Genomic DNA, 55,703 nt, shown 5'->3' with positions numbered 1-55,703 from the left:
CTTTCAGCTTCATAGCATATTTAGTTAAAATGGCCATGTCATAGGCTGTTGAATAATGATTTTCATGGTCGTCCAATCCGTGCGGGTTTTGAAAACGGGTGTTCTCCATACCAAGCTGCTCGGCTTTTTGATTCATCATATAAACAAACCCATCGAGGCTCCCACCGACATGCTCAGCAATCGCGACAGCGGCGTCGTTTCCTGATCTTAGCATCAGGCCATACACAAGATCTTTTAATTTCACTTTTTGACCTTCTGTTAAATAAATGGCGGAGCCTTCTGTTCTGACAGCATTTGCCGAAACCGTCACCGTTTGATCCATTTTGCCGGATTCGATAGCGAGGACGGCGGTCATAATTTTTGTGATGCTGGCAATACGCCTTTTTTGATGCTCATCCTTAGCAAATAATACTCTGCCTGACGCTCCGTCGATAATGATCGCGCTTTTTGCACTGACATCTATAGCTGCATGTGCTGTATTCACATTTACAGTGGCAATCAGAAAAGAAATCATAATCACGAATGCTGCTTTTTTGAAAATGCGCATGTTTGCTCACGTCCTTGTGGTGGTTTGTACAAGTTTATGCGCATGTCCATCAGTTATGAATAACAATTCTATTTCTGGAAGCAAACATAAAAAAACTCTCCCTTAAAAAGGGAGAGTAAACGTTATCTGATTGGCGCCATGCTTGATCCGGACGCTTCGTAATGAGCCAGCTCTTCCCTCATCTTCAGAAAGGCTGCGCTCAACGGCAATAGTAATTGCTCAAGCGACGCAGGAACAGCATGATAAAACTCAATTGCGCTGACCCCGGTATAAGACGCCCGGCTGTTTTCACACCACGTGTCTTTTTTCGGCATAAAGAACTCTTCAATGCATTGGTGATACACATTATAAAGTGTTTTTTCCGCTCTGGCTTCCTGAAAAGGCTCCTGCATCAGGAGACGGCGGCACGCTTCTGCGCCTCCTTCACAAAATACTGCCATTCTTCTCAAAGTGCTCAGCACATCACAGCAGTATCCTTTTTCAATAGGCAATTCAGCCTGTAAGGATTCCAGCGTCGTTTGATTTAGGTAATCGTTCACGGTATTGACAACCATTGATAAGAATTCGCCTGTTTTTTGAGTCTGCGCTCGCACAATCGAATGTCCCATTTCGTTTGGTATCTTCCCCTCATGTCTTTGTCTCTCACATTTTGCTTCTTTCATGATAGCTTCTTCCTTATATCTTATGATGATGAAAAAGCGCGATTCATTAAACTTCTATTTTATATCTTCGAAGGTTTGGTTAAAGTTTTCAAAAAATAAATCTGCTTCTTCTTGAAGAACGTCTTCTTCCGCATTTTCAGGCAGCGGCGGAAGCTCGTCCAGTGTTTTTAGACCGAATTGTTCAAGAAAAGTCGGCGTTGTACCGTATAAAATGGCACGTCCCGGACCGTCAGCACGTCCCACTTCACACAATAACGCCTTCGCGACGAGACTGTGTAAAATCCGCTCTGATTTTACTCCTCTGATTTCTTCAATTTCTGCTCTCGTAATTGGCTGTTTGTATGAAACAATAGCCAGCACTTCTAAAGATGCTTGAGAAAGGCCCTTGGACGGCACTTCAATCAGTTTTTTCAAGTAAGGTGCAAAGTCTTTTTTGGTAGAGAGCATGTACGTATCTGCATACTCAATCAGTTCAATGCCTCTTGTATCCCCGCGGTATTCGTCCGCCACTTCCGCCATGATGGTGTTCAGCTCAGGCTCTTCGATTTCAAGCACTGTTAACAGCTGCTTTTTTGTGAGCCCTTCATCGCCTGCCGCATAAAGAAGGGCTTCCACTATAGCTTTCCAATTCACGATATCAAGCCCCATGAATGGATTCACTCCCCGTAATGTAAATATCTGAAAAATTTTGCTCCTGTTCAATGAGAACCAGCTGATTTTTCATCAGCTCGAGAACGGCTAGAAAGGTCACTACTAAATGTTCTTTTTGCTCATATGGAAACAGGTCCATAAAGTTGATTCTCGTTCCTCTTGATTTCAGGCTGTGCACGATTTCGTTCATTCTGTCTTCGATTGGTATGTCTTGTCTGGTAATCGTCGTTTCCATCGGCCTGTTTATTTTTTTGCGTTTCAGCACTTTTTGAAAAGCCCCGATCATATCATAGACCGTAACAGAGAGCTTTTGCTCAGACTGTTTTATTTCTTTTGCATATTCACTCAAATCACTCGGCGGTTTCGTGAACGATTTTTGTCTTTCTTCTTCCCGTTCTTTTAAATCCTTCGCCGCATCTTTATATTTTCTATACTCAATCAGCTTTTCAATCAGTTCCTCACGCGGATCCTCTTCTTCAAGTAATTCATCTTCAAAAAGCTCCTCCTCTTGCTTCGGAAGCAGCATTCTGCTTTTAATGCTGAGCAGCGTGGCGGCCATAACCAAATACTCGCTGGCAATATCGAGCTCAAGCACGCGCATTGTATGTACATATAATAAATATTGTTCAGTGATCTTCGCCACAGGTATATCATATATGTCAATTTCAAGACGATTGATTAAATGAAGCAGCAGGTCCAATGGGCCCTCAAACGTATCAATTTTCACTTGATATTCTTCCATCATCTCACCATTTTCAAGTATCACTCTCATTGCCGTATAAACTGGCTACCCTTTAGTATAAGCCACCAAAAAGCTCTCGTCCAATACTATTTCATTTCCTGTTTTGAAGCAATTTGTACAGAATATTCAAAACGCGAAATGCGTTGGCTGAGCGTTCTTTTTTCCTTTTATCCTTCCTGTGTTACACTAAAAGACATTAAAGGAGGAAGCACCTTGTATCCAAAAGCTTATATAGATTATCTCGTTGAGTTTCACGCGACACGGGATTATTTTGAATGCCATGAAATATTAGAAGAATATTGGAAGGAAGATCCGCCAAAGAAACGAAAACGCTATTGGGTCGGCTTTATTCAGCTTGCAGTCGCTTTATATCATCACAGAAGGCAGAATACAGCCGGGGCCAAAAGACTGATGGCGAACAGCATCCGGATTCTTCAAGCAGAACACCAGGCAGTCGAAGACTTAGGGCTCGATCATGGGCGTTTGCTAGAGCTTATGCAAACGGTTTATGAACAAATCGAAACCGGATCTGCCTATAAAAGCATTATGCTGCCGATCAAAGATGAGAAATTAAAGGAAGCTTGCCGGAACGAATGCAAGAATAAAAAGTATACATGGGGGCAGCCCAGCACACTTAGCGACACATTTCTTATCGACAAACACCGTTTGCGGGATCGAACTGACGTCATCCGCGAACGTGAAAAAGAAATAGAACGCAGAAAAAAAAGCAGAGGCTGATCACGGCCTCTGCTTAATTATTGTATGAAATGTCTTGATCCTGCTGATCTTGACAACGTTCGAAAAAGCTCTGCGTTAATTCATTTGGAACCAGCACTTGCGTTTTGAATAAATGCTTTAAAGCATCCATCATCTGTTTTCCGATTCCTTGATGGCGATGAGAAGGATTCACACTGATATGCCGGATCTCTACCTCAGAATCCTTTTTTTCGACTCCGATTGCTCCGACGATATCCTCGTCCTCTTTCCAAAGAAAGAGCTGGCGGTCTGTATCCGTTTCGTAGTCCTTAATTGTCTGCTGAAGCTGCTTAAGGTCTTTTTCATTCGGCATAAACGAAAGAAGTCCCATCGCAATCTTTTCAAACGATTTTTTATAACGAATTAACATAAAAACCCCTCTATATCCAAAATGTCCAGTCTGCTATTAAACGGATACGAATAGGTGATCCGTTTTCTCACATTATATCATTTTCGCCATATTTTTAAACTGTTTTCAGCAAATTATTCAAATGAGCGGTTTAAATTTGCCATTTCTATGGCAGAAACAGCACAATCTACACCTTTGTTGCCCGCTTTTGTGCCGGCACGCTCGATAGCCTGTTCGATGTTTTCAGTTGTCACAATTCCAAAGATGACAGGAACTCCAGTAGTGTTTGCGGCTTGCGCGATGCCTTTTGCAGCTTCATTGCAGACATAATCATAATGAGTCGTCGCGCCTCTGATGACAGTGCCTAGTGTGATAATAGCGTCATATTTTTTTGTTTCCGCCATTTTTTTCGCAGCAAACGGTATTTCAAATGCGCCTGGAACCCAAGCCACATCAATATCATTTGTGTCTACGCCGTGTCTGAGCAACGCATCTTCTGCACCGCTCAGCAGCTTGCTCGTAATAAAATCATTAAATCTTCCTACTACGATTCCGATTTTAAGACCTGTACCAACTAAATTTCCTTGTATGATATTCATATGATTCCCATCCTTTTTTGTGATATTTGTGATTAGAAATGAAGTAAATGACCCAGCTTGTTCATTTTGGTTTGCAAATATTTTTTATTGTGCTCTTTCGCCTCCATTTGAAGCGGCACTCTTTCTGAAATACTGAGTCCGTAGCCTTCTAGGCCTGCGATTTTCCGCGGATTATTCGTCAAAAGCTTCATATTCCGCACACCGAGGTCGCGTAAAATTTGTGCACCGATGCCATAGTTGCGAAGATCCGGCAGGAATCCAAGCGCCTCATTGGCTTCGACGGTGTCATAGCCTTGTTCCTGAAGCTTATAAGCTTTTAATTTATTGATTAAACCGATGCCTCGTCCTTCTTGGCGCAAATACAGAAGCACTCCGCGGCCTTCTGCGGCAATTTGGGTCAGCGCGGCGTGAAGCTGCGGACCGCAGTCACAGCGATGAGACCCAAACACATCACCTGTGAGACATTCTGAATGCACCCGGACCAATACCGGTTCTTCTCCGAACGGCACATCCCCCATCACAAATGCGACATGCTCTTTTCCATCTACCTCATTTGTGTATCCGTAAACCTTGAATGTGCCAAAATCAGTAGGCAGCGTAATGTCAACTTCACGCTCGACTAGTGTTGTCAGATTGTAACGGTATTGAATCAAATCTTTAATCGTGATCATTTTTAGCTGATGCTTTTTCGCAATTTCAATGAGCTCAGGCACTCTCGCCATCGTTCCGTCTTCATTCATAATTTCACAAATGACGCCGGCTCCTTGAGATCCGCAGGCTTCAGCAAGATCAACAGCAGCTTCTGTGTGGCCCGCTCTTTTCAGGACACCTCCTTTTTTCGCAATCAGAGGAAAAATGTGCCCCGGACGCTGAAAATCAGATGGCACGGATTTGCTGTCCAGCAAAGCTTGAACAGTAAATGATCTTTCTTGAGCGCTGATACCTGTTGTCGTTTCTCGATGGTCTATGCTTACGGTAAAGGCAGTATGGTGAGAATCTGTATTATGCTCAACCATAGGGTGAAGATCAAGCCTGTCTGCAATTTCCTCACTGAGAGGCGTGCAGATCAGCCCTCTTCCGTGTGTCGCCATAAAGTTAATCACTTCCGGCGTTGCATGCTCGGCTAGAGCCACAAAGTCTCCTTCATTTTCTCTGTCTTCATCATCTACAACGATGATGACTTCACCTTTTTTTAAAGCGTGAAGTGCTTCTTCTATCGGATGAAACATGCAAATCTTCCTCTCTAAAAGCCGTTTTCGCTTAAGAAGGCTTTTGTAATGGTTTGTTGGGTCTTATTTTCATTGGCTTTATGCAAAAATCGATACATATATTTTCCGATCATATCGCATTCGATATTCACTTTAGAGCCGATCGTTTTTTCTGAAAAGATCGTTTCGCTGATCGTATGCGGTATTAAAGAAATCGTCACTGTGTCTTCTGTCAGGCCGAAAATGGTTAAGCTCACGCCATCCACGGTAATTGATCCCTTTAAAACCAATGTTTTGGTTAAAGACGGGTCCATTTTTAAATCATAGTAAACTGCGTTGCTTTTCTCTTCAATTCGTGTGATTTCCGCAGTTCCGTCGACATGGCCTGAGACGAAATGGCCTCCGAAACGGCCGTTTGCCGCCATCGCTCTTTCCAGATTTACTTTGCTTCCTTTTGATAAATCATTCAGTGACGTAGCTTTGACTGTTTCAGGCATAACATCCACTGTGAATTGATTTTTTGTAAAATCAGTGACAGTCAGACAAATACCATTCACTGCAATGCTGTCGCCAAGATGAACATCCTCTAAAATCTTTGAGCATGTAATTGTTAAGGCCATTGAATGCCCTGCTTTTTTCATGGACTCGATTGTGCCTGTTTCTTCGATAATTCCTGTAAACATGGTCACCATCCTACTCGTTTGTCGGTTTGGCCGTCAGTTTGATATCACGGCCGATTTGGGTTATATCAGTGAATTGTAATAAGGGGACATCTTTCATTGATTGAAAACCTTCACCGGAGATTAAGCTGGGAGCAAGCGTTCCTCCGATTAGTTTAGGGGCAAAATAGAAGATGATTTCTTGAAAACAGCCTTCTTTGACAAAGCTTCCGTGAACAGCTGAACCGCCTTCCACATACACCGACATGATGCCTTCTTCCGATAGGATTTTCAAAACATCGGGTACTTGAATGCGCTCGGTTTCCAGTGTAAATATGTTCACTCCGAAAGCGGAAAGCCGTTTTTTCTTTTCCTCGTCTGCGCGTGCCGTTGTAAAAATCCATGTCGGCGCTAATTGATCGCAAATCACTTTAGCGTCCTCAGGAATCGAGAGTACGGTATCAAGTATAACCCGAACCGGCTGTTTTGTTACATTCGGCAGTCTGCAAGTTAAGCTCGGATTGTCGGCTTTCACCGTCCCAACTCCGACTAGAATGCTTTGGTGTGTTTTCCTGTATTGCTGAGCATCCTGTCTTGCAGCCTCTGATGTGATCCATTTGCTGTCACCCGTGCTGGTAGCTATCTTGCCATCAAGGCTTGCGGCCGCTTTTAGTGTGACGTACGGAAGGCCTGTCCTCATAAAGTGCAGAAATTTTTCATTCAGCTTCTCCGCCTGGTCTGGCAGGATGCCTTCACTTACCTCAATGCCGGCTTCTTTCATCATGCTGATCCCTCTTCCAGCCACAAGCGGGTTAGGATCTCTCATCGCCACGAACACTCTTTTGATGCCAGAATTGATAATCAATTCTGCACATGGCGGTGTTTTTCCGTAATGGCTGCATGGTTCGAGTGTAACGTAAATGTCGGCCCCCTCTGCATGTGCTCCAGCCATATGGATAGCATGAACTTCTGCATGAGCTTCCCCATATTTTAAATGGGCGCCCATTCCGACAACTTGTCCGTCCTTTACGACAACAGCGCCGACGAGCGGATTTGATTCGGTCTGTCCTTCGCCCTGCTTCGCAAGATCTAATGCCAGCTTCATATAATACTCTTCCATTTGTTTACCTCCCCTCTTTTGTTATTTACCGTCAAAAAAAGCCCCGAATTTATGAAAAATCCGGGGCTTTAGGTATTTTACGCAATAGGAAATAACACTATGCATTTTTAAACTTTTTGCATAGCGGCTCATCATCCTTCTCCCATCCAGACTTTCACTGTCGGCTTCAGCTTAAACTGAATCCACCGCGTGCTTATGCACACGGGTCACGGGCTCTAAAGCGAATTCGCTTTACTACCGCCGGTCGGGATTTCCACCCTGCCCCGAAGGATACAATCTTTATTCATTTGTCCTTATTGGCTATTATAGCGATCCTTCTAAAAGTACGCAATGAAATAAACTTACAATTTGAGAAAAACAAAAACATCACCCTTCGATCTGAAAGGTGATGTTTTGTTAATCATTCACTTTTGCAACCTTGATTAATCCATCGATCCGCTTTGATTTGCTGAAGTACGCCTTAATCTTGTCACCTTCTTTTATATCAGATAAATCCTGATTTAATTTTTTTCCGTTGAAGATGATTTTCGTTCCGTTTTCTGCTACTCCATGATACTCTGAGCCGTCGATTGCCGTTACTTTATATTCTTGGATGGTGTATTCCTCTTCTTCCGAGGACAAGGTTTGTCCGATTGCTGTCGGGACATCCTTCAGCTCAACATCATTTATGTACATATAACCGCCTGCAAGTAAAAGCAAAAGCACTAACAGAATGGTAATCTTGGTTTTTATTCTTCCCATATCTAAACCTCCAGCCAATATGAATCTATTCATTCATATGAGTTATTCCTTTTTTTCATGAATAAAAAACCGTTAATTCTCGTAAATTATTAATATAACGATGCATAACGGGAATATGTTTCACATTTCTGCAAAAATTTCTTTTCTATAGATATACGAATTTATGTTCTGGTTTTGGGGGATAACCGTGAAAAAGATATAAAAAAAGCAGCCCCAATGGGTCTGCTTGACTCTAATTTGTTTTGCGAATTTCGTTAAACGGGTAGAAAACAAACTTTGACGTGCCCGCAATTTGTTTTTTCGTGAAGAGGCCAAGTCCGTTACGGCTGTCCATGGAATTTCGACGGTTGTCACCCATCACAAAATACTTGTTATCAGGCACTTTAACCGGGCCGAAATCATCGGTCAAATGGTCAAAACCATCCTGTTTCGCTCTCTTTTTATTAGCTGCCAAATAAGGTTCGTCCACCTTTTTCCCGTTGATATAGAGCTGGTCATTTTTCATCTCAACTGTATCGCCGGGAAGGCCGATAATGCGTTTGACGTAGTGAACATCATCTCCGTTTAACACAACGATGTCTCCTCTATCAAACTCGCCGATGTATTTGACTGTCATATTGACAAAGACCCTTTCACGGTTGTGAAGTGTAGGATACATAGAGTCACCATCAACGACATACGGCGCAAAAATAAAGTTGCGGATGAGCAAAGCAAGAATGACAGCTATCACAATTGCTTTAACCCATTCTAAAATGGATTTTTTCTTCGAAACATTTTCTGATTTCAACTGATTTCCTCCAATAAACAACGGTCTTCAATTTATGTTATCACGAATCGAAAAGAAATCCCATTAGGACCATTGAAGTGATTTTACAAACTGTTAATCTTCATCTTCTTCATGCCTATTTTTTCTTGTCGATCACAACCAGGCCTTCCTCAAATGTCGCTTGAGAAATTGAACTTCAACTTCATAGTTCAACATAACCTGGGCGGCATCAACGCCAGCATCCTTATCCTGCACAGGGACAGAGGTTACGGGCAGCTTATTTCACAGGTGACATAACAGGCATCCGTTTTGCTTTCATGATATGTTTAAATCAGTGAAGCTCGAAAAACATTGTCAGCCTCCAAAAAATAAATCCAATATATTCCCGGCAGTTGAAGACTCTTTATTATAAAACTCTGAATATCCGCAGTTCTTACAGTAAACCACTAGAAATCGGTTATGCTGCACGTCAAACAGCTTTGATAAACCCGTGCCGGTTGTGGCTATTTCTTTTTGTCCGGCTTCAGTGCTGCCGCATTTTATACAGCCTTTGTTGTCCATATATAGAACCCCTTTTCATACATCACGTTTGTTTTGATTTATTTTACTACAAAATACCAATCTCAATGAATCGTACAACTTTAAAGTTTTCTTAATTTTAATCACCCGCCCTACATACTAATCGGGTTCGTTTCTCAGCTTGCTAAATCTTCTGGAGAAACGGAAGAGCTCCATGACGAAAACATTCAAACTGAGCCAAACACCGCCGAAGGCGTAGCCCCCAACAACATCACTAGGATACTGTTCATGAAAGTACACACGGCTTAGCCCGATGAGGAACAAAACGACAAGCAACGATAAAAATGTAACAGTTTGCAGACGAGCTTTGTGAGAATGACGCACAAAGAGATAAGCGCAAAAACCAAAAATGACAAATGCCGTTAACGTCTGTTCGCTTGGAAACGGGTATAAGACGTGACTTTCCAAAGGAGCATGGACAGGATGAAGGGAATGAAAGAGCCGCCTGATTCCCTCTTCATAAAGCTCTCCGCCAATGACTAGGAAAAATAAGAAAGAGAGTTCGATTTTCCGGTCTTGCCCTTTGAATACTGTCCAAAGAAAAGTTACAACAATAACGGCTAATAGAACATCTCTCGACGCAAAAACCCCGAATACTGCCATCCAATACTGCCACTGTGAGTTAAAAAGAACTGTCACAACAAGTGTAACGATCGTATCAAACGGCTTAAATTCATTATTGATATAATTTTCAACCAAGCTTCCCATTAACAGCACAAACATCAAAAACAATAAAGCTGTGAACACGATCAGAAGCCTTAAACGGCGAAGGGTGTGAAATTGTCTTGCCCCCTTCACCAATCCCGCTATGATCAACTCTCTGATCTTGCTTTTTTGCGTCTTGACCAGGTAGAAAAGCAAGATCAGAATAGCAGCAAACAAACTCACGATCAATACATACTTTTTGATTGCGGCATGAAACTGTTCCCAGTCCGGTCCGAGTAACTTTCCAAGTGAAATGAATGTGCCGGTCCAAAGAAATGCACCACAATACGCATAGATGGCATACTGTCTAAATCGGATATGAGTAATGCCTGCAGCATAGCCGGCGACATGGCGCACACCTGGTATAAAGTAAGCAATAAGAAATAATTTGTTTCCGTAATGTGCAAGCCAGCGTGATGTTTTTTCCATCCTGTCCTTTCCAAAATGAATCCGTTCTCCATATTTATAAATGGCAGGGCCCAGTCTATACCCGATCCAATACGAAATGCTCACTCCCGCACAGCTTCCCAATCCTGCCGCTAACATGCTTAGCGCCCAGTTTAACTTATCTTGAAACACGAGAACACCCGCATAGCCCATCAGAAACTCTCCAGGTCCAGGTAAAGCGATAAGCTCTAACATTAACACAATAAACAAGACGGCATATCCATGCTGTTCAAGTAACCCCGTCAAAACTTGCATGTGTTTCTCCTTAACCTTTTTTGTCCTTTTATCATTCCCAATCCACTTTTGTATAATCAGCTCAATTTTATTTTCAGTAGTTCCGACGGGATCTTATCTGGATAAAAAAACGCAACCTATCCTTGTCCATACATATTGATGCAGATTGTTTGCCAAGGGCGGTTCTGGTCAACGTCCAAGTCAGGTGTTTGTTTGGTTTGAAAAATCTAACATATACGGTTAAGGGAGTGACTACCTTATCTCCCCCATGTTTTCATTTGAGGGTCATCATAGCAGTTTATTAAATTTAGGAGAAACCGTTCTCTTACAAGAAAGGAACATCACGGCTACAGCATGCGTCCTCACTGGTTATTTGAAGAACCGCTTGTAATGTATATCTATTTGTAGTCAACCAGAAGTTAATCTTAGCATTATCTAGAAAAAAAGCCGCCATTTTCAGAGAGAATAAAAGCACAGACAAATACTTGGGTTTCGGGAAGCTTTAAAGAAGCTCTTTTTTATGCACATTTTTCAAAAACCGAAAAAAAGAGGCTTCATTTAAATATTTTTACCAATAAGTTTATGCTTATTGACTCTAGCACTAATACATATAAAAAGTAGAATAATATGAAAGGAGATTAGATGGTATGATTGATTATCCTATTAATATAAACAACATTTCCGGCAACGGCGTAGTTAACGTAGGCGGCGCTTTTATGATCAGGCCATTAACTTTGTCCAAATCTGTGTTTGGTTCCGGAGGTTTAAACACAGGTATTGTTTTTGAAAATAACTTCGTAAGCAAGGCTAAAATGATTAATCATCAGTTTACTGATCAGAACGTCACCAAAACTTTTTAATGCATTTATTTAGGGATTGAGAAACTCCTTCCTTAACACCTGGTTTACCAACCGCCATCAGCATTCGGCGGTTTTTTATTGACCATTTGGCCAACAAAAAAGCTTCCTCTCTAAGAGGAAGCCTTTTGCCTGCCGATTAGCCTTCTACGCGAACTTCTTTCATGACATCGCCGTTAGACATGTTTTTCGCGAATTCTAATCCGCTTGTTACTTTACCGAATACAGTGTGAACACCGTTCAAATGAGGCTGTGGCTCATGAACGATGAAAAATTGGCTGCCGCCAGTGTCTTTTCCGGCATGTGCCATAGAAAGTGCGCCCGCCTCATGTGTATGCGGGTTTCCTTCTGTTTCACATTTGATTGTGTATCCTGGACCGCCAGTACCAGTTCCGTGCGGGCATCCGCCTTGGCTGACGAAGCCAGGAATCACTCGGTGGAATGTAAGGCCGTCATAAAAGCCTTCGTTCGCAAGCTTTTCAAAGTTTGCGACAGTACCCGGTGCAGCTTCAGGGTAAAGTTCAAATTCAATTTTGTTGCCGTCTTCTAATAAAAAGTAACCTGTTTTCAATTGTATGCCTACTTTCTTTATTTTAATTTTCAAAGGAGATTATGTATGATAGGTTATAGCCTGTCTCTCCTTGTCGCGGCTATTATACCACACCTTTCGGGGGAAAACGAATCTCCCGGCTTTACTAAAAAATAAAAATGAAACCTGAATCTCTTTATCTCCGTCTAACCTAACGGAACTGTATTTTCATTATGATTCAGGTCCTCACAAAGCAGCTCTAGCCAGCTGCTTGTGAAGTTGAAGGAGGTCAAACTGCTTTGAAGAAAATTTGGATTGGAATGCTGGCAGCGGCCGTTTTGCTGCTGATGGTTCCGAAGGTCAGTCTCGCGGATGCCGCAGTTGGAGATGTCATTGTAACACTTGGTGCTGATTTGTCAGAATCCGACAAACAAAAAGTGCTTGATGAAATGAATGTCCCTGATAATGCCACAACGGTAACCGTGACCAATAAGGAAGAACATGAATATTTAGGAAAATATATATCGAACGCGCAAATCGGATCAAGAGCGATTTCTTCATCGTCCATAACGATTGCCAAAAAAGGCTCTGGACTGAATGTTGAGACACATAATATCAGCGGCATTACAGATGAAATGTACCTGAATGCGCTGATGACAGCCGGTGTTAAAGATGCAAAGGTGTATGTTACAGCGCCGTTTGAAGTATCCGGGACTGCGGCTTTAACTGGATTGATTAAGGCGTATGAGGTTTCTTCCGACGAAGCGATCTCGGAGGATGTTAAGCAAGTCGCCAACCAAGAGCTTGTCACGACATCAGAGCTTGGAGACAAAATCGGTAACGAAAATGCGGCAGCCCTGATTGCAAAAATCAAAGAAGAGTTTGCTAAAAACGGGGTGCCTGACAATAAAGCTGACATCGAAAAACAAGTGGACGACGCAGCTTCTGATTTAAACGTCACACTTACAGACAGCCAAAAGAATCAGCTTGTCTCCCTATTCAATAAGATGAAAAACGCTGACATTAACTGGGGACAGGTCAGTGACCAGCTTGATAAAGCGAAAGATAAGATTACGAAATTCATAGAATCAGATGAAGGCAAAAACTTCATCCAGAAAGTCATTGATTTCTTCGTATCTATCTGGAATGCGATTGTATCTATCTTCAAATAAAAAAAGCGCCGAAGAATCGGCGCTTTTTTTATTGCTTTACACTCGTTTTAAATGGCAGATCAAGTTTTACAATATCTTCGTATGTTTCTCGCTTCACGACTAAATGAGCCTCACCGTTTTCGACAAATACGACGGCAGGTCTCGGAATACGGTTATAATTGTTGGCCATGCTGTATCCGTAAGCGCCTGTACAAAAAACGGCAAGAAGATCGCCTTCTTTAACTTCCGGCAGGTCAATATCCCAAATCAGCATATCTCCGCTTTCACAGCACTTTCCAGCAATCGATACCGTTTTGTCATGCGCTTCTCCGATCCGATTGGCTGTCGCAGCTTCATATTTAGCTTGGTAAAGCGCAGGACGAATATTGTCGTTCATGCCTCCGTCTACTGCCACATACTGGCGGACACCCGGCACTTCTTTTTGTGAGCCAACCGTATAAAGGGTTGTGCCTGCGTCTCCTACGAGAGAACGGCCCGGTTCGATCCAAATTTCCGGGATATCAAAACCGTAACGGGAAGCATTTTCTTTCACAGCTTCGATAATTTTTTCGACGTATTCAGTGGCGTGAAGCGGTTCATCCTCTTCCGTATAACGGATGCCGAAACCTCCTCCTAGATTCAACACCTTGGATACAAATGAGTATGAATCTCTCCACTCGTCTAGTTTTTTGAAGATTTTTTCCGCTGCTAACACAAAACCGGCCGTATCAAAAATTTGCGATCCGATATGGCAATGGACACCCAGCAGCTGAATGTGTTCCGATTGTAATACTTGTTCAATCGCCCGTTCAGTTTGTCCGTTATGAAGATCGAAACCAAACTTTGAATCTTCTTGTCCCGTCGTAATGTAGTCATGCGTATGCGCTTCTACTCCAGGCGTGATCCGAAGCAGAACATCGATGGAGTGTCCCGTTTCTTTACATAGGTCTTCAAGTAGCGCGATTTCATAGAAATTATCCACCACAATGCAGCCGATACGGTGCTCAAGCGCCATCCGCAGTTCTTCCCTGCTTTTATTGTTTCCATGAAAGTGAATGCGTTCTGCCGGAAAGCCTGCCGCAACAGCCGTATAAAGCTCTCCTCCGGATACGACATCTAAAGAAAGTCCCTCTTCCTCAGCGAGCTGAATCATTGCAACTGATGAGAATGCTTTGCTCGCATATGCCACCTGTGCTTTCAGCCCTGCGGAAATAAAAGCCTGCTTAAAGCTTTTAGCACGCTCACGTATTAAAGCCACATCATATACGTAAAGAGGTGTACCATATTTCTCCGATAAATAGAGAGCATCCACACCTCCGATTTCTAAATGACCATGTTGATTTTGTCTGCTTGTGCCGTGTAAGAACAATGTCATTCCCTCTTTCTCCGCTTATGGATGAAAGGACAGTTTTATGGACTGTCCCTTCATAATTAAGACATACATTATCATACTCTTCAGTCAGTTTCAATGCGATTATGAATTGGTAGGCTGTCTTAAGCGATTTTTGGGGTGAACGATACTGGGCCTAACTTTTGCGCCAGGTTTCGCTGTGCGGACAAGAACCTGCCACAGCGCCTTTCCGTTAAAGGGAATCAGCGGCCATAAGTACGGTGTCTGAAGGGATTTGATGCTTGCCATGGCAATAATTAGCACTGTAAATCCAATAACGAGCCCTTTTATATGAAATAAGGCAACGAGTATCATGAGGACAAGGCGGCTCATTTTGTTTGCCAAGCTTAATTCATAACTAGGCGTCGTAAAGGTTCCAATCGCCGCAAGTGAGACGTACAGAATCACCTCAGGCGAAAAAAGGCCGACTTCAATCGCAATCTGCCCGATCAGAACAGCGGCAATTAAACCCATTGCTGTCGATAAAGCTGTCGGGGTGTGAATGGCAGCCATTCTGAGAAACTCGATTCCTAAGTCCGCTAAAAATATTTGCAGGATGATCGGGATATGCGTATCTTTATTTAAACCGATAAATTTCATATTGTCCGGGAGCAGATCAGGCTGGAGCACAAAGAGAAACCAAATCGGAAGAAATAAAGTAGAAGCAAGAATACCGAAAAATCTGACCCATCTTAAAAAGGTCCCGACTGAAGGCGCCTGCCTATATTCTTCCGCATGCTGCACGTGGTGAAATAAAGTCGTCGGGGTAATGATCACACTAGGCGATGTATCCACTATAATGACAACATGGCCCTCAAGAACATGATTCGCGGCCACATCCGGTCTTTCTGTGTAGCGCACGAGCGGAAAAGGATTATAGTTTTGATTAACAATGAATTCCTCGACAGTTTTGTCGGCCATTGTTAATCCATCGACATCAATGGAAGCAACTTCCTTTTCCACGATCTCAACCAGATCCGGATCAGCTATATCTTCTATATAACAAATGCTTAAATCCGTCTTTGACCGTTCGCCAACTTTCGTCATCTTGACTCGAAGGCGTTCGTCTCTGATCCGCCTTCTGAGAAGGGCCGTATTGACGACGATATTTTCAACAAATCCGTCTCTGGCTCCCCTGACTACCTTTTCCGTATCTGGTTCTTCCGGATTTCTGCCCGGATAGCTCCTGACATCAATGATAAATGCGAAGCCTGCGCCTTCAACAATGACTGCGACGAGCCCGGACAGCACTTGGTCGGTGGTTTCATCCAAGGTTTTTACTTTTTCGACCTGGGCGTTAAGCAATCTGTTTTCGACAATATCGACCAGCTCATCAGGATCTTCTTTCCGATTGTTAATGGCAACAAGCTCTCTCATTAAATGAATAATATAAGCCGTATCGCATAATCCATTTAGATAGTAAAGCTGGATCTCTTTGTCTAAAATAATGAGCTTGCGAACACCTACGTCATAGCTTGTCCCCATCCCGACACGTTTTTTGAAGTACTCTTCATTTTTAGCTGGATTCCGATAAACCCGAATTTTCTCTTCCTTGTGGTCCGGCATGATACCCGCTCCTTTCTAAAATAAACTCGACCGCTTTCATGGTGATTGGCGACCCTTTTGAGATATCGTCTTTTCTGCCCATTTTGCCGATATCCCCGATACCGACAATAAGCGGAAGATCAAGTTTATCAAGGCAATAGACTGTATCTCCACTCATTCTGTGGTCATCAAATTCTCTTTCCCCGACTTTATCGACGCCATATTCAGTTACTTCTCCATTGCGGTCAATGCTTACATCGACCCTGGTCCATTCAGCCTGATGTGTTTTTGACGCGACCGCAATCACACCGAGCACTTCAATAGACGGATGGGTCGCGACATAGGTCAGAGCGGCTTCTCCCGGACCCTCTCCTTGAAGGCCGGAGTCGTCAAACATGACAAATACAGGATCATACGGTGCTGAGGCGATCAGCTTGACGAGCTCGGCGCCGCTGCGGGTGGAGGGGTTCCCTTTCGATTGTGAAATACATCGGCCTCCTACTTTTCTTGCGGCGTATTCAATTGTTTTAGCGGCATACACATCCCCGTCTGTTACCAGTATGACCTTGCGTTTTGTTGTCATGTCGGCATTATCCTTTCGGTTTGAAAATAACAGCTACGATAAAAGCGAAGAGAATGGCGGCTGAGATACCGGCAGATGTCAGCTCAAAAATTCCCATGCCGATTCCGATAAATCCGTGTATATGCGCCTGATGCATGGCACCGTGCAAAAGACTGTGACCAAAGCTGACGATCGGAACGGTGGCGCCTCCTCCGGCAAATTCAATAAATTTATCGTAAATGCCGAAACCATCTAATATGGCACCGATTACAACGAATGTTGTCATGACATGAGCTGGCGTCAATTTGAAAATGTCCAAGAGCAGCTGACCGACGATACAAATGGCACCGCCACATACAAAAGCCAAAAGATAATCCATGTTAAGATGCACCTCCTGCACGCTCAAATACAACCCCGTGGGCGATAGTCGGGATGCTTTCTTTTTGCTGGATCATCGTCGGGCTTAACAGCGCACCGGTCGCCACGACAAATACACGGTTTAATTTTCCTTCTCTCAGCTGCTTAAAAATATGAGAGTAGGTGACAACCGCTGAACAAGCACAGCCGCTCCCCCCGGCAAAGACCTGCTGATCCGGGGTATAAATCAGAAGCCCGCAATCATCATGCTTTGTGCCGACTGGATAACCATCTTCTTTTAAGAGATCTTTTACGATTGGAGAACCGACGCCTGACAGGTCACCTGTCAGGATAAGATCGTAGTCATCCGCTGTCCGGTTTAGATCTTTAAAGTGCTGCTTAATTGTATCAGCTGCAGCCGGAGCCATGGCCGATCCCATATCAAAAGGATCTGTAATTCCTAAATCAGAAACCTTTCCGACAGTCGCACTTGTGATTTGAATATCACTCGGTGTCTGACTGATGACAACTGCGCCGCTTCCGGTTACAGTAGAAGTGGCAGTGTCCGGTTTTTGGCCTCCGTATTCTGTCGGATAGCGAAACTGTCTTTCCGCTGTTGCATTGTGACTGCTGGTGGCAGCGAGTGCCCTTTTGGCAAACCCGCCGTCAACTAACGCTGACGCGACAGCCACTGTTTCCATTGATGTTGAACAAGCGCCAAACATACAAAGAAACGGGATTTTTAAATGTCTTGCCACATAGTTAGCCGTCACGTTTTGGTTCAGCAAGTCGCCTGCCAGCAATAGATCAATATCATCTTTTGTCAGATTGTTTTTTTGAAGCGCAACATTTACAGCGTCTTCCATTAGCTGCCGTTCCGCCATTTCCCAGCTTTTTTGATTGCAATGCATTTCGTCATAGGTTTTATCAAATAAAGAGCCGAGCGGTCCGTCTTTTTCCTTTGGTCCTGCTGCCGTTCCCGCTGAGTTCACAAATAAGGGATGTTCAAATACCCAGGTTTGCTTTCCTGTTAATTTCATTATCTTCTCCTCCTATGACATCAGTTTCTCAAAAGCAAACCGAATCATTCCAACGATGTATGCAGCCACAACCCCGAAAACAATTACATTCCCTGCCAGTTTAAACATATTAGTCGCTACCCCAAGCACTAATCCTTCGCTTTTATATTCAAGTGCGGCGCTTGCCATGCTGTTGGCAAATCCTGTGACAGGTACGGCTGAACCGGCGCCTGCGAATTGTCCGATTCTGTCATAGATGCCTAACCCTGTAAGCAGGGCAGAAATTAATATCAGCGTTGCAGCCGTTGGATTTCCCGCAGTTTTTTCATTAAAATCAAAAAAATGGATGTAGAAATTTTGCAGACCTTGCCCGATTGCACAAATCAGCCCGCCCACCAAAAAGGCTTTTACACAGTTCCAGACGTAAGGCGGCTTAGGCTGATATGTTTTTACTTTTGATTTGTAATTTTCTTTAATGTTTGTCATCTTGAAACCTCCTTATGAATGGTCAATAAAGTACAGCCAATGAAATAAAGATCCCGCGATTTTCCCAATCACGATGGCCATTAACAGAATAATGATTTTACTTCTGAGCCCGATTCGTTTTGCCAAAATCGGCAGGACATTTAAAACCTCTGTAAGGGCAGCCGCTAGCATCCCGACAAACAAACCTGCCAGAAGTCCGACCGGCACAGCTATCCATTTTGTCAGATAAAGATGATTCATATGAAGCGTCTCCCATCCCCCGCAAACAGCGCCAAGAATAACAGCGGCTTCATAAGCCTGGACAAATCTCATTGTTTTGGTGAGCTGCATCAGCCGCGGAATGATCCCCATTACGGTTAAAAAAGCAACGAAACCTGCCCCCACCGTTATGCCTCCGCCGAGCCCGACAAAAATAATGAACAATACACTAACGATCATGCAGATCCTTTATGGTTTCTTGATTCTCGTGCATGGCCACATATTGATCGAGATCAAGCTGATAGTTAAACATCTCAACCTCCAGCGGGCTGGGCTCTTCATTTAGGCGCTTTTTAAATATGTGGTTGAAAAACACGATCATCCCCAGTCCCAAACCGATGCTGTATGGGATTTGAAGCAAATATGGATAGTCATTCCTCTCTCCGGTTATGATTTCATATAGTGCGATATGAACATCTCTCATGCTTACATCCTCATGAAAGTTCATGATGGCAAGACACGATCCGATAAACAGAAGCAGCCAGACACCGATAAACAGAACCGTTGATAATTTCCGTTTTCGATACTGAATTTCAACAATGGCTTCTGCTCCGCCTACTGTTTGAACATCAAGTGTCGGATCTTGTAAGTGAATGGCTTTGAGGACCTGTATGATATCCAGAATTACGATATTTTTATCTTTTTCGCTCACTTGATAAAGCGGCATAGCTGAAAGTTTCTTTTTCAGCTGAAGCTGCCCTTCTATCTGCGCGGCATCTCCAACGGTAATGATATCCCCTGGATGTGCCAGCACCCGGTGGCGAAGCCGGATAAATATTCGTCGTTCCATCATTGATCACCATCTTTCGGTGGTTATATATGTAGTATGTGGTTCGATTTTGTTCTCATTCATCCGCTCGAAAAGACCATAAATTACCACGCTTTTGCACACAAAAAAGCTAGCCTGCACTGCAGACTAGCCATCCGTATGATCCATTTGAACCTTGATCTGTTTTAATATTTTCTTTTCAAGTCTGGAAACCTGTACTTGAGAGATCCCGAGCCGTTCAGCCACCTCGGACTGCGTCTGGTCCTTATAATATCTGAGATAAACGATTAATTTTTCCCTTTCCTCCAAATCGCTGATCGCTTCTTTCAGCGCAATTTTGTCAAACCATTTTTCTTCTGAGTTGTCAGCGATTTGATCAAGCAGGGTAATCGGATCTCCGTCATTTTCATAAACGGTTTCGTGGATTGAAGATGGAGCCCTTACCGCCTCTTGGGCCAGTACAACATCTTCTGCTTCAATCTCCAAATGGTCTGCGATCTCCTGCACCGTCGGCACTCTGCCCAGTGTTTTCGAAAGCTCATCCTTGGCGCGCCGAATTTTGTTTCCGAGCTCTTTTAGTGACCTTGATACTTTTACGGTTCCGTCATCACGGATAAACCGCTGGATTTCTCCGATAATCATCGGCACTGCATACGTTGAAAAACGCACATCATAGGTTAAATCAAATTTGTCAACAGATTTTAACAGCCCGATGCAGCCGATCTGGAAGAGATCGTCAGGCTCATATCCTCTGTTTAAAAACCGCTGTACGACAGACCAAACAAGACGCATGTTTTTTTCTATGAGGAGGTCTCTTGCCTGCTGGTCGCCATTTTGGCTTTGTTTGATTAACTCCTTTACTTCATGATCCTTCAGCTGAGCGTTTTTGCCGTTTTTCTTAACCTCCACATCCATAACAAATCTCCTTAATTACAAAGCGCTTTGCTTTTTGATAAGTGCTTTGTTAAGCGAATCGTTGTTCCCATTTCAGGCGATGAATCGATACTGACATCATCCATGAAATTTTCCATAATGGTAAAGCCCATTCCAGAACGCTCAAGCTCAGGCTTAGTCGTGAATAAAGGCTGGCGGGCTTCTTCAAGATCTGTTATGCCCAAGCCTTCATCACGAATGGTCATATATACGACATGATCTTCCAGCGTTACAGAAATGTAAACTTTTCCGTCACAGTTTTCTTCATATCCATGGATAATCGCATTCGTGACAGCCTCTGACACGACTGTTTTGATTTCAGTCAATTCATCCATTGTCGGGTCCAGCTGAGCTATAAATGAAGCAACTGTCACACGGGCGAATGATTCATTCTGGCTGAGGGCAGAAAACTCAAGGTGCATTTCATTTTTCATGATGCCACCCCCAGTGTAAGCAGGGCCTTCTGCTCAGATTGTTCAAATCGGATAATTTTAAACAGACCCGACATATCAAACAACCGCTTCACCGCAGGAGAGATAGCGCAAACGACCATTTCTCCGCCAATTTGCTTAATTTGCTTGTATCTTCCTAAAATGACGCCAAGCCCCGAGCTGTCCATAAAGGAAAGGTCCTCCAGGTTCAGCACGATATGGCGAATATCATCCTTCTCCAATGATTGAGTCACTTTTTGTTTCAGGGTTTCAGCCGTATGGTGATCGAGTTCGCCTGTTAATCGAATACAAAGCACAGATTCTTTGACATGCATGTCAATTCCAAGGCTCATGCTCATTCCTCCTTGATATGATCGGATAATGAGTGTTTCGATTTCGACGGAATGAATTCCTTCACCGTGACAAAACTAGTGGTCATTCGGCATAATTACTTAAATTTTGTCCAGTCTCCCATCGTCCGCTTCAAGAATGTGATAAACCCGGCTTTCTTCATATCTTCTTTTGCAGCAACTGGACTTTCAGCGAGTACTTCTCCATCCTTTTTCAGAACAAGAGTGCCAAGCTCTTGGCCTTTTTGAATCGGAGCACTGATATTGTCCTTCATCTTGATTTCTTTCTTCACATTGTTCATATCCTCGCCTTTTTTCGTCAATATTGAAATCGGCTCAGATGTAGTGAGTTCGATCAATTTTTGTTTCCCTTTTTTGACCTTTACTTTTGCTACTGTTTCATTTCGTTTATATAAAGGATGCGTTTCATATTGACTAAAGGCGAAATCAAGCATCTTTGTCACTTGCGCGTTTCTTTCTTTAGGTGTGCTCGCTCCAAATACAACTGCGATGGCCCGCATGTTCCCTTTTTTAGCCGAAGCAGTCAGACAATATTTCGCTTCACCTGTATAGCCTGTTTTGACGCCGTCTACACCAGGATAAAACTTGATCAGGCGATTCGTATTCACAAGCCAAAACTTTTTATCTGTATTTTCACGCAGGTAATCTTCATACGTGCCGGTAAACTTCGTAATTGATTCGTATTTCAATAATTCCTTAGCCATGATTGCCATGTCATAAGCAGAGCTGTAATGTCCTTCCTCTGTCAATCCGGTCGGGTTTTTGAAGGCTGTATTTTTCAATCCCAGCTCTTTTGCTTTTTTGTTCATTTTCTGAACAAATTCTTCTTCAGAGCCGGAAATAAATTCAGCCATGGCTACAGAAGCGTCATTTCCTGAAGCGATTGCGATACCCTTCAGCATTTCTTTGACAGTCATTTCTTCGCCGGGCTCAAGGAAGATCTGTGAGCCGCCCATTGACGCCGCATGCTCGCTTGTACGGACCTTATCACTCATTTTGATTTTGCCTTTATCTAAAGCTTCCATAATCAAAAGCATCGTCATAATTTTCGTCATGCTTGCAGGCGCCAGTCTCTCATTACTATTCTTGTTGTAAAGCACTTTTCCCGTGTCACGTTCTATCAGCACCGCAGACTTCGCTTCATGAGCAAGCTCCGATGCACGTTTTCCGTCTTGTTTTGCAAATGCAGACGGTGCAATTGTAAGCAGCATTATACCAATCAACAAAGTGGATAAAAGACGTTTCATCTCAAAAGCCCTCCATTTCATAATCCTTTTTATTTTTTCCAAGCGGGATGGTTTTATACGCCACTGATGGAAAATGTTTCGAATTTTGGGCACAAAAAAAGACAGCTGTGTGATATCCGACACAGCTGTCTTTTGGCCCTGCTTTGATTCTTTTTTATTCGTATTGAGCGACGACCGCTTTAACAAGATTCAAAAATCCAGCTTTTACTTTTTCGGTCACTTCCATTACTTCATCGTGACTTAAAGGCTGATCCAGAATTCCGGCTGCCGCGTTAGAGATACAGGAAATGCCAAGAACCCGCATTCCCGCATGATTCGCCACAATGACTTCCGGAACAGTAGACATGCCGACTGCATCAGAGCCCATCGTTCTTAAGAAACGGACTTCTGCCGGTGTTTCGTAAGAAGGTCCTGTCACAGCAGTATACACGCCTTTTTGAATTGGAATATTAAGGTCTTTCGCAATCTTTTCAGCCAAGCTGGATAGCTCTTTGTCATAGGCTGAAGACATATCTGGAAATCTGGCGCCGAAATCAGCTTCGTTTGGCCCGATTAACGGGTTTGTCCCCATAAAGTTGATATGATCGGTAATAATCATTAAGTCTCCCGCACGGAATTCAGTGTTGACACCGCCTGCGGCATTTGTCACGATCAATGCTTCCACGCCGAGCGCTTTCATCACGCGTACTGGGAATGTCACTTTCTCCATTGAGTAGCCTTCATAGAAATGAAAGCGGCCCTGCATTGCAATGACGGAAACTCCTTCAAGAGTGCCCAGCACAAGCTGTCCCGCATGCCCTTCAACAGTAGATACCGGGAATTCAGGTATGTCTTCATATTTCAGCTTGACCGGATTTTCGATTTCGTCCGCCAAAATGCCAAGACCTGAGCCTAAAATAAGGCCGATCTTCGGAGATTCCGGCAGGTTTTGTTTAATAAAAGCGGCTGCGCGTTCAATTCTGTCCTTCAAGAAACAGTCCCCCTATTGTAATAAAGATAAAAAGCTTTTCCCGTATTTCGGTTTATTTGTTTGGAAATTATCAGCGATCGTTGCGCCGATATCGGCAAATGTATCTGCGAGCGGCAGCATTTGCGCTTTTTTATGTTTTTTGCTGTAAGCGAGAATCGGCACATACTCGCGTGTATGGTCAGTCCCATGATGAATCGGATCATTGCCGTGGTCTGCTGTAATAATCAACAGATCGTCTTCTTTCATTTTTTCAAACACTTCCGGAAGCCGCGCATCAAATTCTTCAAGCGCGCGTCCGTAGCCTTCAGGGTCACGGCGGTGTCCGAATAAGGCGTCAAAATCAACAAGGTTCGCAAAGCTGAGACCCGTAAAGTCTTCTCCCAGCGTATCGATCACCTTGTCCATTCCGTCCATATTAGAAACCGTTCTCCGTGAAGAAGTAATGCCTTCTCCGTCGTAAATATCAGAGATTTTACCGATTGAAATCACATCTAAGCCGCTGTCCTTCAATTCATTCATGACAGTGCGGTCAAACGGCTTAAGCGCATAGTCATGGCGGTTTGGCGTCCGTTTGAATTGCCCCGGCTCTCCGACGAACGGCCGTGCAATAATGCGGCCAACCATATACTTCGGATCAAGCGTCAGTTCTCTCGCCGTTTCACAAATGCGGTACAGCTCTTCAAGCGGCACAACCTCTTCGTGAGCGGCAATTTGCAGAACAGAGTCAGCAGACGTGTAAACAATTAAAGCTCCTGTTTCCATGTGCTCCTGGCCAAGCTCATCCAAAATTGCCGTGCCTGAAGCCGGCTTGTTTCCGATTATTTTGCGTCCAGATCTCTTTTCCAGCTCTTGAAGCAATTCATCAGGAAAGCCTTCCGGGAACACTTTAAACGGTTTATCAATGTATAAGCCCATAATCTCCCAATGGCCGGTCATTGTATCTTTGCCGTTTGACGCTTCTTGCATTTTTCCATAATACGCAAGCGGATGTTCTGTTTTTTCTACACCTTTGATATCTTCGATAAGACCAAGGCCGAGCTTTGCCATATTCGGCATATGTAATCCGTTCATATGCTCGGCAATATGCCCGAGCGTATGAGCACCTTCGTCATTAAAGTCAGCGGCATCCGGCGCTTCGCCAATTCCGACTGAGTCCATCACAATTAAAAACACACGATTATATTTGTATGCAGGCATCTTGAAAGCCTCCTTTTTTTCTATACGTCTATTGTATCGCTAAGAGGTCTGACAACTCAAGTATAAACCGTTTTCATTCCCGTTGACAATGCATTTGGAAATAATGAGAAACTTCAATATTTTCTGTCGCTCTAAACAAAAAAGCCGCAGCCATCTGCGGCTATGCACGCGGATGAAACTGCTTGTACACATCCTTCAGCCTTGTTTTCGTCACATGTGTGTAAATTTGCGTCGTGGATATATCCGCATGACCGAGCATTTCCTGAACCGCTCTTAAATCTGCCCCGTTCTCAAGCAGATGCGTCGCAAAAGAATGCCTGAGTGTGTGCGGAGTCAGCTCTTTTTTAATCCCGGCTTCCAACGCGATTTTCTTCAGGTTCTTCCAAAATCCCTGGCGGCTGATCTGTTTGCCGTGATGATTTAAAAAGAGGGCGTCAGACACATTGTTCTTTAACAATTTCCCCCTGGCTTTTGTCATATATTCCTCAATGGCGGAAGCGGCTGCTTCACCAATTGGCACGATCCTCTCTTTTCTTCCTTTGCCGAAGCATCGGACAAACCCCATAGATAAATGAACATCAGACGTTTTCAATTCAATCATTTCACTGACTCGTATGCCTGTCGCATAAAGCAGTTCCAGCATTGCTTTATCCCGATAACCGAAAGGGCTCGTTAGCTTAGGCGTGTCCAATAATCGCTCGACCTCATTGAGTGCGAGCACTTTCGGAAGCGCCCGTTCCGTCTTTTGTGTTTCGATATGAACGGAAGGGTCCTTGTCCGTCACTTTTTCCCTGAGCAGAAATTGATGAAAAGAGCGAATGGATGCCAAATGCCGCGCCGATGTCTTCCCGGATTTCCCCGAGTCCTTCAAGTGCTTTAAGTATTGGATAATATGTATGCGGGTCACGTGATTCCAATCCGTAACATGAAGGGTTTCTGTTAAGTAGAGAGAATAGCTTTTCAAGTCACGTTCATAGGATACGATCGTATTTTGAGAGAGCCCTCTCTCTACCATGACGTAGTGGATGAAATCCTTTATTTGATCTTTCACTCTTGATCTACTCCCCGTTTTGGTAAAAAAAGATCAACCGGTCGAACCATCCGCTTTTTTCATCCTGATCCATTTCCACAACTTTTACAGCGGAGCCTTCCGGTTTATCGTACCGATGATAGTTTTCATACTCTTGATTCACCCATATCATAGCATAATAGAACAAAGCGGTAAAACCGGTAAACAGGATGAAAACTTTCAATGCATCGACAGTTGTTTTCAGGAATCTTCCCATGTCCTAATCGATCCTTTCCCTATGGTTCCAGTTATATAAACCATATGCCAAATCAGAAAGGTTTTATACATGGAAACAGCAAAAAACCCTTTCCCCCAGGAGAAAAGGTTCGCGCTCGGCACCGTCTATTCAGTTTCTTTTCCGTTACAGCGGTGGCAAATGCCGTGAAACGTTAATCTATGATCTTTAATCTTAAATTTCCAATCACGTTCAATGATTTCTTCCACGTCTTCAAGCAAATCTTCTTCAATTTCATCAACGGCCCCGCACTCCATGCACACCAAGTGGTGATGAAAGTGGGCTGCGCCCTCTTTCCGAAGATCGTAACGGGATACGCCGTCTCCAAAGTTAATTTTATCAACGACTTTTAATTCAGTTAATAATTCAAGCGTACGGTATACTGTAGCGAGACCGATCTCAGGAGATTTCTCTTTTACGAGGAGGTATACATCTTCTGCGCTTAAATGGTCTTCTTCGTTTTCAAGCAGCACCCTTACTGTCGCTTCACGCTGAGGCGTAAGTTTATAGCTGGATGAGTGCAGTTGTTTCTTAATTCGATCAATACGGTTTTCCATGTCTTTCCCTCCTACGCCGCATTCCATGACTCATTATAACAAAATAAGCGCAGAGTTCCAACTATAATTATTATAAACTGATAAATAAAACGATTTTCTTTTAATAATTATTTTAAAAAAAGTTTCGATGTAAGCTTTTCCATTAATACAGGAGATAAGTATGCTTCAAAGAGAGACGAAATCAGCGCTAAAAGCAGAATAACCAGTAGCACAAAGGCATACCGTCCGAACCATTGAATCGGCGCGTCATGCAGGCTTCGTTTCACGAACAGCTGCCTGATTAACTTTAAAGAAAACGCAATCGCACACGTACCCATAATGAGATACGCCGGAATCAGCAGCACATTTTGCGGCAAAACGGAGACAAATGATAGAAAAAACCCGCTTACTCCCATCTGATTGACAAGAAACCCGACAGTAAAGCCGACCACGATCCCTTTCAGAAAGATCATGATAAAAATAATCGGCATGCCAATGACGGAAATCCCCAATATCCACATCAGCCCTAAATATTTTGCATTATGAAAGATACTTTGCCCAAACATATCAGATGCACTTGCTTGTTTTCCATCCGAAAGCTGTCCGAAAAATTGGCTTAAATAGTAGTATAAATCTTCTTTCTGGCTGATCGTCATACTGTTGACAATAATTGCGCCAAAGATGACACCCATGAAAAACAGCACTGAAACAAATATATAAAGAGAGAGATGATCTTTGACGTGCCTAAGAAACATGTCCTTATAAGAGATTTTTCGCATACCGTTTCCTCCCGCCCGCTCTATTGATTTGATTTAATAGATTGTATGAAAGAAACACAAAAAGATGCCCCTTTTCAAAAAGAAACGATAGAGAAGAATGCTAGGCGGTTTTTTTGGACGAAAAAAAATCCTTATCATCAACTGCCGTATGATCATAAGGATTCTTATGCTTGCGTTTATTCAAAATCTCTTTTTTGCTTTTTGTCATTCTTTCATGTGTGCTGAAAGATGGTGTACTGCCTCTTGATGATGAGACGTCACGTCCGCCGTTTCTCAGTCGATGCTCCCGCTTCTTTTTTGCCTGGCTTTTTGCCATGTGATCACTCCCTTATTTAGTAATGATAACAAAATTGAACACTGATAAGAAAAAACAGCACCCTGCTAAGGTGCTGTTTAGCTACTTTTATTTTACTGCTGTAAGAGCTGCATGCTCGACAGCTGCTGCTACCTCATGATGGACTTTTGAATCAAGCGGCTGAGGGACCACATCGCCTTGTTTTGTGCAGGCTGCGATGGCCTCTGCTGCTGCGACAAGCATATCATGATTAATTTCCTTGCTCTTTGCGTTAAGCGCTCCTCTAAAAATTCCAGGAAAACCGAGTACATTATTAACAGAACGCCCGTCAGCTGCATATGCAGCGCCAGCCTGCAGTGCGGCCTCCGGCTCAATTTCCGGCTTCGGATTTGATAATGCCAAAATCACCTGGCCGGAACGTACAAATGCCGGTTTGATTAACCCCGGAACTCCAGTTGTAGCAATGACAATATCACATGTTTCCATGAGCTCCTCAATACTGGAAACTGCATGTCCGCCGTATTGTTCAAGACGGTTCATTGCCGCCTCTGATTTGTCTGTTCCGTACACGGCTTTCACGCCATAGGCCATGAACATCCGGCAGATGGCGACGCCTGCCGCGCCCAGGCCGATTTGCCCCACTTTCGCTTCCTTGAGGTCAACCCCCGCACTCCTGCATGCCGAGATGGCAGCAGCCAGCGTCACTACAGCTGTACCATGCTGGTCATCGTGCATAACAGGGATGTTCAGCTCCTCTTTTAGGCGGTCTTCTATTTCAAAGCAATGCGGCGAACCGATATCCTCTAAAAGGATACCGCTAAAACCAGGAGAAATATGTTTTACCGTTTTGATGATTTCTTCAGGATCACTCGTATCAAGCAATATCGGAATGCCGCTAATGCCCGCCAGCTGATCAAATAAAGCAGCCTTTCCTTCCATGACAGGCATGCCTGCGACAGAGCCGATATTTCCAAGCCCTAATATGGCGGTTCCATCGGTTACAATCGCGACAGAATTGCTGATCGTTGTATATATAGAAGCCTTTTCAGGTTCTTTTTCGATCAATCGGCACACATCTGCAACACCTGGTGTATAGACACGCCCCAGCTCTGCCAGTGAACGGATCGGCATTTTGCTTTTCATTTGGATTTTTCCGCCTTCATGTGCGGACAGAACTTCATCAGATACGGTGTGAAGTCTGATCCCTTCTCCGAGGGCCTGGACAGCCGCGATCACTTCCTGAAGCTGTTCTTCATTCTCCACTTGAACGGTAATATTCCGCATTGTGTAATTGGGGCCGACTTTTACAGTCTCCACTTCACCAATATCCCCGCCCAGAAGGCCGATTGCCGTAGCCACCCTTCCAAGATTTCCGGGAATCGAAGGCGTTTCGATCATCAGTGTCCGAATCATGTGTTTCGCTATCATTCAGTATCCTCCCCTATTAGCCTAGTTTTTCAGCTTTAACTGTATTGTTTTTCGTATACCATATAAATTTTCCTGTATAACCATAGATAATGGCAAGACCTATTGCTACAAAACTGAGCCACATAAACGGCAGATATGAGAAGGTAGAAACTCCTAGTATTCCTGCCATGTAAATCCCGTTATCAGACCAAGGAACCATACCTGAAGTTAATGTACCCCCGACCTCTGAGTTACGGGATAGCACTCTTCTATCGAGATTCAAACGATCATAGCTGTCTTCCATAATTTTCGGAGTCAAAATAAGAGATACATACATCGCACAGCCGAAGATGTTTGCTAAAAACGCTACAATCAGCGTAGATAAAGTCACATTGCCCGGTGATGTCAGCTTCTTTTCAAACATAGAAACGATCACTTTTAAGACGCCAAGCTTTTCTAGCAGTCCGCCAAAACCAAGTCCAAAGATAATCACGACAAGGGAACTGAGCATTCCGACAATTCCGCCGCGGTTTAATAGGCCATTCAAAAATTCAACATCTGTTTTAATGGAGAATCCGTTGTATGCGGTAGCGATAGCGTCCGCAGGATTCATGCCTTGGAAAGCAACAGCCCAGATTGCACCAAGTAACGCACCAATCACGATAACCGGCATTGATGGTTTTTTCATCGCCAATAAGACAATAACAACAACAGCCGGGATCAGCATCCAAATATGAATGTCAAACGTATTTTGCAAAGATGATTTCAAGAAGTCAACTTTATCAAGGTCAATATTTTTCCCGCCGTACATAAAACCAGTAATTGTAAAGAGAATAGCTGTAATCACATATGCTGGCACAGATAAAAAGAGCATTGCTCTGACGTGGTCTAACACATCTACTTTAGATAGCGAAGAAGCAAGAACCGTGCTGTCAGACAGAGGAGACAGCTTGTCCCCGAAATAAGCGCCTGAAAGGATAGCACCAGCTACAAGAGGAAGCGGAATGCCTAACCCCTCTCCAATTGCGATCATGGCAATGCCGGCAGTTCCGACTGTTCCCCATGACGTACCTGTTGCGACAGACATAATTGAACAAATAATAAGCGTTGCAAGTAAAAAGATGCTAGGGTGAATAAATTCTAAACCATAGTAAATCAGTGTGGGCACAATTCCACCAGCGATCCATGTTCCAATAAGCGCTCCTACTGAAACAAGAATCAGAACAGCTTCAAGCCCATTTGATATTCCATGCAGGATCGCATTTTGCATATCTTTATAAGTATAACCGAGTCTGATTCCGAGAATCATTGCGATAAACCAGGAAATGAAAAGCGCGAGCTGTATCGGCAAGTCTAAAAAGACGGTAAACGACATGACAAGTGCTAAAAATGATCCTAGTACAATAATAATTTCAAATAGTGTTGGCAGTCTTACATCCTTCAAAAGAAGTCCCCCTTCATGTAAAAAGCTAAAACGCTTTCAATAAATAGTGCAACACGTATACTATACTTCCTCATCCCTATGTTGTAAACAGCTTATTCATCGGAATATTCCGAGATGAATAAGCTGTTTTTTGTTCAAATTTTATTTTTCTAATAGTTCTTTCCCAGCGATACCTGGTTTTGTCATTTCATATGGGTTTAAAATGATATCCAATTCTTCTTCTGTCAGCACATCATGCTGCAGGCAAAGATCGCGGACAGATTGCCCTGTCATAATTGCTTCCCGGGCAATTCTAGCTGCCGCTTCATACCCAAGATGCGGATTGACTGCAGTGATGACTCCTGCACTTTTTTCTACGTATTGCTTCAAGCGCTTTTCGTTGGCTTCGATGCCTTTTAAGCAATTATCAGTGAACGAGCGGAAGCCGTTGTTCATGATGCTGATAGATTGAAGCAAATTAAAGACAAGCACGGGCTCCATGACGTTTAATTCAAGCTGTCCTGCTTCTGAAGCAAGGCAGATTGTATTGTCGTTTCCAATAACCTGGAACGCAATTTGGTTGATCAGCTCCGCCATAACCGGATTGACTTTTCCCGGCATAATGGATGACCCCGGCTGACGTGCAGGCAGAGAAATTTCCGCAAGGCCCGCGCGCGGTCCTGACGCCATTAAGCGCAGGTCGTTTGCGATCTTCGACATGTTCATCATGCAGACTTTTAATGAAGCTGATACCTCTGTATACGCATCTGTATTTTGTGTTGCATCAACAAGATGATCAGCGCCGACGAGAGGAAGACCGCTGATATCAGCAAGGTGCTTTACTACCTGTTTAATATATTCAGGATCAGCGTTTAGACCTGTACCAACAGCAGTTGCGCCCATGTTGACTTCATACAGGTGCTGGCGCGATTGTTTGATTCGTTTAATATCACGCTCCAGAACACGGCTGTACGCTTCGAATTCTTGCCCAAGACGAATTGGAACCGCATCTTGAAGGTGTGTCCGGCCCATTTTAATAACAGAATCAAACTCCTGTGCTTTTTGCTTAAACACACTATGCATATCTTCCATTGTTTTCAGCAGTTTTTCCAAGAGATTCAATGTGGAAATATGAATCGCAGTCGGGAACACATCGTTTGTAGACTGTGACATATTCACATGTGTGTTTGGGCTTAAATGGATATAATCTCCTTTTTTATGTCCCATGATTTCAAGAGCCCGGTTTCCGATAACCTCATTCGCATTCATGTTCATAGAAGTTCCGGCACCGCCCTGAATCGGATCGACGATAAACTGATCGTGCCACTTGCCCTCCAGAATCTCATCAGCGGCTTGTACGATAGCTTGGCCAATTCCTTCATACAGCCGTTTCACGTCCATGTTGGCAAGAGCCGCGGCTTTTTTTACTATCGCCAGTGCGTTAATCATTTCTTCATGGATTTTGTATCCCGTAATCGGGAAATTTTCAGAAGCACGGAGCGTCTGAATTCCGTAATAAACATCTGCCTCAATTTGTTTTTCCCCAAGGAAGTCTTTTTCCACGCGATATTCTTTTTGGCCGTTTAACATAATCTTTAACCTTCTTTCTCTTTGCTGGTTATCGTTTTTACATTTTACAGGACAACGTCATCAGCTATTGGCGTTTCCATAATTCTCTTGACGACAGGAAGATCCGAAGACTGACCTAGTGCCCACATCAATTTTGGCACAATGGCTTCTGTGTTCATATTTCTTGATCGGATAATTAAGTCTTGGTTGACTCTGCGGCCTACCTCGTAAATGCTCATGTCTTCGCCTTCTTCCAGACATTGAGTTGTAATGACGACGACAATGCCGCTTTCAATCAGCTCATTCACTTTTGACAAAATGTCTCTGCCTTCAAACGGCACCCCTCCGCTGCCATAACTCTCAATGACAATCCCTTTGTACATGCTTTTCAGGGCATCAAGCATTTCGGGCTTTAAGCCTGGATGCAGCTTCAGCAGACATACATCTGTGCAAAGTGAAGTGTCAACTGCAAAGGTGTCGTTCTCAGGTTCCGTTACTTGTTTGTTGTATTCGATCCCGTCTTCATTGATAAAAGCGATATATGGGTAATTGATGCTTTCAAATGCGTCATAGCTTTTCGTTCTTAATTTGATCGCACGCGTTCCTTGAATGACTCTGCCGTCAAATACAACATAAACCCCGCCTACGCCTTCACAGGCAAAGCGAATGGCATCTGTAATATTTTTTTTGGCGTCGGTTTTTTGGAACGTGATCGGAATCTGCGAGCCGGTGATGACGATTGGCTTTTTGGCATGCTGCAGCATATATGATAGTGCGGCAGATGTATAGGCCATTGTATCTGTACCGTGAGTAATAACAAACCCGTCATAGGCATCATAATTTTCCTTAACGGTTTCGGCTATTTCCACCCAGTATTCAGGCTGCATATTGGTGCTGTCTATATTCATAAGCGACTGAGTTTCCATCGTGTAATCGTTATCAAGTTTTGATACGTAACTTAGTAATTCATCAGCCTTGACCGCGGGAGCCAGCCCATTTTCCCCTTCAACTGAAGCAATCGTTCCCCCAGTTGTCAACATCAATAATTTTTTCATACCATGCACCTCTTCACTGTATCTAAAGATGGGTTGCGAGAAGGTATTCGCTTTTCGCATACTTTTAATGCAATTATAGACACGGAAAATAAAATACGCAAGACATTATTATTCAATTCGCGTACACTTCCTAATACCTATATGATATAATCAGCTCAAGGTGAAAAAGGAGCGGAAGTTCATGAATCTAGATCGTTTAACTGAATTGAGAAAAAAGAAAAATTGGTCACTTCAATATACAGCTGACCTTCTAGGCATCGCAAAAAGCACATATGCCGGCTACGAGTCAGGCTACCGACGGCCTTCTCTTGAGGCACTTGCCATGCTTGCTGACCTCTTTGACACAACCTGCGATGAACTTTTAGGCCGCGAGAAACAAAAGCAGACTGCTCCCCAGACCATTGAATTGGCCACGTGGAGCAGCCTTGACTTTACCATTTCTGTTGATGGCAAGCCGCTGAGTGAAGATGAAATCATCCAGCTGATTACCTTTATACGGACAAAAAGAAAAGTACAGGAGGAACTGAGTTAATCTTTAACTCACGGTTTAATTTTACCGTAGGTTCCTCCTCCTCCGGCTTTCAATTCCAGTTTTCCGGATCTCGCTTTTACAATAAGCGCCGCGGTTTTTGGCGGGACAACGCGAGCCAAATCTTCTTCTGCAGCCTCATGAAGAACAGCCATTTCTGTTCCGAAGGCTTTTTTTAGCTTGTCCAGCGTTTTCGGGCCTACACCCGGAACAAATTGCAGGGGGATCTGATGTACATATCGCGGACGCGGGACGCGAACTTCAGGCTGATCACTCAATTCACGCAATCTTTCGCTGACTCCCTTGGTAAATCTGGCATTGCCGCAATTCGCGCACGATTTTTCCCCGCTCACGGCAGGTTCTCCGCACGCTTCGCAAGCCGTCTGATAATATTTCCCCAATAACGGGTCCAAGCCGTAATTTGCGATCATTTTCCTTTCATCTTGCCCTTTTAATGCAAGAGCAAACTCAGTAAAATCAGCTGATTGCACATATAGTTCATTATATTCTCTGCCGATTTTCCCCAACGAATGCGCATCAGAATTTGTTAAAAAAGGATACGGATTCAATTCAGATATGTGTGAAGCCATGTCTGTATCGCAGCTTAATCCAAGCTCCACCGCATCTATCATTGACGGATCAAAAACCTCAGTTAAGCTTGATTTAACCCCTTTTCCATATAAGCTTTTATGCGGTGTAAAGATATGGGCGGGGATAAAAAGACCGCCCATTTCCTTGACTTTTTGTTGCAGGTTTAAGCCCGTTTCATATATCCGCTGTGAGCTTAAATGAATATTTTTCAGCCTGGCTGACAGCCAGTTTGAAAACTGCTTCATATCAGCCAGCTTCGGCATAAATACAAGCACATGGATCGGCCCGCTGCAGTCTTCATCATAAATCTCCAGCTCGCTCCCCAATAAAAGAGTCGTACTGCGATAACGGATTCCTCCCCCGTCAAGCTCGTGATATTTTCCAGATGATATGCCTTCCTCAAGCTCTAGAATGACTTCCGGAGAATGACAGTCAATAATACCGAGGAGTTCAATTCCTTTATGTTCACTGGCTTCAACCAAAATTCGGTCCAGCGTTAATGTTTTGGCGCCTGTTATTTTGACAGCTCTTCCTGTAAAGGTCCGGCCGATATGAATGTGCAAATCCGCGTAAATCTTTTTCATTTTTGTGCTTGGAGCGCTTCTTTCAGTTGAAGATATTGAATCGCATAGGCAGTTTTAGCATCATATACTTCACGCGATTCAACCAGCTTTAGCGCATCTTCAAGCGTCACCTCCATCACTTCAACAAACTCGTCCTCATCAAGCTCCCGTTTTTCTTCGAGTACAGAAAGCTCCTCAGCAAGAAATACGTGAACGATTTCATCAGCAAAGCCGGGAGAGGTATAAAACGCAGTTATTTTTGTCAGTTTTTTTGCTGTATAGCCGGTTTCCTCCTCAAGTTCCCGAAGTGCCGTATACTCCGGCTCCTCACCTTTTTCAAGCTTTCCGGCTGGAATTTCAACGATTGTCCGCTCAAGCGGCTTACGGAATTGTTTGACCAAGATAATGTTCCCTTCATCTGTGACGGCTAATACCGCTACTGCTCCAGGGTGTTTCACAATTTCACGTTTACTCGTTTTGCCGTTTGGCAGCTCTACATCCTCGACAAATAGATCAATAACTTTACCTGAAAAGATCTGTTCTTTGGCAATTGTTTTTTCTTCTAATGATTTCATTTCTTCATCTCCCGTTCTGTCTCTATATGATGCCCCATACATTTTATCATACTAGAGAAAAGGAGGCCTTTTCGTGAAAGTGTACCGCATGCCAAAAGGTGTTGTCTTAGTCGGAAAAGCGTGGGAAATTCGGGCAAAGTTAAAAGAGTATGGACGCACATTTCAATATGTAAAAGAATGGGTGTCAGAGCCGTAAAAGTTGAAACTTTGGCTCCTTTATATTACGGTCAATACAAAGCCTAAAAAAAGGAGTGTGCACATGAGAAAGCGCAAACTTGGTACATCTGATTTAGAAATAAGCGAAGTCGGACTCGGCTGTATGTCTCTTGGAACTGAAAAAAACAAAGCATTGTCCATTTTGGATGAAGCGATCGAGCTCGGCATCAACTATTTGGACACAGCGGATTTGTATGACCGGGGATACAACGAAGAAATCGTCGGTGATGCGATCCAAAACAGACGCCAGGATATTATTCTGGCAACAAAAGCGGGAAACCGTTGGGATGACGGGAGCGAGGGCTGGTATTGGGACCCTTCAAAAGCTTACATAAAAGAAGCGGTAAAAAAGAGCCTTACACGGCTGAAAACTGATTATATCGACCTTTATCAGCTTCACGGCGGCACGATAGAGGATAACATTGATGAAACGATCGAGGCGTTTGAGGAATTAAAACAAGAAGGTGTCATCCGCTACTATGGCATTTCTTCCATCCGCCCGAATGTGATAAAAGAATATGTAAAGAAATCAAACATCGTCAGCATTATGATGCAATTCAGCTTGTTTGACAGACGCCCTGAGGAATGGCTCCCGCTTTTAGAGGAGCATCAAATCAGCGTAGTCGCCAGAGGCCCTGTTGCCAAAGGGCTCTTAACCGAAAGACCCCTTGATCAAGCGGCAGACAGCATGAAACAAAACGGGTACTTGTCCTATTCATTTGAGGAACTGACAAATGCCCGCAAGGCAATGGAGGAAGTGGCTCCCGACCTTTCAATGACAGAAAAGTCGCTGCAGTATCTGTTAGCACAGCCAGCTGTCGCTTCAGTGATTACAGGCGCCAGTAAGGTTGAGCAGTTACGAGAAAACATTCAGGCAGCAAACGCTCGGCGTCTAACAGAAGAGGAAATCAAAGCGCTTCAATCTCATACGAAACAAGACGTTTATGAAGCCCACCGCTCTTAATAGAAAAATCAGCACCCTTAAGGGTGCTGATTTCATTTTGTTGACCGCGATTGAAAACCATGCAGGTTAGAAAAGACATGCATGGAAGCTGCCGACTCACAGGCTTGACAAGGTACACAAGTGTTTGTCGACACGCCTGAAACCAGCCTCTGTATGGGTGGCCGATTTATTTATATCGATGCCAATCCATTTGGCTTTCATTTAGGAGTTGTTCAAAACTTTTATTTTTTTCGATCTCTTTTTTCTTTCTGATCTGTTCTGCTTTTTCTCTTTCCTGCCTCTTTTCATCCTCTTCCTTCAATTGGCTCTTCATCTCCATAAGCTTTGCTTTGATATCGGATTGAAGGCCGTCTTTTAGCTGGTGTTTATCAGCGGATTTTTGTTTTTTCATGCAGACTTCCCCCATGTATTGTTTTGAAGCCAGTTTATCACGGAGCATATAAGCTGAACAAGCAAACTCTCTTCTGATAACTTTCTCAGCGCAGCAGTGTTTAGGTATAATGATCTTACACACGAATGACCTATATATTTCGTTGAAAGGTGCTGTGACTTTTGAAGAAAATCCTTTTGGCCATTGGCGCTCTCTTAACTGCTGTCATCGCAATCGGAATTGTTTTTTCGAACATGATTCTATTCATCAAGAAAAAAACGGACGAAGACATTATCAAAAGAGAGAAAGACGACGGACATGATGTGTTCGAATCATTTGAACAAATGGAGAAAACTGCTTTTGAGATTCCATCCGCTTACGGGTATAACATAAAGGGATACCATGTCGCACCGCACGACACTCAAAACACCATCATCATCTGCCACGGAGTAACGATGAATGTGCTGAATTCTCTTAAGTATATGCATTTATTTCTTGATCTCGGCTGGAATGTACTTATTTATGATCACCGCCGGCATGGGCAAAGCGGCGGAAAGACGACCAGCTACGGGTTTTATGAAAAAGATGATCTCAATGAGGTTGTCAGCTGGCTCAAAAACAAAACAAATCATTGCGGATTGATCGGAATTCACGGTGAATCGATGGGAGCTGTGACCGCTCTGCTTTACGCTGGCGCACACTGTGAAGATGGCGCTGATTTTTATATTGCCGATTGTCCGTTCGCATGTTTTGATGAACAGCTTGCCTATCTGCTGAAAACGGAATACAGGCTCCCGTCTTGGCCCCTGCTCCCTATCGCCGACTTCTTTTTGAAGCTGAGGGGCGGCTATAGCGCTCGCGAAGTATCTCCGCTTGCTGTCATTGATCAAATCGAAAAGCCGGTTCTCTTTATTCACAGTCAGGATGATGATTACATTCCTGTTTCTTCAACCGAGCGGCTTTACGAAAAGAAAACCGGACCGAAAGCGCTGTATATCGCCGAGAACGGTGAACATGCCATGTCATACACCAAAAACCGGGACACGTACCGAAAAACGGTGCAGGAGTTTTTAGACAAAATGAAGGTCTCAACATAATAAAAAAACGAAAGGCCTCGTCGGCTCTTTCGCTTTTTTATTTCACAAAACGTCGGTAATATCATCCATATGTTCTCTGATCCATTCAATCGCAAGGTCTATCGTTGTAAACTCCTGCGTCTCGAAGGTCATTTCATCCTGCAATAGCCAAACATCTTTCTTGACGGATTCTGCTCCTCCAATTGACCAGTGAAGCAAGGTATAGGGATGGTTTTGATTCAGGAAGGATACCCACGTTTTATTTTGTGCTGTGTTCTTCATTGCTTTCAGCTTTTGTTCCACGTTTCGCGTCTCCTACTTTACTAATATGCTCATTCTGGGGCTGAGCATTTCAGCCGGGCTTTTCAGCGCCAATGTTTTGGCTTTTTCATTGTAATCGATCGTCATTTGATCGTCAAAAAACACTTTTTGCGACGATTGGATATACAGCGGAATGCCGTTCGTTTCCAGCTGCTCGCACTGTCCCGTTAATTCTTCTGTCAGCCAGATTGTCGGTACACCGCTTACCGCGCAGCCGCATCCTTCTGCATCATAACGAAGCTGGGCTTTTTTTCCCTGGTTGGCGTCGAACGCCTGCTGCAGTGCCTGTTTCGCTGCATCTGTCACATGTATGTTCATAAGGTGCCCCCCCGTTTTCATCATTTTCGCTATTGTAGCATACAACACTGCCATTCGCATGGTTTCTGCCTTTTTTCCACCGCTTCGCATTTTCTTCTGCAGCCTTGATCCATTCATCTTTCCCTTGCATGTATTGTTTGATGCTATCGGAATGCTGGGCCGCCAGCCGTTTTTTGAGAACGGCGTATTCTTTCGCTATGCTCGGATGAGCTCTAAGATAATCTCTGAATAACAGATGCCTTTCAATAGCAGGGTTTCCCTGTTCGTACAGATGGAGATGATGGGTTCGTTTATTTCCGCCCTTTTGGAAATAACGCCTGCCCGCGATGCCATTCTCACCTTTTGGCATATAGCCGATAGCCTTCATTTGTTCATCAAATTGGCTCACGGCCTCAATGCTTCTGACTTCAATTAACATATCAATGATTGGCTTCGCTGCCATGTTCGGTATCGATGTGCTTCCGATATGATGAACGGCGATCATCTCCGGCCCGAACACCCGCTTCAGCCGTTCTTTTTCTTCATCGAAACCTTTCGTCCATTTTTCGTTGTAGGGAACGACCTCAACTTTTCTTTTCGAATACAAATGAAAGACCGACAGCAATAGACCCTGCGCTGCTTTGACGGTTTCTGCTTTTTGGAATCCCGCCTGTGTATAGAGTGACACGGCCGGGATATTTTTCTCGGCTGTGACTACTTCGATTTTCTCAGCGTCTTCGTTCTGATCAATGACAAATTGCAGAAGTGCTCGTCCAATTCCTTTTCTAAAACCGTCAGGATGCACAACAAGCCTGCAAATGGTGAGATGATGCATGTTTTTCTCATATGAAATGACACCGATCAGCTTGCCGTTTTTCCGATATCCCGCAAACCGTTCATGAGATGCTTGAATATCCTTCACCTTCTCTTGTAAAGCGGGAATGCCGTCAAAACCGATAATCTCTGTTTCCTTTATGTAAGATGGGATCTGTACGGCTATAATCTCACGGGCTATTGTGTCTTCCTTATGCTGAAGAAATTCAATCATTCGTGTTCTCCTGAAACAGCCGCTGTCTTTCGACTTTTGAGACGCGGACTGCATACGACTCGTACCAAACACTTTTTCCTTTTTCTTTTGCCGCTTGATGTTCAGTGTGATGCTTCCAAAGGATAATTGCGTTCATACTGTCCCAATAGGAAACTGTGATGCCCCTTCCATCCGCTTCACGAACGCTTTCCACGCCTAAAAATCCAGGCTGATCCGCCGCAAGCAATACCATCCGCTCTGCCGTTTCTCCATATCCTGTGTCAGTTTCGCTTTTGACAGAAGAAAAAATGACGGCATAGTAAGGAGGCTCAGGTGTTTTTGATAAAAAATCCATCATATTTCCCCCTCATATGTTTTTGACAAACAGTACCCTGTCTTGGCCAGGGCCATCATAGTTTGCAAACACTGAGATGCCATTTACCGTCTTGGTGCCCTTTTCAATATCAAACCCCAATTTTGTGTGATATGCGATTGATACTTTATTCACTGGTGAAGTGACGCACTTCACCCGGGTGCATCCTCTTTGTTTTACTGTTTCAATAAATACATCGTATAATTGTTTTCCAATTTGCATTTTTCTGAAATCCGGATGCACACCGGAAAAATGAATGTACGCCGTTTCAGGATCCGATTGCGATTGAAACCCGATTAAAAATCCGGTCATGCTGTTATGTTCAGATGCAAGAAAGCTTGTGTCCTGAAAATGCTCAAAAAATAGTCTCGGCAATTTTTCTTTCAGCTGTCTGCCGCCCCACCATTCATTCATTACAGACGTTACCATTTCATAATCTGAAGACGTGATTGTTCGAATATCCATTACGATTTGATCTCCCTCCGTCTGGCAAAACGAATGTCAGCTCTTTTTCTCACAATATAAAAATTATATTTTGCCTGGCTGGAATTGTAAATGCCTTCTTTCCTGTATCATACGTTTCCAGACTGCCGAGGGAACAATATTTGATCATTTTACACATTTCTCCCCCAAGCAGGAGGAGAGACTTTACAGCACAATATCAAGCACTTGATCAAGTTTCAGCTTATAAAGCTGGTCCTCATCGCCTTTTATCCATACTGCTTTTTCAAACTCTTCATACCGGCATATTTTCCCAGTGCAGCGGACAATTTCACCATCCTGAAAGCAGCTGACAGTGATATCCTGAGCAAACTCCATCGCGGTGCAAAGCGTTTGATTCATCTCTTCCAGCTTATCGGGATCAAGGGTCGGCTTTTGCAGCTTCTGTTTATGCCGCTTTCTCTCCAGCAGGCTTTGCTTATGTTCCGGCAGAAACATCCTGCTTCCTTCCCACAGCAGGTTGCCCCTTTTTAAATGATCGTTCATTTATAGTGCCCCCCTATTTTAGCCGCACGTTCAAATGCCTGGCCTGCCGCTGTCAATGACGCCGCCCTGATGATTGCTGTATCGCCGAATCGATTTTTAATGCCGTCCATCACATAGCCTAGGCTCATTTTCTTTGCATAATCCTGAAATAAATTGAGCTGCCATATGTCATCAGATGAGAGCTGAGACAGATTGACACCGAGGCGGCGGACGGGTTTCCCGTCCCAAAATGTAAGAAACAGCCGGCATACAGCCTCATATACATCTTGCGTAGAATTAGTCGGTTCCGCCAGCTTCACTTGCCGATTGAAGCCCGTCGGCCAATCAAAATCAGCACCCCGGCAGCTCACTGACACCGTCTGCCCCATTACTCCGGCGTTTCGGCTTCGCCTGCACACTTCTTCACTCAGCTCCAGCAATACGACCTTGATTTCTTTGTCAAAGTGTTCGTAGTCTCTCGGGAGAGTCATTCCATGGCCGATCGCCTTTTGCCCGTCTAGAGATGAAGTTGATACAGGGGAATAGTCAATTCCGTTTGCCGTCATCCACAGCACGTGGCCGTTAATGCCCCATTTCTTTTTTAAAAGATCGAGCGGAAAAGCCGCGAGCCCGCCGATCGTGCTGATGCCCATTCGATTTAAATGATGCTTCATGCGGCTCCCAACGCCAAACATGCTGCCCACCGGGAGCGGCCACATTTCGGTTTTTATATTTTCTTTCGTTAAAGTGAAAATACCGTTCTTATTCTTTTTGGCAAAATTGTCACACGCAATTTTGGCCAGCGCCTTGTTAGGGCCGATTCCAACCCGCGCATAAACGCCGATCTCCCGCATGATTCTGCCCTGAATGCTTTTCGCGATCTCCATCGGCGTCCCAAACAGCTTCTGGCTGCCTGTAATGTCCATGAACTGTTCATCGATGGAATAAGGCTCCACAAGGTCTGTATACTCCTCTAGAATAGCCGTAATTTGCAGTGATACATCAATATACCGCTGCATACGCGGCCGGAGCACAACAGCCTCAGGACACTTTTCCTGTGCCTCCCACAGCCGTGAAGCATTCACCACACCCTTTTGTTTCGCCAGCGGGCAGGCAGCCAGTACGACTCCGCCCCTTTTTTCAGGGTCACCCGAAACAATGACGGGCTTATTTTTCAAATGTGGATTTTCCGCTTTCTCTACAGATGCATAAAACGATTGCATGTCAACGAGAAAAATCACTTTTTCTTTCATCATACACACCTCTAAAAAGAACTTATGTTCGTTTTTCTATTATATGCGAAAGTATGTTCGTTTTATACTGGTAAATGATTCTTGTCTGACAGAAAATATGATCCAAGGGTTTGAGAGAAGAAAAACATTTAGTAGAATAAAAGCGAAGCATAAGGATAGGAGAGTCATAATGGAGAAATTTGTTGAAAAAATGATGGGACAGGCACTGCGTCAATACGGCAGAAACGTTGCTATAGATCCGTTAAGCCCGTATGAAAAACAAAGCCTGAAAGCAGCTCTAGAAGAGAGACGGAATGAAGAACCAGATGAGGATTTGCATGCGCATATAGAAGATATCATTTATGACTATGTCACAAACCAAGGCCTGTTCTCTTAAACGTATGACTGCCAGTGCTTTCAGCCGCTGATGCGGCTTCCCTTTGAAAACACCGCCTGATAACAAAGAAACAGTCTCAAAGCCATACGACAGCCCTTCAATGCTCGCTCAAAACGGAATAAGCTGTCCACGAACACGCGTGAATACACGATTACCATCCTTAATTCAACCGAAGAGATGCGCGCTCTCTTCTGTCATGCGGCATGACGGTTTTCCGCGTACTTCTTGGTCTCATATCCGGCTTTGCTGCCGATATGCTCCGGCATCCCGGCGGCTTAAACTCCTTTACTGCTTCAAACAGACACCCTCCTGACCAATCGCTTTGCTTTTCATCGGATATATCGTGATCTTCCTTCTGGCATCACCCTCAATTTCAATACGTAGCCATGTACGCCGTCAACACATAATGTATTGCCATCCATACAATCCACAGACATACGGCGTGTCAATAACGAAATATTTTGAATCATCTATTGGATAAGGGAATTTTTTCATATATGATAGAGAAAGATCTTACATACAGGAGAGAATATAATCCATGATGCAATGGAAAGATATCCACCCGATCAGCTGGACAATTATAATCGGAACCATTTTTGGCAGAATGGCAACATCGATGAGCATTCCTTTTTTAGCGATTTATTTGACAGCCGTCCAAGGTGCATCAGCTTCCTATGCAGGGCTGGTCATTGCCGCAAGCTCCTCAGTCGGCATCCTCGCAAGCTTTTACGGCGGATATATCTCCGATAAATTCGGCAGAAAAAACATGATGCTTGTGTCCATTTTCGGATGGATGCTGGTATTTATGGGGTTTGCGGCAGCATCTCATCTCTGGGTGTTTTTTGTAGTCAACGCATTAAACGGCCTTTGCAAATCACTGTTTGAGCCCGCTTCAAAGGCTTTGCTGTCTGATATGACAGAAGAAAAAACAAGACTGCTTGTTTTTAATTTACGCTATGCAGCTATTAATATCGGCGTTGTCTTCGGACCCGTGCTTGGCCTGTATTTCGGCTCATCGCAATCGACCACGCCCTTTTTGGTGCCTGCAGTCATTTACGGACTATACGGACTTGTGCTTGCCAGCCAATTTAAAAAACATCCTTCTTTATCAGCATCAGACCAGTCCCGACATATGAGCGTAAGGGAAGCGTTTATGGTCACGCAAAAGGATTATCTTTTTACAATTGCTTTGGTTGGCATTACGCTATGCACCTTTGGCTACTCACAATTTAGTTCCACATTCCCTCAGTATATGGCGCACAACCCCTTGATCGGCAATGGAACGAAGCTGTACGGACTGATGCTGACATTAAACGCAATCGTAGTGTTGGCGACGCAATTTCCCATTGTCCATTTTGCAAAACGTTTTTCGCCGCTTTGCTCTCTGATGCTCGGTAATGTGATGGTTAGTATCAGCATGGCCATTTTCACCGTATCACACGGTGTTTCATCACTTGTGATGATTGTCATCACTTTTACAATCGGCGAAGTGCTTTTGTTCTCTATGATGGATTTGTTTGTAGACCAGATTGCAAAACCAGGATTAAAAGGCACTTATTTCGGGGCAATCGGTTTTTCCCAGCTCGGAAACGTCATCGGCCCCTGGGTCGGAGGGATATGTATAGATCTGTTTGGCGCTGGCCGGCCAATTTTTATTTTTTCTGTCCTGAGCGGCATTACCCTGCTCGGACTGCCATTTTTAGCGGTCGCCTATCGGCAGATGAAAACGGCAACCACAAAACACGGTTCCCGTCTGGAAAAGCAGCTTTAAATAAAAAACGGGAGAAAATGAATCTCTCCCGCAAACATGAGGTGAAGAACATGAATATAGGCGATGTGATGTTTCAGCTGTTTGTATTTATCCTATTTGCCGCTGTCATCTTTGCGGCTGTTACAGGCTTCAAGTATGCGAAAAACCGAAAAGCGCAGCTGGATCGCATTGAGAAAAAGCTGAACAGCCTGTCCAAAGATCACGATTAACAGCTTGGGGCAACGAGCTCTACCTTAATCCGGTCCGGATCCTCACAATAGACTGCATAATGCCCGTCTCCTCCGGCAAAAGGATGCCTGTCTCGGTACAACACACGATAGCCTTTTGCCGTTAATTTTTCGGTCATCTGATCGACTTGATGCTTGGATTCAGCATGAAATGCGAGATGGTTCAGACCGACTCGGCATCTATGGTATTCCGGCTCTAGAAAAGACTCTTTCGCCTGCACAATTACTAGGTAAAAACCATCTTTCTTCCAGCTGATGCCTGAGCTCCATTTTTGGTACTCTTTATAGCCAAGTTCTTTTAAGAACCAGCCCCAAAACCGCCTTGACGTCTCCAAATCAGAGACATACAGTTCAATATGATGCACAGTTTCATACCCTCCTTACCAGCACTTCCTCGACCTTATGCCCGTCTCCCTTACGCAAAATGAGATCTGACCTGAATTTAGTCGGCAGGATATTTTCATATAAATTCGGCCGGTTGACACTCTCCCAAATCGAGGCTGCCATCTCGTCAGCCTCCTGATCGGACAAGTCTTTAAATTTATGAAAGTATGAATCAGGATTTTGAAAAGCAGTTTCCCGAAGCAGACGAAAACGCTCCAAATACCAAGTGAAAATCCGGCTTTCCTCCGCATCCACATAAATCGAAAAATCGAAGAAATCGGAAACAAAAATACGCGGGTTTTCCCGGTCATCCTCCAAGGTGGGGGACTGAAGTACATTAATACCTTCAATAATCACAATATCCGCCTGTTCTACAACCTCGAACACACCTTCCTCGCGGTCATAGGTTAGATGGGAATACACCGGGGCCTTTACGCTGTCCTTTCCTGATTTTAAGTCATTCAAAAATTCGAGCAGCGCCTTTACATCATAGCTTTCAGGAAACCCTTTTCTTGACATCATATTTTTCTTTTTGAGCTCAGCAGTAGGAAATAAAAAACCATCTGTTGTGATAAGGCTCACTTTGGGACGATCAGGCAAACGCGAAAGCAGCTTCTGCAAGATCCGCGCCGTCGTGCTTTTTCCAACTGCGACACTGCCGGCGATGCCGATAATAAACGGGATTTTGGCTGAATGCGGGTGCTTCAAAAAAACATTGACATGCTTATTGCGTTCAGCAGCAGACTTGACATGCAAATGGAGCAGCCGAACAAGCGGAATATAGATCGTTTCCACTTCTTCAACAGATAGATAATCATTGAGCCCTTCCACCGCTTTTGCCTCTTCTTCAGATACAGCAATCGACAAATGTCCCCCAAAACCAGACCAAGACTCTCGATTGTGCTGTGTATATAAAGTATGTAAGTTAAGCTCTTTATTTTTCACTGTTTACACCTGACTCTCTGTAGGTTAAAACCCTTACAAAGATTGTAACGGAAAACCTTTTCACTGTCTGCTTATTTTTTCATTTCGTTTTTTAGCAAATCAGCACCGATTCGGTTATACGCAGCCATTTCCTCTTTTGGAACCATGCTTCCTCCCGTTCCCCAGACGATATGTACGGCATGTTCCATATTATATTTCTGACTATAGCGCCTTCCCTCTTCTGTCGAAAAAAGCTGAACCGGTCCGAACATGCCGGCAAGAGCAGATGGCTCTAAATATTGATTTTCAGATACAGCCAGCATATGAAGCAAAGTATAAAGCATATTATCCTCTACCGTATAACAGCCGCTCAGAAGCGGTTCAATCAGCTTGCCGACAAATCCTGACGGCCTCCCTACGGCAAGTCCGTCAGCAGCCGTCCGATTATCCAGACCGATATCATGGACGGAGATCTTCTCGTGAAGTCCTGAATAAAGCCCTAACAGCATACACGGTGAATGAGTTGGTTCTGCGAAAAACACGTGAACATGATCTTCGTATAAAAGCTTCAGCCCAAATGCTACACCGCCCGGTCCTCCGCCGACTCCGCACGGCAGATACACAAACAAGGGCGTCTCGAGACTTGGCTGTATATTCATATTGTCAAGCTGTGTTTTTAATCGGCTTGCAGCAACAGCATATCCTAAGAACAGCTGACGAGAATGTTCATCATCAATAAAATAACAGAATGGATCTTGTTCCGCCTGCAGTCTCCCTTCGTTCACCGCTTCACTGTAATCTGTTTCGTACTCCATAACAGTGACACCCTTTTGACGGAGGAGATCCTTTTTCCACTGCTTAGCATCGGCCGACATATGCACTGTCACGCGAAACCCGAGTGCCGCGCCAATGATGCCGATGCTTAAACCCAGGTTTCCTGTTGAACCGACAGCAATCGAATAGCGGGAGAAAAACGCGGCAAACCGGTCTTCCCGTAAGATGCGGTAATCATCAGTTTCCTGAAGTATGCCTTCTTGAAGCGCCAGATCTTCTGCATGCTTTAATACTTCATAAATCCCGCCCCGCGCTTTAATCGATCCTGAAATCGGAAGTTCGTGGTCGCACTTTAAAAGCCATCTTCCCGGGAATGGCTGCTGATATGCCGCTTCCAGCTTTTCCTTCATATACTGCATCTCAAAAAGCGGAGACTCGATGATCCCTTTAGCGCCTTTCGTCTCAGGAAACACCTCGGCAATATAAGGGGCAAAGCGCCGCAGTCTTTCTTCCGCTTCCGCGATCTCGGTTGCCCACTCATCTGCATGGGGTAATGGCCGCTTCTCTTTCTTGCCTGAATTTGCCCAGAATACAGGCTCTGCATCAATCAGTTTCTGAATAAACGGATCTTTGAGCAGAACATGAAGGACATCTGAATGAATTGACATTCAACAATCTCTCCCTTCCACTATCAAATACTGCCTCGTGAGCAACAATCATTCCACCACAGGCAGTTCCATCATTATTTTTTCATGAGCACGCGTCCTGCCAGCTTTTCAACGAGAGCTGGAAACAGCTGATACAGCTTAGTGCCGGCATTCATTAAACGCGGAAGATTGATCTCCCGTTTGTTCGTAAAAATTGCAGCTGTAATTTGAGCTGCCACGTCATCAGGATCAAGCATCCAGCGGCCGACATTTTTGACGTAGTCCCCACCTTTATCAGCAATGGAAAAAAAGTCCGTCTGAATCGGTCCCGGATTGACTGTTGTCACATAAATGCCGGTTCCCGACAGCTCCATCCGCAAAGCATTTGAGTATCCTAGCACGGCATGTTTTGTCGCGGAATACAGGCTCGACTTCGGTGTTGCGATTTTCCCCGCTTGAGAGGCGATATTGATGATATGGCCCTTTTTTTGCTCAAGCATTTGCGGGAGCACCGCTTTTGTACAGGCGACCAGGCCGAACACATTTACATCAAACATCGCTTTCATGTCTTCCAATGTCGAGTCTAAAACCGTTTCAAATATACCGAAGCCCGCATTGTTGATCAGAACATCAACCGAGCCGATCTGATCACGGACCCGGGCGATATCCTCTAGGCGGCCGACATCCAGAGGAAAGATCTCACACTGTCCGCTCCATTCCTCTGTTATTTTCCTTTTGATTTCTATCAAACGATCCTCACGTCTAGCCGACAGCAGGACATGGGCTCCTTCAGCCGCGCATAAGTATGCGATTCTTTCTCCAAGCCCTCCTGAAGCACCGGTTATCCAAATCCTTTTTCCCGCTATATGTTTCACCCATTTCACCTCTTCATTGTTCTAAAGTATGCGATGTTTCCTTCCCAATATGACGTGATGGCTTCTTCAGCCTCCAACACATCAAGATGCCCTGCCGTTTCTGACATTGTTAAAAACAATTCCTTTTCATATACAGCAGGAAAAAGCTGCTGACAGACCTGAAAAGCGGTCATCGGCTTTTCAGCCAACATGCGGCGCACATCCTCCGTTCGATTCCTCTGCTTGTCAAAACGCTTCTCAATCAGCGCCTGGACACTGGTGATTGGCTCGCCGTGACCAGGAAATACGATTGTTGGCTCAAGTTGAGACAGCCTGCGCAAAGACCGCTGATAATCCACTAAAGGCTTTGACCTGACGTCCCCCGCTTTCGGCGCTTCTATAATCGGATTAGACGAGCTGTTGGCCAGCAGTAGATCTCCGCCAAGCATCCTTCCGCTTTTTTCATGGAAAAGAACGATATGCGATTCAGCATGTCCAGGCATCTCCAACACAGACCAGCCCTCAAGCCCGTCAATGCCCATACCTTCACTGATTGTTTTTGTCAGAGATCTCGTACAGGAAAATGCATACGCTGACCGAATCAGCTTTTCCGCCTTCCCCGTATCAAATGGAACGCCTAGTTCAGGCAGCAGCTTTCGAAAAAAACGTTTTTGCCAATCCATAAAGGCTTGATTTCGGCTGATATAAGGTTCGTTGAACGCATGCCCAATCACTTCGATTTCATCTGAAAAGACATCAAGCAAGCCTGCATGGTCAGCATGATGGTGAGTCAGTACAACCTGCTCGATATCTGACATTTTCACATTTACAGCAGCAAGCTGCTCTTGTAAGGCGCTGGCAGCCTCTTTTGTATTCGGCCCGGCATCGATAAGTGTCAGCGCATCACCTTTTACGAGGTAAACGATAACATCGCCGACAGCAAACGGCGTCGGGATGCGGATCGCAATTACATCTTCAGTTGTCATCCTTTCGCTCCTTGTCTTCATTCATTATTCATATTTTAGCTTTTTCTCGGTCTTATGTCATTATTGCTGAATGAGAACAGACCTTTTTGAAAAAGCTATTGACATTAGCTTGTCCGCCATTGCATAATGAACAACAAACTAAAACGAGAACATTGGAACGCTATGACGAGGAATAGTATACAAGGCAATGGCCTAAGAGAGCGATACCCCCGGCTGAAAGGTATTGCGGCCCGCTTGTTTGTAGAACCTGCCCTCAAGTCGCGGTTAGGAAAACCTAAACGTTTCCCGCGTTACGGGATTTGAGCTGAGCACAATTTGTGCTAATGAGGGTGGTACCGCGAACCTTTTCGTCCTTTACGTGATGAAAAGGTTTTTTGTTGTTCTGATAGAAGGAGGATATCAATGAAAAAAATAGGATTTGTCGGCGCCGGGTCAATGGCTGAAGCAATGATCAACGGTATTTTGCAAAGCGGCATCACAAAATCAGAACATATCTATATTACAAACCGCTCAAATGACGAGCGTCTGATTGAATTAAAGGAAGCGTATGGCGTGCGTCCATGCAGAGATAAAAATGAGTTTTTCACTCACACCGATATCATCATCCTCGCTTTCAAACCGAAAGACGCGGCGGAAAGCATCGACAGCATCCGGCCGTATCTCAAGGACCAGCTGGTGATTTCAGTACTTGCAGGCCTTACCATCGAAACCATTCAGCATTATTTCGGCAGAAAGCTCGCGGTCATTCGAGTCATGCCGAATACATCGGCGGCAATCAGAAAATCAGCAACCGGATTTTCCGTAAGCGCAGAAGCAAGCCAGGACGATATTGCTGCTGCAAAGGCTCTATTGGAAACAATCGGCGATGCCACACTGGTGGAGGAGCGTCATCTTGACGCCGTCACTGCAATCGCAGGCAGCGGCCCGGCCTACGTATATCGTTATATTGAGGCAATGGAAAAAGCGGCGCAAAAAGTAGGATTAGATAAAGAAACGGCAAAAGCACTCATTTTGCAGACAATGGCAGGGGCAACTGATATGCTCCTTCAAAGTGGCAAACAGCCTGCACAGCTGCGCAAGGAAATCACCAGTCCTGGGGGCACTACAGAGGCAGGCCTTCGTGCTTTACAGGACTCCCGCTTTGAAGAGGCGATTATTCACTGTATTGAAGAGACCGCTAAACGGAGCGCAGAAATCAAAGAACAGTTTGCCGGAGCGGCTTTAGAGAGGCATTAGACAGAAGGATAGGGCCTTCTGTCTTTCTTTTTCTACAACTGCTGGCCGGCTGTTTCCGATTGCTTTAATAGCGCGGAGATCGTAAATGAAAGCAAATCGGGAAGCACTTCAAAGGAATAAGGCATGTACAATCTTTCCGTCCATTTGTGCGGGTCTTTGCCAGCCGGACCGACATTTAAAACGGGGACATATAAAGCCTGTTCTTTGCCGCTTGGCAATGAATATCCTCTATTAAAGAGCGGCATATTGCTTGTGTATGCGTCAACCTCCTGCTTTTCCAGCTGAAGATAGCTCAAGTCCGATAGTCCGGGAAAGTACTGAACCTCCCGCAACGCAATGCCGTATCTGTTAACCGCATACTGCATAAGCTGATCAGCTGTATGCCTAATCAATTGATCGTCCTTTGACGAAACGGCCGGATAAAACGGCGGACTATAAAAAAGAACAATAAGCGGGGCATCCTCTTTACAAAGCGAAGCAATCTCAGAAACAATTTTCGTCGAAAAATCCCTGTCTCCAAGCTCCCCCCTGTTAGCAAAGGCATAATTAAGAGCTCGGTCTGTTTCCGAAATTCCAGCACGTTTTTTTGCACGCGCAACCAGCTCATCAAATGTCAAAACAGTGACGGCCCGTTCAATCGGCTGAAAAGGCTCAAATTGTTGAAAGTCCTGTGTTTTCTTCCGAACGTTCGACATGATTTCCTCCGCCGCCTGTTTTGCGGTTTTCAGCAGCATCTGGTGCAGCTCACTAGCCGAGCGTCTCATTGACAGCACATTAAATAATGTGACAGCTGTATGCGGTGTCTGAACTGAATATGCCTCTTTCAAGTCCTTTTGCATTAAGTTTACCGGCGGCGGAGTGACCTCACCATCAACCTTTTCACAATAATCAGCATTCAGTTCAAGCAAACGGTTAATCTCAGATACCATTAAATTCGCGTTTAGGCCTGAAAACGGCTCTCCAACATGTGTCTCAATTCCCTTGCAGAAAAATCCCGCAAGCACCTTGCCAATGCTTCCTGTATAAAAATATTGCTGCTGGTCGCCGGGGAATTTTTCAAACATCGGTTCAGCATTCAGGCAGGCGGTTAATGTGATATCATGCTTTTTCTCCATTTCCTTCAATACAGGAACCGCCTCAATCATGCCTCTTGAATTCACTTCCTCGTCCGGAACTGTTATCAACAGCAGATTGCCCTCAAAATGGCCGTTCATTGCCCGCTCCAGCATCGACAACTGAACACAAAGCCCCGCTTTCATATCCATCGTCCCTCTGCCAAACAGCCAGTCTCCGCTTTCAGCATCTCTTCTCACACGTTCAGGAAGCAGCTCTTTTTTCTCTAAAAAGGAACTCAAAAGCTCAGCAGGCTTGCAAGCCATATGTTTAAATTCTCCGTAATCCTCTATGTCAACAACATCAAAATGACTCAACAGTAGCACTGTCTTTTTGACTTTCTTCTTTTTGACTAAAGCCGTAAGAAAAGATCTGCCATCGTCCATCGTATGAAGAGTTACATCATCTGGATGTTTTTGAAAATAGGGCTTGTCTTTCAAAATAAAATAAAGATATTCCGCAAGTGCTGCCTCGCCCTTCGAACCGGTGATGCTTTCGTATTGCACAAGAGAAGTTAAAAGTCCTCGCAATTCGTCCTTCGTCTGCCAATTCATCGATTTCCGCCCCTCCTATGAATAAAAACGCTGATAAACTGAAAAATAAAATGATTTCTTGTCTATTATACAGAAATGTTTGACAAAAACGGTTCTTTTGAGCAGTTTATATGACGCGAAAGAAATGACTTGATATAATCAATCTCTAAAAACCTTACGGGAGGCGAAAGAAATGGCCAGAAAATTATTCACACCTATTACAATTAAAGATATGACATTAAAAAATCGCATTGTTATGTCGCCAATGTGCATGTATTCTTCTCATGAAAAGGACGGGAAATTAACGCCGTTCCACATGGCGCATTACATATCGCGTGCAATCGGCCAAGTCGGACTGATTATTGTAGAGGCGTCAGCAGTTAACCCTCAGGGTCGAATCACAGACCAAGACTTAGGCATTTGGGGCGACGAGCATATTGAAGGCTTTGCCAAACTGACTGAGCAGGTCAAAGAACAAGGTTCAAAAATCGGCATTCAGCTTGCCCATGCCGGACGTAAAGCTGAGCTTGAAGGAGATATTTTCGCTCCATCGGCGATTGCGTTTGACGAACAATCAGCAACGCCAGTAGAAATGTCAGCAGAAAAAGTAAAAGAAACGATCCAGGAGTTCAAGCAAGCGGCTGCCCGGGCAAAAGAAGCCGGCTTTGATGTGATTGAAATTCATGCGGCGCACGGATATTTAATTCACGAATTTTTATCTCCGCTTTCCAACCATCGCACAGATGAATACGGCGGTTCACCTGAAAACCGCTATCGTTTCTTGAGAGAGATCATCGATGAAGTCAAACAAGTATGGGACGGGCCATTATTTGTCCGTGTATCTGCTTCAGACTATACAGATAAAGGATTGGACATCGCCGATCACATCGGTTTTGCAAAATGGATGAAGGAGCAGGGTGTTGACTTAATCGACTGCAGTTCAGGCGCCCTTGTTCACGCAGACATTAATGTATTTCCCGGCTATCAGGTCAGCTTCGCCGAGAAAATCCGTGAACAGGCGGACATGGCGACTGGTGCTGTCGGCATGATTACAGACGGTTCAATGGCTGAAGAAATTCTGCAAAACGGACGTGCCGACCTCATCTTTATCGGCAGAGAGCTTTTGCGGGATCCATTCTTTGCAAGAACCGCCGCGAAACAGCTCAATACAGAGATTCCGGCCCCTGTTCAATACGAAAGAGGCTGGTAATGCCTATGAGAGATATCCACTGCCGGATATCTCTTTTTTTATTTTTAGAGAAACGATCGGCTAAGGTTCTCCGTCTCCCTAGTAGAACCAATTAGAGGAGATGACTCCAATGAAATCAGCTTGGATGGAAAAGACATATACAATTGACGGATGTGCGTTTCATACACAGCACCGGAAAGGAACAAGCGGTGTAACGATTGTCTTTGAGGCCGGCTACGGTACTTCTTCTGAGACGTGGAAACCATTAATGGCGGACATTGATGATGAATTTGGCATTTTCACATATGATCGGGCGGGCATAGGGAAAAGCGGGCGAAGCAAAGCGAAACGAACAGCTGAACAACAAGTGAAAGAATTGGAGAGTTTGCTTAAAGCAGCAGATGTAAAACCTCCTTATCTGGCTGTTTCACACTCATACGGAGCTGTCATCACCGGCTTATGGGCCTGCAAAAACAAGTATGATATTATCGGCATGGTCCTTCTTGATCCAGCTTTAGGAGATTGCGCCAGCTTCACCTTTATACCCGAAGAGATGCACAAATCATATACGAGAAAGATGATGCTTGAGGGCACACCTGCAGAATTTTCAAAAAGTCTGCAGGAGCTCAAACAGCGGCAAATCCATTTAGGAAACATGCCTCTCCTTGTATTGTCATCAGGAGAACGGACTGAGAAATTCGCTGCTGAACAGGAATGGCAAAACTTGCACAGCAGCATATTGTCTCTATCCAACCAAAGCGGCTGGATTCAAGCTAAAAACAGCTCCCACAACATCCATCATGATGAACCTCATATCGTTCATTTGGCTATTTATGACGTATGGTGCGCAGCGTGCCAGCAGACCGCCCCTCTTTACCAGGCAGTCAATTAACATAACAAAAAAGACCGGGCCGTAAGCGACGCCCGGTCTTTTTTGTTATTTTGTTTCACGGTGAAGGGTATATTTCTTTAAACGCGGTGAATATTTTTTCAGCTCCAAACGATCTGGATTGGTGCGTTTATTTTTTGTTGTGATGTAATTTCGGTCTCCCGTTTCAGTGCAGGCTAAAGTAACATTGACTCTCATCGTTCACATCTCCTTTTTTAAAACGTAATGATTACGCTTTATTATACAACGTAATGACAAATTGTCAAATAAGATGCCTTCAGCCTCGCGGGATGGGTACCTCTAAGAAATCATATGCCGCCACACTATTTGGGAAAACGTCAACCGCTTCTTTTTGAAGCTCCAAAGAGGCATCTCCCTGATATCTTGCGCTGATATGGGTTAAAATGAGCTGCTTTGCTCCTGCTTCTTTCGCTGTTACAGCCGCTTGTTCCGTTGTGCTGTGATAATAATCATAAGCCAGTTTATGATCTTCCTTAGCAAAGGTTGCTTCATGAACAAGCACATCACAATCTCTTGCAAGCTCTTTTAGTTTGTCGCTAACTCTCGTATCTCCGGAGAACACAACAGATCTTCCTTTTTTGGGAGGCTCCAGAAAATCACTCCCATTGATGATGCGTCCGTCTTCAAGCGTTACCGTTTCGCCTTTTTTGATTTTCTGATACACGGGTCCGGGCGGGATGTTCATTTCTTTTAATACATCAGCCTTCAAGGAACCCGGTACGTCTTTTTCCTGCACACGGTACCCGAAGGCTTCCACTCCATGAATAACAGATACCGCTGTGACAATAAACTGATCGTCCTCAAACACGATTCCTTCTTCAATTTCCTGGACCGCAAGCGGATATGTCAAATGGGTCTTCGTGACGGCAAGGCTTGTTTCAATAAACGCCTTGATCCCTTTAGGTCCGTACACTGTCAGCTCGTCCTCTCCGCCTTGAAAGGAACGGCTCCCCAGAAGCCCCGGAAGTCCGTATACATGATCGCCGTGCATGTGTGTAATAAAGATTTTCTCTATTTTACGAGGTTTAATCGTTGTATGTAAAATTTGATGCTGTGTGGCTTCCCCGCAGTCAAAAAGCCATACCGAACGCCTTTCTTCAAGCAATTTCAATGCTACAGAGGTGACGTTTCTCGCCTTGGCGGGAATGCCGGCTCCCGTCCCTAAAAAAAGTAATTCCACGTTTCCTTCCTCCTACTAGAACCAGATACCTACTAGAATACAGGATCAAGCTCAAAATGTGAATCTTGCCTCTGAAAAGAACAATCCTTTCGTGCTAGAAACATTTTTTCAGCATTCTGCTTAAAAAAGGGCTTAAATGTTTGCTTTCGTTGAATTTTAGATTTAAAATGAAGGAAATATACGGGGTGTACTAAAATAAAGCTTCGAATAAAGTGAGGTACTTTTAGTGAAAACAAACCAACAACCAAAAGCAGTAATTGTCATATTCGGTGC

General features: G+C 44.2%; 67 protein-coding genes, 1 pseudogene and 1 riboswitch (1 of these 69 running past the window's edge). Of the genes and pseudogenes, 13 read left to right on the top strand and 55 right to left on the bottom strand.

Annotation, left to right across the window (positions count from 1 at the left end; translation table 11 throughout):
- The 4 genes from dacB to scpA form a co-directional block, all read right to left on the bottom strand.
- Positions 1-547: the 5' portion of a D-alanyl-D-alanine carboxypeptidase DacB gene (gene dacB, locus BFW96_RS08630; protein WP_069839194.1), read on the bottom strand. It extends 602 nt beyond the left edge of the window; 547 of the gene's 1,149 nt are visible here — the first part of the coding sequence; its start codon is at positions 545-547; its stop codon lies beyond the left edge, outside the window.
- 122 nt (positions 548-669) lie between these two features.
- Entirely contained in the window at positions 670-1,209 is a 540-nt protein-coding gene (locus BFW96_RS08625; protein ID WP_014477219.1) for a YpuI family protein, read from the bottom strand.
- 54 nt (positions 1,210-1,263) lie between these two features.
- Positions 1,264-1,857, bottom strand: coding sequence for an SMC-Scp complex subunit ScpB (scpB, locus tag BFW96_RS08620; RefSeq protein WP_014664458.1), 594 nt, complete (start codon positions 1,855-1,857; stop codon positions 1,264-1,266).
- Complete coding sequence (scpA, locus tag BFW96_RS08615) at positions 1,847-2,602, bottom strand: segregation/condensation protein A (protein WP_014664459.1); 756 nt, start codon at positions 2,600-2,602, stop codon at positions 1,847-1,849. Before scpA ends, scpB begins: the two co-directional genes overlap by 11 nt.
- A 213-nt stretch (positions 2,603-2,815) precedes the next feature.
- Here scpA and BFW96_RS08610 point away from each other — a divergent pair, with 213 nt between their 5' ends.
- Positions 2,816-3,340: a DUF309 domain-containing protein gene (locus BFW96_RS08610; protein WP_069839193.1), complete on the top strand. Its 525-nt coding sequence runs from the start codon at positions 2,816-2,818 to the stop codon at positions 3,338-3,340.
- 13 nt (positions 3,341-3,353) lie between these two features.
- Here BFW96_RS08610 and ribT read toward each other — a convergent pair whose 3' ends face one another.
- The 9 genes from ribT to BFW96_RS08565 form a co-directional block, all read right to left on the bottom strand.
- Positions 3,354-3,728, bottom strand: coding sequence for a GNAT family N-acetyltransferase RibT (ribT, locus tag BFW96_RS08605; protein WP_014664461.1), 375 nt, complete (start codon positions 3,726-3,728; stop codon positions 3,354-3,356).
- 113 nt (positions 3,729-3,841) lie between these two features.
- Positions 3,842-4,306: a 6,7-dimethyl-8-ribityllumazine synthase gene (gene ribH / locus BFW96_RS08600; protein WP_003223915.1), complete on the bottom strand. Its 465-nt coding sequence runs from the start codon at positions 4,304-4,306 to the stop codon at positions 3,842-3,844.
- Positions 4,307-4,338: 32 nt separating this feature from the next.
- Complete coding sequence (locus BFW96_RS08595) at positions 4,339-5,535, bottom strand: bifunctional 3,4-dihydroxy-2-butanone-4-phosphate synthase/GTP cyclohydrolase II (protein ID WP_069839192.1); 1,197 nt, start codon at positions 5,533-5,535, stop codon at positions 4,339-4,341.
- 14 nt (positions 5,536-5,549) lie between these two features.
- Entirely contained in the window at positions 5,550-6,197 is a 648-nt protein-coding gene (gene ribE, locus BFW96_RS08590; RefSeq protein WP_014664463.1) for a riboflavin synthase subunit alpha, read from the bottom strand.
- A 10-nt stretch (positions 6,198-6,207) separates the two neighbouring features.
- Positions 6,208-7,293, bottom strand: coding sequence for a bifunctional diaminohydroxyphosphoribosylaminopyrimidine deaminase/5-amino-6-(5-phosphoribosylamino)uracil reductase RibD (gene ribD, locus BFW96_RS08585; protein ID WP_069149807.1), 1,086 nt, complete (start codon positions 7,291-7,293; stop codon positions 6,208-6,210).
- Between the two features lie 130 nt (positions 7,294-7,423).
- Positions 7,424-7,568, bottom strand: a riboswitch (FMN riboswitch).
- A gap of 121 nt (positions 7,569-7,689) precedes the next feature.
- Complete coding sequence (locus tag BFW96_RS08580; RefSeq protein ID WP_014664466.1) at positions 7,690-8,034, bottom strand: hypothetical protein; 345 nt, start codon at positions 8,032-8,034, stop codon at positions 7,690-7,692.
- 232 nt (positions 8,035-8,266) lie between these two features.
- Positions 8,267-8,821, bottom strand: a complete 555-nt coding sequence (gene sipS / locus BFW96_RS08575; protein WP_069839191.1) for a signal peptidase I sipS — start codon at positions 8,819-8,821, stop codon at positions 8,267-8,269.
- A gap of 333 nt (positions 8,822-9,154) precedes the next feature.
- The gene (locus BFW96_RS08570; RefSeq protein ID WP_003230483.1) at positions 9,155-9,361 is read right to left on the bottom strand and encodes a zinc ribbon domain-containing protein; all 207 of its coding nucleotides are present in this window, start codon (positions 9,359-9,361) and stop codon (positions 9,155-9,157) included.
- Between the two features lie 117 nt (positions 9,362-9,478).
- On the bottom strand, positions 9,479-10,786 hold the full coding sequence (locus BFW96_RS08565; RefSeq protein WP_069839190.1) for a VTT domain-containing protein: 1,308 nt from the start codon (positions 10,784-10,786) through the stop codon (positions 9,479-9,481).
- A 626-nt stretch (positions 10,787-11,412) separates the two neighbouring features.
- On the opposite strand from BFW96_RS08565, the gene BFW96_RS08560 reads away from it, so the two are divergent.
- Positions 11,413-11,625 (top strand): spore germination protein, encoded by a 213-nt coding sequence (locus BFW96_RS08560; RefSeq protein WP_014664471.1) that lies wholly within the window; start codon positions 11,413-11,415, stop codon positions 11,623-11,625.
- 136 nt (positions 11,626-11,761) lie between these two features.
- Here BFW96_RS08560 and BFW96_RS08555 read toward each other — a convergent pair whose 3' ends face one another.
- Positions 11,762-12,193, bottom strand: coding sequence for a peptidylprolyl isomerase (locus tag BFW96_RS08555; RefSeq protein ID WP_003223931.1), 432 nt, complete (start codon positions 12,191-12,193; stop codon positions 11,762-11,764).
- Between the two features lie 257 nt (positions 12,194-12,450).
- Between BFW96_RS08555 and BFW96_RS08550 the strand changes: the two genes are divergently transcribed.
- Complete coding sequence (locus tag BFW96_RS08550; protein WP_069839189.1) at positions 12,451-13,323, top strand: DUF1002 domain-containing protein; 873 nt, start codon at positions 12,451-12,453, stop codon at positions 13,321-13,323.
- A 28-nt stretch (positions 13,324-13,351) separates the two neighbouring features.
- On the opposite strand, the gene lysA is transcribed toward BFW96_RS08550, so the two are convergent.
- The 23 genes from lysA to ansA form a co-directional block, all read right to left on the bottom strand.
- On the bottom strand, positions 13,352-14,671 hold the full coding sequence (gene lysA, locus BFW96_RS08545) for a diaminopimelate decarboxylase (RefSeq protein ID WP_069839437.1): 1,320 nt from the start codon (positions 14,669-14,671) through the stop codon (positions 13,352-13,354).
- Positions 14,672-14,776: 105 nt separating this feature from the next.
- Positions 14,777-16,258 carry a spore germination protein SpoVAF gene (spoVAF, locus tag BFW96_RS08540; protein WP_014664473.1) on the bottom strand — a complete coding sequence of 494 codons (1,482 nt, stop codon included), beginning with the start codon at positions 16,256-16,258 and terminating at the stop codon, positions 14,777-14,779.
- Positions 16,209-16,820, bottom strand: a complete 612-nt coding sequence (spoVAEA, locus tag BFW96_RS08535) for a stage V sporulation protein SpoVABEA (protein ID WP_014664474.1) — start codon at positions 16,818-16,820, stop codon at positions 16,209-16,211. Before spoVAEA ends, spoVAF begins: the two co-directional genes overlap by 50 nt.
- Before the next feature lie 7 nt (positions 16,821-16,827).
- On the bottom strand, positions 16,828-17,178 hold the full coding sequence (gene spoVAE / locus BFW96_RS08530) for a stage V sporulation protein AE (protein ID WP_014664475.1): 351 nt from the start codon (positions 17,176-17,178) through the stop codon (positions 16,828-16,830).
- A 1-nt stretch (position 17,179) separates the two neighbouring features.
- Entirely contained in the window at positions 17,180-18,196 is a 1,017-nt protein-coding gene (gene spoVAD / locus BFW96_RS08525; protein ID WP_014664476.1) for a stage V sporulation protein AD, read from the bottom strand.
- A 12-nt stretch (positions 18,197-18,208) separates the two neighbouring features.
- A complete protein-coding gene (gene spoVAC, locus BFW96_RS08520) occupies positions 18,209-18,661 on the bottom strand; it encodes a stage V sporulation protein AC (protein ID WP_029726751.1) in 453 nt (150 codons plus the stop codon).
- Between the two features lie 12 nt (positions 18,662-18,673).
- Entirely contained in the window at positions 18,674-19,099 is a 426-nt protein-coding gene (gene spoVAB, locus BFW96_RS08515) for a stage V sporulation protein SpoVAB (protein ID WP_003230463.1), read from the bottom strand.
- On the bottom strand, positions 19,089-19,709 hold the full coding sequence (gene spoVAA / locus BFW96_RS08510; protein WP_040083772.1) for a stage V sporulation protein SpoVAA: 621 nt from the start codon (positions 19,707-19,709) through the stop codon (positions 19,089-19,091). The genes spoVAB and spoVAA overlap by 11 nt, the downstream gene beginning before the upstream one ends.
- A 126-nt stretch (positions 19,710-19,835) precedes the next feature.
- Positions 19,836-20,603 (bottom strand): RNA polymerase sporulation sigma factor SigF, encoded by a 768-nt coding sequence (gene sigF / locus BFW96_RS08505; RefSeq protein WP_003230458.1) that lies wholly within the window; start codon positions 20,601-20,603, stop codon positions 19,836-19,838.
- 11 nt (positions 20,604-20,614) lie between these two features.
- The gene (spoIIAB, locus tag BFW96_RS08500) at positions 20,615-21,055 is read right to left on the bottom strand and encodes an anti-sigma F factor (RefSeq protein ID WP_014664478.1); all 441 of its coding nucleotides are present in this window, start codon (positions 21,053-21,055) and stop codon (positions 20,615-20,617) included.
- Positions 21,052-21,405, bottom strand: coding sequence for an anti-sigma F factor antagonist (spoIIAA, locus tag BFW96_RS08495; protein ID WP_040082729.1), 354 nt, complete (start codon positions 21,403-21,405; stop codon positions 21,052-21,054). Before spoIIAA ends, spoIIAB begins: the two co-directional genes overlap by 4 nt.
- Positions 21,406-21,500: 95 nt before the next feature.
- A complete protein-coding gene (dacF, locus tag BFW96_RS08490; RefSeq protein ID WP_069839436.1) occupies positions 21,501-22,670 on the bottom strand; it encodes a D-alanyl-D-alanine carboxypeptidase DacF in 1,170 nt (389 codons plus the stop codon).
- A 154-nt stretch (positions 22,671-22,824) separates the two neighbouring features.
- Complete coding sequence (locus BFW96_RS08485) at positions 22,825-23,640, bottom strand: purine nucleoside phosphorylase I, inosine and guanosine-specific (protein WP_069839188.1); 816 nt, start codon at positions 23,638-23,640, stop codon at positions 22,825-22,827.
- 12 nt (positions 23,641-23,652) lie between these two features.
- A complete protein-coding gene (deoB, locus tag BFW96_RS08480; RefSeq protein WP_014664482.1) occupies positions 23,653-24,837 on the bottom strand; it encodes a phosphopentomutase in 1,185 nt (394 codons plus the stop codon).
- A 160-nt stretch (positions 24,838-24,997) separates the two neighbouring features.
- Positions 24,998-25,888 carry a site-specific tyrosine recombinase XerD gene (gene xerD, locus BFW96_RS08475; RefSeq protein ID WP_014664483.1) on the bottom strand — a complete coding sequence of 297 codons (891 nt, stop codon included), beginning with the start codon at positions 25,886-25,888 and terminating at the stop codon, positions 24,998-25,000.
- Positions 25,889-25,895: 7 nt separating this feature from the next.
- Entirely contained in the window at positions 25,896-26,123 is a 228-nt protein-coding gene (locus BFW96_RS08470; protein WP_069839187.1) for a YqzK family protein, read from the bottom strand.
- Between the two features lie 125 nt (positions 26,124-26,248).
- Positions 26,249-26,698 (bottom strand): ferric iron uptake transcriptional regulator, encoded by a 450-nt coding sequence (fur, locus tag BFW96_RS08465; protein WP_003223972.1) that lies wholly within the window; start codon positions 26,696-26,698, stop codon positions 26,249-26,251.
- A gap of 107 nt (positions 26,699-26,805) precedes the next feature.
- Positions 26,806-27,456, bottom strand: coding sequence for a stage II sporulation protein M (gene spoIIM / locus BFW96_RS08460; protein ID WP_069839186.1), 651 nt, complete (start codon positions 27,454-27,456; stop codon positions 26,806-26,808).
- A 100-nt stretch (positions 27,457-27,556) separates the two neighbouring features.
- Complete coding sequence (locus BFW96_RS08455; RefSeq protein ID WP_069839185.1) at positions 27,557-27,772, bottom strand: hypothetical protein; 216 nt, start codon at positions 27,770-27,772, stop codon at positions 27,557-27,559.
- Positions 27,773-27,859: 87 nt separating this feature from the next.
- Positions 27,860-29,179 carry a malic enzyme-like NAD(P)-binding protein gene (locus BFW96_RS08450; RefSeq protein ID WP_069839184.1) on the bottom strand — a complete coding sequence of 440 codons (1,320 nt, stop codon included), beginning with the start codon at positions 29,177-29,179 and terminating at the stop codon, positions 27,860-27,862.
- Positions 29,180-29,195: 16 nt separating this feature from the next.
- Positions 29,196-30,602, bottom strand: coding sequence for a malate-H+/Na+-lactate antiporter MleN (gene mleN, locus BFW96_RS08445; protein WP_014664488.1), 1,407 nt, complete (start codon positions 30,600-30,602; stop codon positions 29,196-29,198).
- A gap of 141 nt (positions 30,603-30,743) precedes the next feature.
- Entirely contained in the window at positions 30,744-32,171 is a 1,428-nt protein-coding gene (gene aspA, locus BFW96_RS08440) for an aspartate ammonia-lyase (protein ID WP_014664489.1), read from the bottom strand.
- Positions 32,172-32,215: 44 nt separating this feature from the next.
- The gene (gene ansA / locus BFW96_RS08435; protein ID WP_069839183.1) at positions 32,216-33,205 is read right to left on the bottom strand and encodes an asparaginase; all 990 of its coding nucleotides are present in this window, start codon (positions 33,203-33,205) and stop codon (positions 32,216-32,218) included.
- Positions 33,206-33,386: 181 nt separating this feature from the next.
- Between ansA and ansR the strand changes: the two genes are divergently transcribed.
- A complete protein-coding gene (gene ansR / locus BFW96_RS08430; protein ID WP_014664491.1) occupies positions 33,387-33,737 on the top strand; it encodes an HTH-type transcriptional regulator AnsR in 351 nt (116 codons plus the stop codon).
- An 8-nt stretch (positions 33,738-33,745) separates the two neighbouring features.
- Here the strand turns inward: ansR and BFW96_RS08425 are convergent, their stop codons facing one another.
- Both BFW96_RS08425 and nudF read right to left on the bottom strand, forming a co-directional pair.
- Entirely contained in the window at positions 33,746-34,909 is a 1,164-nt protein-coding gene (locus tag BFW96_RS08425) for a TIGR00375 family protein (RefSeq protein ID WP_069839182.1), read from the bottom strand.
- Positions 34,906-35,463 (bottom strand): ADP-ribose pyrophosphatase, encoded by a 558-nt coding sequence (gene nudF / locus BFW96_RS08420; protein WP_014664493.1) that lies wholly within the window; start codon positions 35,461-35,463, stop codon positions 34,906-34,908. Before nudF ends, BFW96_RS08425 begins: the two co-directional genes overlap by 4 nt.
- Before the next feature lie 73 nt (positions 35,464-35,536).
- On the opposite strand from nudF, the gene mciZ reads away from it, so the two are divergent.
- On the top strand, positions 35,537-35,659 hold the full coding sequence (gene mciZ, locus BFW96_RS08415; protein WP_014664494.1) for a Z-ring formation inhibitor MciZ: 123 nt from the start codon (positions 35,537-35,539) through the stop codon (positions 35,657-35,659).
- A gap of 63 nt (positions 35,660-35,722) precedes the next feature.
- On the top strand, positions 35,723-36,643 hold the full coding sequence (locus tag BFW96_RS08410) for an aldo/keto reductase (protein ID WP_069839181.1): 921 nt from the start codon (positions 35,723-35,725) through the stop codon (positions 36,641-36,643).
- Positions 36,644-36,809: 166 nt separating this feature from the next.
- On the opposite strand, the gene BFW96_RS08405 is transcribed toward BFW96_RS08410, so the two are convergent.
- Positions 36,810-37,034: a YqkE family protein gene (locus BFW96_RS08405; RefSeq protein ID WP_014664496.1), complete on the bottom strand. Its 225-nt coding sequence runs from the start codon at positions 37,032-37,034 to the stop codon at positions 36,810-36,812.
- Positions 37,035-37,195: 161 nt separating this feature from the next.
- Here BFW96_RS08405 and BFW96_RS08400 point away from each other — a divergent pair, with 161 nt between their 5' ends.
- The gene (locus BFW96_RS08400) at positions 37,196-38,110 is read left to right on the top strand and encodes an alpha/beta hydrolase (RefSeq protein WP_069839180.1); all 915 of its coding nucleotides are present in this window, start codon (positions 37,196-37,198) and stop codon (positions 38,108-38,110) included.
- Positions 38,111-38,152: 42 nt separating this feature from the next.
- Here the strand turns inward: BFW96_RS08400 and BFW96_RS08395 are convergent, their stop codons facing one another.
- The 7 genes and pseudogenes from BFW96_RS08395 to BFW96_RS08365 all read right to left on the bottom strand — a co-directional run bounded on the left by BFW96_RS08395 (position 38,153) and on the right by BFW96_RS08365 (position 42,329).
- The gene (locus tag BFW96_RS08395; RefSeq protein ID WP_014664498.1) at positions 38,153-38,392 is read right to left on the bottom strand and encodes a YqkC family protein; all 240 of its coding nucleotides are present in this window, start codon (positions 38,390-38,392) and stop codon (positions 38,153-38,155) included.
- Positions 38,393-38,404: 12 nt separating this feature from the next.
- The gene (locus tag BFW96_RS08390; RefSeq protein ID WP_069839179.1) at positions 38,405-38,728 is read right to left on the bottom strand and encodes an iron-sulfur cluster biosynthesis family protein; all 324 of its coding nucleotides are present in this window, start codon (positions 38,726-38,728) and stop codon (positions 38,405-38,407) included.
- Between the two features lie 7 nt (positions 38,729-38,735).
- A pseudogene (locus BFW96_RS08385) lies at positions 38,736-39,755 on the bottom strand (GNAT family N-acetyltransferase); the annotation flags it as partial.
- Complete coding sequence (locus BFW96_RS08380; protein ID WP_069149822.1) at positions 39,748-40,092, bottom strand: antibiotic biosynthesis monooxygenase family protein; 345 nt, start codon at positions 40,090-40,092, stop codon at positions 39,748-39,750. The gene BFW96_RS08380 and the pseudogene BFW96_RS08385, both read right to left, overlap by 8 nt.
- A gap of 9 nt (positions 40,093-40,101) precedes the next feature.
- Positions 40,102-40,572, bottom strand: coding sequence for a GNAT family N-acetyltransferase (locus BFW96_RS08375; protein WP_069149823.1), 471 nt, complete (start codon positions 40,570-40,572; stop codon positions 40,102-40,104).
- Between the two features lie 183 nt (positions 40,573-40,755).
- The gene (locus BFW96_RS08370) at positions 40,756-41,094 is read right to left on the bottom strand and encodes a YolD-like family protein (RefSeq protein WP_014664503.1); all 339 of its coding nucleotides are present in this window, start codon (positions 41,092-41,094) and stop codon (positions 40,756-40,758) included.
- The gene (locus BFW96_RS08365) at positions 41,091-42,329 is read right to left on the bottom strand and encodes a DNA polymerase IV (RefSeq protein WP_080478242.1); all 1,239 of its coding nucleotides are present in this window, start codon (positions 42,327-42,329) and stop codon (positions 41,091-41,093) included. Before BFW96_RS08365 ends, BFW96_RS08370 begins: the two co-directional genes overlap by 4 nt.
- Before the next feature lie 166 nt (positions 42,330-42,495).
- Here BFW96_RS08365 and BFW96_RS08360 point away from each other — a divergent pair, with 166 nt between their 5' ends.
- The 3 genes from BFW96_RS08360 to BFW96_RS21700 all read left to right on the top strand — a co-directional run bounded on the left by BFW96_RS08360 (position 42,496) and on the right by BFW96_RS21700 (position 44,682).
- Positions 42,496-42,702: a YqzH family protein gene (locus tag BFW96_RS08360; protein WP_003226541.1), complete on the top strand. Its 207-nt coding sequence runs from the start codon at positions 42,496-42,498 to the stop codon at positions 42,700-42,702.
- Positions 42,703-43,240: 538 nt separating this feature from the next.
- The gene (locus tag BFW96_RS08355; protein ID WP_069839178.1) at positions 43,241-44,473 is read left to right on the top strand and encodes an MDR family MFS transporter; all 1,233 of its coding nucleotides are present in this window, start codon (positions 43,241-43,243) and stop codon (positions 44,471-44,473) included.
- Between the two features lie 50 nt (positions 44,474-44,523).
- Positions 44,524-44,682 carry a hypothetical protein gene (locus BFW96_RS21700; RefSeq protein WP_041521369.1) on the top strand — a complete coding sequence of 53 codons (159 nt, stop codon included), beginning with the start codon at positions 44,524-44,526 and terminating at the stop codon, positions 44,680-44,682.
- On the opposite strand, the gene BFW96_RS08345 is transcribed toward BFW96_RS21700, so the two are convergent.
- The 5 genes from BFW96_RS08345 to BFW96_RS08325 all read right to left on the bottom strand — a co-directional run bounded on the left by BFW96_RS08345 (position 44,679) and on the right by BFW96_RS08325 (position 49,269).
- Positions 44,679-45,065 carry a VOC family protein gene (locus BFW96_RS08345; RefSeq protein ID WP_069839177.1) on the bottom strand — a complete coding sequence of 129 codons (387 nt, stop codon included), beginning with the start codon at positions 45,063-45,065 and terminating at the stop codon, positions 44,679-44,681. The genes BFW96_RS21700 and BFW96_RS08345 overlap by 4 nt on opposite strands.
- Before the next feature lie 4 nt (positions 45,066-45,069).
- Positions 45,070-46,029 carry a type I pantothenate kinase gene (coaA, locus tag BFW96_RS08340; protein WP_003245966.1) on the bottom strand — a complete coding sequence of 320 codons (960 nt, stop codon included), beginning with the start codon at positions 46,027-46,029 and terminating at the stop codon, positions 45,070-45,072.
- Positions 46,030-46,100: 71 nt separating this feature from the next.
- Entirely contained in the window at positions 46,101-47,450 is a 1,350-nt protein-coding gene (dsdA, locus tag BFW96_RS08335; RefSeq protein WP_069839176.1) for a D-serine ammonia-lyase, read from the bottom strand.
- Positions 47,451-47,524: 74 nt separating this feature from the next.
- Positions 47,525-48,304, bottom strand: a complete 780-nt coding sequence (locus tag BFW96_RS08330) for an SDR family NAD(P)-dependent oxidoreductase (protein WP_040082706.1) — start codon at positions 48,302-48,304, stop codon at positions 47,525-47,527.
- 5 nt (positions 48,305-48,309) lie between these two features.
- Positions 48,310-49,269, bottom strand: a complete 960-nt coding sequence (locus BFW96_RS08325; protein ID WP_069839175.1) for an MBL fold metallo-hydrolase — start codon at positions 49,267-49,269, stop codon at positions 48,310-48,312.
- A 402-nt stretch (positions 49,270-49,671) separates the two neighbouring features.
- Between BFW96_RS08325 and proC the strand changes: the two genes are divergently transcribed.
- Positions 49,672-50,505 carry a pyrroline-5-carboxylate reductase gene (proC, locus tag BFW96_RS08320; protein ID WP_069839174.1) on the top strand — a complete coding sequence of 278 codons (834 nt, stop codon included), beginning with the start codon at positions 49,672-49,674 and terminating at the stop codon, positions 50,503-50,505.
- 32 nt (positions 50,506-50,537) lie between these two features.
- On the opposite strand, the gene BFW96_RS08315 is transcribed toward proC, so the two are convergent.
- Entirely contained in the window at positions 50,538-52,172 is a 1,635-nt protein-coding gene (locus BFW96_RS08315) for a M20/M25/M40 family metallo-hydrolase (RefSeq protein WP_069839173.1), read from the bottom strand.
- Between the two features lie 172 nt (positions 52,173-52,344).
- On the opposite strand from BFW96_RS08315, the gene namA reads away from it, so the two are divergent.
- Positions 52,345-53,361 carry an NADPH dehydrogenase NamA gene (namA, locus tag BFW96_RS08310; protein WP_014664514.1) on the top strand — a complete coding sequence of 339 codons (1,017 nt, stop codon included), beginning with the start codon at positions 52,345-52,347 and terminating at the stop codon, positions 53,359-53,361.
- A 109-nt stretch (positions 53,362-53,470) separates the two neighbouring features.
- The gene (locus tag BFW96_RS08305) at positions 53,471-54,232 is read left to right on the top strand and encodes an alpha/beta fold hydrolase (RefSeq protein WP_069839172.1); all 762 of its coding nucleotides are present in this window, start codon (positions 53,471-53,473) and stop codon (positions 54,230-54,232) included.
- 45 nt (positions 54,233-54,277) lie between these two features.
- On the opposite strand, the gene rpmG is transcribed toward BFW96_RS08305, so the two are convergent.
- A complete protein-coding gene (gene rpmG, locus BFW96_RS08300; protein ID WP_003226511.1) occupies positions 54,278-54,427 on the bottom strand; it encodes a 50S ribosomal protein L33 in 150 nt (49 codons plus the stop codon).
- Positions 54,428-54,506: 79 nt separating this feature from the next.
- Positions 54,507-55,430, bottom strand: coding sequence for a ribonuclease Z (gene rnz / locus BFW96_RS08295; protein ID WP_069839171.1), 924 nt, complete (start codon positions 55,428-55,430; stop codon positions 54,507-54,509).
- Positions 55,431-55,703: the final 273 nt, after the last annotated feature.

The organism is Bacillus sp. F56, from assembly GCF_001748205.1.
GTDB classification, from domain to species: Bacteria; Bacillota; Bacilli; order Bacillales; family Bacillaceae; genus Bacillus; species Bacillus stercoris.
The sequence above is the reverse complement of the archived record's forward strand: the minus strand, read 5'-3'. Positions and strand labels throughout refer to the sequence as shown.

What these genes read in the sequence shown, in the direction of transcription:
- BFW96_RS08410 (WP_069839181.1), top strand. Translation starts at nt 35,723, where the DNA reads ATGAGAAAGCGCAAACTTGGTACATCTGATTTAGAAATAAGCGAAGTC.
- BFW96_RS21700 (WP_041521369.1), top strand. Translation starts at nt 44,524, where the DNA reads ATGAATATAGGCGATGTGATGTTTCAGCTGTTTGTATTTATCCTATTT.
- namA (WP_014664514.1), top strand. Translation starts at nt 52,345, where the DNA reads ATGGCCAGAAAATTATTCACACCTATTACAATTAAAGATATGACATTA.
- BFW96_RS08305 (WP_069839172.1), top strand. Translation starts at nt 53,471, where the DNA reads ATGAAATCAGCTTGGATGGAAAAGACATATACAATTGACGGATGTGCG.
- ribE (WP_014664463.1), bottom strand. Translation starts at nt 6,197, where the DNA reads ATGTTTACAGGAATTATCGAAGAAACAGGCACAATCGAGTCCATGAAA.
- sigF (WP_003230458.1), bottom strand. Translation starts at nt 20,603, where the DNA reads ATGGATGTGGAGGTTAAGAAAAACGGCAAAAACGCTCAGCTGAAGGAT.
- BFW96_RS08595 (WP_069839192.1), bottom strand. Translation starts at nt 5,535, where the DNA reads ATGTTTCATCCGATAGAAGAAGCACTTCACGCTTTAAAAAAAGGTGAA.
- spoVAEA (WP_014664474.1), bottom strand. Translation starts at nt 16,820, where the DNA reads ATGACAACAAAACGCAAGGTCATACTGGTAACAGACGGGGATGTGTAT.
- nudF (WP_014664493.1), bottom strand. Translation starts at nt 35,463, where the DNA reads ATGAAATCATTAGAAGAAAAAACAATTGCCAAAGAACAGATCTTTTCA.
- spoVAE (WP_014664475.1), bottom strand. Translation starts at nt 17,178, where the DNA reads ATGGATTATCTTTTGGCTTTTGTATGTGGCGGTGCCATTTGTATCGTC.
- proC (WP_069839174.1), top strand. Translation starts at nt 49,672, where the DNA reads ATGAAAAAAATAGGATTTGTCGGCGCCGGGTCAATGGCTGAAGCAATG.
- aspA (WP_014664489.1), bottom strand. Translation starts at nt 32,171, where the DNA reads ATGTTAAACGGCCAAAAAGAATATCGCGTGGAAAAAGACTTCCTTGGG.
- BFW96_RS08455 (WP_069839185.1), bottom strand. Translation starts at nt 27,772, where the DNA reads ATGGCAAAAAGCCAGGCAAAAAAGAAGCGGGAGCATCGACTGAGAAAC.
- BFW96_RS08360 (WP_003226541.1), top strand. Translation starts at nt 42,496, where the DNA reads ATGGAGAAATTTGTTGAAAAAATGATGGGACAGGCACTGCGTCAATAC.
- BFW96_RS08355 (WP_069839178.1), top strand. Translation starts at nt 43,241, where the DNA reads ATGATGCAATGGAAAGATATCCACCCGATCAGCTGGACAATTATAATC.
- BFW96_RS08370 (WP_014664503.1), bottom strand. Translation starts at nt 41,094, where the DNA reads ATGAACGATCATTTAAAAAGGGGCAACCTGCTGTGGGAAGGAAGCAGG.
- BFW96_RS08625 (WP_014477219.1), bottom strand. Translation starts at nt 1,209, where the DNA reads ATGAAAGAAGCAAAATGTGAGAGACAAAGACATGAGGGGAAGATACCA.
- BFW96_RS08405 (WP_014664496.1), bottom strand. Translation starts at nt 37,034, where the DNA reads ATGAAAAAACAAAAATCCGCTGATAAACACCAGCTAAAAGACGGCCTT.
- BFW96_RS08565 (WP_069839190.1), bottom strand. Translation starts at nt 10,786, where the DNA reads ATGCAAGTTTTGACGGGGTTACTTGAACAGCATGGATATGCCGTCTTG.
- ribH (WP_003223915.1), bottom strand. Translation starts at nt 4,306, where the DNA reads ATGAATATCATACAAGGAAATTTAGTTGGTACAGGTCTTAAAATCGGA.
- BFW96_RS08560 (WP_014664471.1), top strand. Translation starts at nt 11,413, where the DNA reads ATGATTGATTATCCTATTAATATAAACAACATTTCCGGCAACGGCGTA.
- ansR (WP_014664491.1), top strand. Translation starts at nt 33,387, where the DNA reads ATGAATCTAGATCGTTTAACTGAATTGAGAAAAAAGAAAAATTGGTCA.
- BFW96_RS08375 (WP_069149823.1), bottom strand. Translation starts at nt 40,572, where the DNA reads ATGGATATTCGAACAATCACGTCTTCAGATTATGAAATGGTAACGTCT.
- spoVAF (WP_014664473.1), bottom strand. Translation starts at nt 16,258, where the DNA reads ATGCCGGACCACAAGGAAGAGAAAATTCGGGTTTATCGGAATCCAGCT.
- BFW96_RS08470 (WP_069839187.1), bottom strand. Translation starts at nt 26,123, where the DNA reads ATGGGAAGATTCCTGAAAACAACTGTCGATGCATTGAAAGTTTTCATC.
- deoB (WP_014664482.1), bottom strand. Translation starts at nt 24,837, where the DNA reads ATGCCTGCATACAAATATAATCGTGTGTTTTTAATTGTGATGGACTCA.
- spoIIAB (WP_014664478.1), bottom strand. Translation starts at nt 21,055, where the DNA reads ATGAAAAATGAAATGCACCTTGAGTTTTCTGCCCTCAGCCAGAATGAA.
- BFW96_RS08380 (WP_069149822.1), bottom strand. Translation starts at nt 40,092, where the DNA reads ATGATGGATTTTTTATCAAAAACACCTGAGCCTCCTTACTATGCCGTC.
- BFW96_RS08315 (WP_069839173.1), bottom strand. Translation starts at nt 52,172, where the DNA reads ATGAATTGGCAGACGAAGGACGAATTGCGAGGACTTTTAACTTCTCTT.
- spoVAC (WP_029726751.1), bottom strand. Translation starts at nt 18,661, where the DNA reads ATGACAAACATTAAAGAAAATTACAAATCAAAAGTAAAAACATATCAG.
- BFW96_RS08325 (WP_069839175.1), bottom strand. Translation starts at nt 49,269, where the DNA reads ATGACAACTGAAGATGTAATTGCGATCCGCATCCCGACGCCGTTTGCT.
- rpmG (WP_003226511.1), bottom strand. Translation starts at nt 54,427, where the DNA reads ATGAGAGTCAATGTTACTTTAGCCTGCACTGAAACGGGAGACCGAAAT.
- dsdA (WP_069839176.1), bottom strand. Translation starts at nt 47,450, where the DNA reads ATGTCAATTCATTCAGATGTCCTTCATGTTCTGCTCAAAGATCCGTTT.
- spoIIAA (WP_040082729.1), bottom strand. Translation starts at nt 21,405, where the DNA reads ATGAGCCTTGGAATTGACATGCATGTCAAAGAATCTGTGCTTTGTATT.
- spoVAA (WP_040083772.1), bottom strand. Translation starts at nt 19,709, where the DNA reads ATGGAACGACGAATATTTATCCGGCTTCGCCACCGGGTGCTGGCACAT.
- scpB (WP_014664458.1), bottom strand. Translation starts at nt 1,857, where the DNA reads ATGGGGCTTGATATCGTGAATTGGAAAGCTATAGTGGAAGCCCTTCTT.
- BFW96_RS08570 (WP_003230483.1), bottom strand. Translation starts at nt 9,361, where the DNA reads ATGGACAACAAAGGCTGTATAAAATGCGGCAGCACTGAAGCCGGACAA.
- spoVAD (WP_014664476.1), bottom strand. Translation starts at nt 18,196, where the DNA reads ATGAAATTAACAGGAAAGCAAACCTGGGTATTTGAACATCCCTTATTT.
- ansA (WP_069839183.1), bottom strand. Translation starts at nt 33,205, where the DNA reads ATGAAAAAATTATTGATGTTGACAACTGGGGGAACGATTGCTTCAGTT.
- dacF (WP_069839436.1), bottom strand. Translation starts at nt 22,670, where the DNA reads ATGAAACGTCTTTTATCCACTTTGTTGATTGGTATAATGCTGCTTACA.
- spoIIM (WP_069839186.1), bottom strand. Translation starts at nt 27,456, where the DNA reads ATGCGAAAAATCTCTTATAAGGACATGTTTCTTAGGCACGTCAAAGAT.
- fur (WP_003223972.1), bottom strand. Translation starts at nt 26,698, where the DNA reads ATGGAAAACCGTATTGATCGAATTAAGAAACAACTGCACTCATCCAGC.
- BFW96_RS08450 (WP_069839184.1), bottom strand. Translation starts at nt 29,179, where the DNA reads ATGATAGCGAAACACATGATTCGGACACTGATGATCGAAACGCCTTCG.
- BFW96_RS08425 (WP_069839182.1), bottom strand. Translation starts at nt 34,909, where the DNA reads ATGAAAAAGATTTACGCGGATTTGCACATTCATATCGGCCGGACCTTT.
- spoVAB (WP_003230463.1), bottom strand. Translation starts at nt 19,099, where the DNA reads ATGATCGTTAGTGTATTGTTCATTATTTTTGTCGGGCTCGGCGGAGGC.
- scpA (WP_014664459.1), bottom strand. Translation starts at nt 2,602, where the DNA reads ATGGAAGAATATCAAGTGAAAATTGATACGTTTGAGGGCCCATTGGAC.
- ribT (WP_014664461.1), bottom strand. Translation starts at nt 3,728, where the DNA reads ATGTTAATTCGTTATAAAAAATCGTTTGAAAAGATTGCGATGGGACTT.
- BFW96_RS08365 (WP_080478242.1), bottom strand. Translation starts at nt 42,329, where the DNA reads ATGATGAAAGAAAAAGTGATTTTTCTCGTTGACATGCAATCGTTTTAT.
- ribD (WP_069149807.1), bottom strand. Translation starts at nt 7,293, where the DNA reads ATGGAAGAGTATTATATGAAGCTGGCATTAGATCTTGCGAAGCAGGGC.
- BFW96_RS08580 (WP_014664466.1), bottom strand. Translation starts at nt 8,034, where the DNA reads ATGGGAAGAATAAAAACCAAGATTACCATTCTGTTAGTGCTTTTGCTT.
- BFW96_RS08390 (WP_069839179.1), bottom strand. Translation starts at nt 38,728, where the DNA reads ATGAACATACATGTGACAGATGCAGCGAAACAGGCACTGCAGCAGGCG.